The organism is Micromonospora sp. CMU55-4 (genome assembly GCF_011602315.1).
Classification (GTDB): Bacteria; Actinomycetota; Actinomycetes; order Mycobacteriales; family Micromonosporaceae; genus Micromonospora; species Micromonospora chalcea.
In genome coordinates, this window is the sequence record NZ_JAAOLH010000001.1 from 170629 (window position 1) to 227805 (window position 57177).

Consider the following 57177-nt stretch of genomic DNA (forward strand, 5'->3'; position numbering starts at 1 on the left):
CCGGCGTATCGCGGCGAGGTTGTCCGCCACCGCCGCACGCCCCTCCTCGTCGGCGGGCGGTTCGCCCCGCCGCAGCGCGGTCTCGGCGATCGCCCAGGCGGCGGCCCGCTCCGCCTCGGCGCCGCGTGGTTTCTGAAGCCAGTTCACCCCGAAGAACATGAACCCGTAAATCACCGCGCCCAGCCCGGCGCGGACCACCGCGACCTGCACGGACCCGTCCCGCTCCCAGAGCCGGATGGCCAGCCACACGGCTCCGGAGAACGCCATGGAGGTCACGTAGGGGCCGGGAGCGCCGAACCGGAGAAGCTCCACGCGAGGCCGGGGTTCCGCCATGCCGGAGCCGTACCCACACGCACCGTTGGGCAATCCTCTATGGAGGGTGGCGACCGGGCGAAGCGCAGGCCAGGATGGCCGGATGGGCACACTCACGGGGAAGCAGGTGGCCGAGGCCGGGCTGGACGGGTGGACGTACCTGCTGGGGGCGTTGCAGACGCGCATCCGTACCCCCGATTTCGCGGCCGGGCTGGCGCTGGTGGCCGCGGTGGGCGCGGAGGCCGAGCGGGTCGATCATCATCCCGATCTGGACCTGCGCTACACCCACGTGGACGTGCGGCTCTGGTCGCACGACGCGGGCGGGGTGACGCAGCGTGACCTGCGGCTGGCCCGGTTCGTCTCGGGGCTCGCCGCGGACTCCGGGCTGACCCTCTCGGCCGCCGGGCTGGCCCGGCTGGAGCTCGCGCTGGACACCCCGGAGCACGCGGCGGTGCTGCCGTTCTGGCGGGCGGTGCTGGCGCCTGGCGCGCCGCCCGGCCCGGGCGCCGACGAGGTACGCGACCCGGACGGCGTGCTGCCCACGGTCTGGTTCCAGCGCTCCGGCCGGGACGAGCCCCGGCAGCGGTGGCATCCGGACGTGTGGGTCGACCCGGCCGAGGTGGACGCGCGCATCGCCGCCGCGCTGGCGGCAGGCGGGACGCTGGTCAGCGACGCGGAGGCGCCGAGCTTCTGGGTGCTGGCCGACCCGGACGGCAACCGGGTGTGCCTGTGCACCTGGCAGCAGCGCGCCTGACTCAGCGCAGCGCCTTGGCGGCCACCTTCAGGTCGGCGACCAGGCCCTCGTACGCGACGTCCTGGTTGTCGGCGCGCAGCACCGCCGACGGGTGGATGGTGGCGAGCAGCCGGGCCGCCGGGGCGTCGGCGACCGCGCCCGTCCGGTCCACCGGCACCCGTTCGAAGTCCTCCGGGCGCTGGGCGGCGGCGGGCCAGGGCAGCAGCTCGCCGCGTTGCTTCGTCACCCGGAAGCTCGGGCCGAGCAGCGCCTTGGCGGCGGTGGCGCCGAGCACCACCACGATCTCCGGGCGCAGCCGGGCGAACTCGGCGACCAGCCAGGGCCGGCAGGCGGTGACGTGCACCCGGTCCGGGGTCTGGTGGATGCGCCGCTTGCCGCGCAGCTCGAACCGGAAGTGCTTCACCGCGTTTGTGAGGTAGATCTGGGCGGGGTCGAGCGCCGCGTCGTCGACGGCCTTGCGCAGCAGACGCCCGGCCGGGCCGACGAACGGCAGGCCCTTCTGGTCCTCGATGTCGCCCGGCTGTTCGCCGACGAAGACCACGCGCGCGTGCTCGTCGCCGCGGCCGAAGACGGTCTGGGTGGCGTCCCGGTACAGCTCGCAGCCCCGGCAGTCGCCCGCCGCGGCGCGCAGTTCGTCGATGGTGTCCGCCGACGGCGGGATGAACTCCTGCGCTCCGGGTGCGCTCTCGGTCTCGGCCATGCCGATCGTTCTACCCCGTCCGGCGGCGCGCACGCGAGTGGCCCGCCGCGCTCGCCCGGAGGTGTTAAGAAGGGGCCCTTCCTATACCGAATGCGTTAAGAAGGGGCCCTTCCTTCCGGCGGTGAGCGCGTCGGCGAGCGCGGGGATGTCGGCCTCGTCCAGCGCGCTCACCGAGACGCGCACGGCGGGCGCGGCGGCGATCCGGTACAGGCCGCCGGGCGCCACGGCCCATCCGGCGTCGCGCAGCGTCGTGACCGTCACCGTCTCGTCGGGCACCGGCACCCAGACGTTGATCCCGGTACGCCCGTGCGCGGCCACCCCGCGCGCGGCAAGCGCGGCCACCAGCCCGTCGCGCCGCCGGTCGTAGCTGTCCGCCGCGCGCCGTACCAGCCCGGCGGTGGCCGGGTCGCGCCAGAGCGACACGACCAGCCGTTGCAGCACCGTGGACACCCAGCCGGCGCCGACCCGCGCCCGGCCGGCCACCCGGGCCACTGTGGCCTCGTCGCCGGCCAGCACCGCGAGCCGCAGGTCGGGCCCGTAGGGCTTGCTCACCGACCGGACGAACGCCCACGCCGGTGTCGCCCCGGCGAGCGGGCTCAGGGGTACGCGGGCCAGCTCGGCGGCGTGGTCGTCCTCGATCAGCAGCAGGTCGGCGCGGCCGTCCAGCAGCGTCCGCAGCGCGTCGGCCCGGTCGGTGGAGACGGCCGCGCCGGTCGGGTTCTGCGCCCGGCTGGTCACGACGAGCGCCCGGACCCCGGCGGCCAGCGCCGCGCGGACCCCGCCGACTGTGGGGCCGTCGTCGTCCACCGGCACCCCGACGGTACGCAGCCCGAGCGCGGCGATCAGGTCGAGCAGGTTGGCCCAGCCCGGGTCCTCCACCGCCACCGCGTCGCCGGGGCGCAGGTGGGCGGCGAGCAGCCGTTCGATGCCGTCGAGCGCGCCTCCGGTGACTGTGAGCTCGCCGGGCGGCACCCCGTCCGCGGCGAGCCGGTCCCTCGCCAGGGCGGCCAGGTCGGGCAGCACGGCGTCGGTCGCGTACCCGCCGGGGGGTCCGATGTCGGCGGCGAGCGCGGCGAGGTGCGGCCCGAGCGGGGGCAGCAGCCGGGGGTCGGGCTGGCCAGCGGAGACGTCGCGACCGCCGGGCAGCGGCGGGGGCAGCAGCGCGGCGCGGCGGGTGCCCACCGGTGGGCGGGGGCGGACCCGGGTGCCGTGCCGGCCGGCGGTCGCGACCAGGCCACGTTGCCGCAGTTCCTGGTACGCCTTCGCGACGGTGGCCGGACTGACGCCGAGGTCGGCGGCGAGCGCCCGGACGGCGGGCAGGGCGTCGCCCGGGGCGAGCGCGCCGCTGCGGATGCCCGATTCGACGCTGGCCGAAATCGCGGCGGAGGTCGAGCCGGTGACCTGATAATGTGCTGCCACAGTTTTGGAATTGTACTAGAACAAAGGTGGGATGTCACATGTACCCTCCGACCCCCCGCACCACGGCCAGCCGCGTCCGCGACCGGATGCGCTACGACGCGGCCACCGCGCACGCGCTGCTCGACGAGGCGTACCACTGCGCGCTGTCGTTCACCGTCGACGGCGAGCCGCGCGTCCTGCCGACCCTGCACGTGCGCGTCGGCGACACGCTCTACCTGCACGGCTCCACCGGCAGCCGGCCACTGCTGGCCGCCCGGGGCGAGGCCGGGCTGCCGGTCTGCGTCGCCGTCACCCACCTCGACGGGCTGGTCTACGCGCGGTCGCAGTTCCACCACAGCGCCAACTACCGGTCCGTGGTGGCGCACGGCACCGCCCGGCTGGTCGAGGACACGGACGAGAAGGCGGCGGTGATGACCGCGCTGATCGAGAAGGTGGCCACCGGGCGCTCCGCCGAGAGCCGCCCGCCGAACCGGCGCGAGCTGGCCGAGACCGCGGTGCTGGCGCTGCCGCTGCGGGAAGTGTCGGTACGGGTGCGCACCGGCGGAGTGAACGACGACCCGGCCGACGAGGCGCTGCCGTACTGGGCCGGTGTGGTGCCGCTGCGGCTCACGCCGGGCCGCCCCGAGCCCGCCCCCGGGGTGAGCGCGCCGGTGCCGGCGTACCTGCGGGCGGCCCGCTCGCCGTGGCACGAGCCGGCGGTGCTGCGCGGCGAGCACGTGGTGCTGGAGCCGCTCGACCTCGCCCACGCCGACGAGCTGCACGCCGCCACCGACGACCCGCAGGTGTGGCAGCACCTGGGCGGTACGCGGCCGGCCGACGCCGACGAGATGCGCCGGGTGATCGGCGGCTACCTGGACGCGCAGGAGCGCGGCGAGCAGGTGTGCTGGGCGCAGCGCTGCGCCACCACCGGCGCGGTCATCGGCACCACCTCGTACTACGAGATCGACCCGGTACGCCGGTCGCTGGCGATCGGCTACACCTGGCTGGGCCGCCCCTGGTGGCGTACCGGCGTCAACACCGAGGCGAAGCTGCTGCTGCTGGGCCGGGCCTTCGACGAGCTGGACGCGGTGCGCGTGGTCTGGCACACCGACATCCGCAACGAGCGCTCCCAGCGGGCCATCGAACGGCTCGGCGCGAGCCGGGAGGGCGTGCTGCGGCAGCACAAGCAGCGCGCCGACGGCTCCTGGCGGGACACCGTGCAGTACTCCATGCTCGCGCAGGAGTGGCCGAGCGCACAGGCCAGCCTGCGGGAACGTCTTCGCGCGGCGGCCCCCGTGGCGTCATGATGTCCGGCGTGCTGGGGATCACCGACATCTGGACGTACGTGCTGGGCACCGTGGCGATCGTGCTGCTGCCCGGACCGAACTCGCTCTTCGTGCTGGCCACCGCCGCCCGCCGGGGCGTGGCCACCGGTTACCGGGCCGCGGCCGGGGTGTTCGTCGGCGACGCGGTGCTGATGTTCCTCTCCGCCGCCGGGGTGGCCTCGCTGCTCCAGGCGTACCCGCCGCTCTACCTGGTGATCAAGTACGCCGGCGCGGCGTACCTCGGGTGGTTGGGGCTGGCCATGCTGCGCGGCGCGTGGCGGCGCTGGCGCGACCGCAACGACCCGGCCACGCCGCGCCTGATCGACGAGGTCGAGCCGGCCGGGCCGCAGGAGCCGTTCCGGCGGGCGCTGGTGATCAGCCTGCTCAACCCGAAGGCGATCCTGTTCTTCGTCTCGTTCTTCATTCAGTTCGTCGACCCCGGGTACGCCTGGCCGGCGCTGTCGTTCCTGCTGCTCGGGCTGATCGCGCAGGTCGCCAGCGCGCTCTACCTGACCGCGCTGATCTTCACCGGCACGTTCCTGGCGGCCCAGTTCCGGCAGCGCCGTCGGCTGGCCGCGACCGGGACCACGGCGGTGGCGATGCTGTTCCTCGGCTTCAGCCTCAAGCTCGCCGCCGGCTGAGGTGTAAGGAAGGGCCCCTTCTTAACGCCTCCGGTAGAGGAAGGGCCCCTTCTTAACAAGATCACGTGCCGTCGCCCCCACCGCCACCGCCGCCGATGCCCGCGCCGCCGGCCGTGCCGCCGAGCCCGTAGCCGGGCGCGACCGGCCGGTCGGGCGGGCGGCTGACGTGCGCCGACTCGCGGATCGTGGCCGACCAGTCGGCGTGCGCCGCCGCGGCCGCGTGCCGGTCGATGGCGTGCCGCAGCCAGCCGTCCACAGTCGCCACCCAGTCCCGCTGGTCGACCCCGGCGTGCCAGATCCGGAACCGGCTGATGCTCTGGTGGGTGATCCCGGCCAGGGAGAGCCGCCGGTCCAGCCAGAGCAGCACCTCCATGCCGGCCGAGTCGGTCAGCATGATCACTTCGAGTTCGGTCATCGGGCCGGCGTAGAGCGGGGCGGCCCAGAAGCCGTACCACTGCTGGAACGGCAGCGTCTGATCCACCCCCGGCAGGCGTCCCTCGCGCAGCCCGGCCTGCCGGATCGCGAAGCCGAGCGTGTCCAGCGCGGCGAGCACGTGCTCCTGGGAGGGCAGCGGGTGGATCAGCACCGGCACCATCGCGCCCTGGTCGACCTCCGGGTCCACCGACACCTCGGTACGCAGCCCGGTACGCAGGCTCAGCAGCGGCACCCCGCCGTACGTGGTCACCGGTGACTCCCACGGCAGCGGCACGGCGAACTCGACGGCGCGCCGTCGTCCGGCCGGCACCACGAACCGGCCCGCGATCGTCCACGTCTGGAACTGCACCAGGCGGCGCGGCGCCTCCGGGTCCTCCGGTTCGACCTGGGTGACCAGGCCGAGCCGGATGTGCCGGACCGGTACGTCCGATCCGCCGGCGCTGAGCGTCACCCGGCCCGGCAGGCGCAGGCCCGGCCGGGTGCTCGGATTGGGCAGGGTGGTGCTCACGGAGAGCCCGGTCCAGGCGGAGTCCCGCGACACCCCGGTCAACCGCATGCCGGGGCATTCCCGCTGCCCGCCGGGCCATGCCCGACCGAAGCGGACGCCGGACGCCGGCTGCCGGACGCCGGACGCCGGGTGCCAGACGCCGCAACGGACGCCGGCCCGGCGAGGTGGTCTCCCACCTCGCCGGGCCGGTACGGATCATGACGGTCAGCGCATCCGGCGGCCTCGCGGCACCGGGTCGGTCTCGTCGTCGAACTCGCCGATGACCTCCTCCAGGAGGTCCTCCAGCGCGACGAACCCGATCGGCCGGGTCGGCCCGCCACCGTTGCTCACCAGCGCGAGCTGCGCCTGCTGCGCCCGCATGGCGGCCACCGCCTCGGTCACCGACGCCTCGGCCGGCAGCGTGAAGGCGTTGGTCATCAGCTCGTCCGCGGTCGCCGGGCGGCCGGTGGTGACGGCACGCACCGCCTCGCGTACGTGCACCAGGCCGCACACCTCGCCACCGGCGTCGACCACGGCGAGCCGGGACCGGCCGCTGTCGCGGGAGACGTGCTCGATCCGCTCGGCGGTCTCGTCGCGGCCCACCGTGACGATCCGGTCGAACGGCTCCATCACCTGCGCCACAGTGGTGCCCTGAAGCTCCAGCATGCTGCTGAGCAACTGGTGCTGCTCGGCGCCGAGCAGCCCGTGCTCCCGGGACTGCTCCAGCAGGATGCGCAGCTCGTCCGGGCCGTGCACCTGGGCGAGCTGGTCCTGCTGCTGCACGCCGAACAGCCGCAGCATCGCGTTGGCGAGCCCGTTGAGCACGGAGAGCACCGGCCGGACGATCCGGGCGAAGGCCCGGAACGGCAGCGCCAGCAGCGTCGCCGAGCGCTCGGCGTCGGTGATCGCCCACGACTTCGGGGCCATCTCGCCGACCACCAGGTGCAGGAACGTCACCAGGGACAGCGCGAACACCAGCGCCACCACGTGACTGGCCGCGGTGGGCAGGCCGACCGCGTGCAGCAGCGGGCTGATCAGCCGTTCGATGGCCGGTTCGGCCAGCGCGCCCAGGCCCAGCGTGCACAGCGTGATGCCGAGCTGCGCGCCGGCCAGCATGAGGCTCAGCTCGCGGACGCCGTCGAGCGCCGCGCGGGCGGCCCGGCCGCCACCGGCGGCCGACTGCTCCAGCCGGTACCGCTTGGCCGCGACGAGCGCGAACTCGGCGGCCACGAAGAATCCGTTGAGCGCGAGCAGCACCACGGAGAAGAACAACGCGAACCCGGGGGTCATGCCGCACCCTCCCCGGACACGTCGGCGGTGGACCTCAGCCGTACCGAGTCGGCCACGTGCCGGTCCACGGCGAGCACCTCGACCAGCACCCGCGGGCCGGAGGCCGGCTCGTCGCCGTCGGCGGCGACCGGGATCTCCAGCCGGTCACCGACCTCGGGCACCCGGCCCAGCTCCCGCATCACCAGACCGGAGAGCGTGTCGTACTCGGGCGCCTCGGGCAGCTCGATGCCGGTGCTGTCGGCGACCTCGTCGATGCGCCAGCGCGCCGGGACGACCCAGGAGCCGTCCTCCTGCCGCGCCGCGGCCCGGTCCGGCGGGTCGTCCTCGTCGCGGATCGGCCCGACCAGCTCCTCGGCCAGGTCCTCCAGCGTGATCACGCCGGCGAAGCCGCCGTACTCGTCGACCACGCAGGCGAGCTGCCGGTGCCCGGACCGCAGCCGGTCGAGCACCGTCGGCAGCGGCAGCGTCTCGGGCACGAGCAACGGGGGTACGGCCACCGCGTCGACCCGGGTGGTCGCGCGCTGCGCCGGGGGCACCCCGAGCACGTCGGCGATGCCGACCACGCCGATCAGGTCGTCGACGCCCTCGGCGCCGCGCACCGGGAACCGGGAGTGGCCGGTGTCCAGCAGCTCGACGATGCGGCTGACCGGCTCGTCGGCCCGCACGGTGTGCACGTCGACGCGGGGCACCATCGCCTCGCCAGCGGTCAGCTCCCGGAAGTCCAGGCCCCGGTCCAGCAGGTCGGACATCTCGGCGTCGAGGTGCCCCTCCTCCCGAGACTCGGCGATGATCTGCTCCAGGTCCTGCGGGGTGGCGCCGCTGGGCAGCTCCTCGATCGGCTCGATGCCGATGCGGCGGAGCAGCCGTACCGCGGCCCGGTCGAAGAGCGTGATCAGCGGGCCGGCGATCTTCAGGTACATCAGGGTGGACCGGGACAGCGCCCGGGCCAGCGGCTCGGCGCGGGCGATGGCCAGGTTCTTCGGGGCCAGCTCACCCAGGACCATCTGCACCACTGTGGCGATGACCAGGGCCAGCGCCACCGACAGCGGCAACGCCACCGCGCTGGAGATGCCGGTGAGGCCGAGCAGGTCGGCCAGCCCGGCGCCGAGGAACGGCTCGGCGACGTAACCGACGAGCAGGGCGGTCACGGTGATGCCCAGTTGGGCGCCGGACAGCATGAACGAGAGCCGCGCGGTGACCTCCAGGGCCCGGGCCGCGGCACGATCGCCACCGTCGGCGAGCTGCTTGAGCTTGCCCCGGTCCACGGCGACGTAACCGAACTCCTGGGCCACGAAGTAACCGGTGGCGGCGGTGAGCACGATGATGAGAAGGAGACCGACGAGGATCAGCACGGGAGGTTCAGTGCTCCCGGGGTCGTCGGGGAGGGAATTCGCCGGGTATGACCCGGCCGGCTACTGCTGCCCTCCGGGGCAGGAGAGTCGATCATGCGGCCCATTTTATCGGTACCGGCTGGACGTCCGCTGAGGGTGCCGGGAACCCTCCCCCACGTCCGGTTCACCGCCCGGCGAGCTCGTCCACGTCCAGCAGGCTCCGGTCGACCCGGCCGGACCGGTAGGCCGCCCGGCCGATCATCTGCGCCGCCACCGGCGCGGTGGAGAGCTGGAAGATCGCCACCAGGACCAGCATGCCCAGGTCCGAGGGGGTACGCAGACGCAGCGCCAGCCCGGCCAGCAGCAGCAGGACGCCCAGCACCTGCGGCTTGGTGGCCGTGTGCATCCGGTCCAGCACGTCCGGGAAGCGGACCAGCCCGATGCCGGCGATCAGCCCCAGCACCGCCCCGGCCAGCAGCAGCGCTCCACCCGCCCAGTCCGCGACGGCAGCGACGCTCACGATTCACCCCGGACCGCGAAGCGCACCAGCGACACCGAACCGATGAAGCCGAGCAGGGAGAGCACCACGAGCACGGGCAGCGTGGTGGCATGCCGGTTCACGGCGGCCTCCGCCCCCACCGCGGCGAGCATCGCCGTCAGCAGCAGGTCGGCGCCGACGACCCGGTCGAGCAGGGACGGGCCGCGGTAGATGCGGGCCAGGGCGAGCAGCGCGGTGGCCGAGAGCAGCACGGTGAGCGCGACGGCGAGCAGGACTGTCACGGGTGGTTCCTCCGTTCGGCGGGTTCGAGGTCGAGCCGGCGTACCTCGGCGGGAGATCCGATGGCGCGGACGATGCGCCGTTCGACGGCGAGCACACGCTCGCGGCTGCCGGTGATGTCCTCGGGGCCGCGCACGTCGAGCACGTGCACGTAGAGCACGCCCGCGGCCCGGTCGACGTCGATGATCAGCGTGCCCGGCACCAGCGAGATCACCTCGGCGGTGAGCGCCAGGTTGAGGTCGGTACGCACGCGCAGCGGCACCGCGATGATGGCGCCGCGCGGGCGGTAACCGAAGCGCAGCGCCACGGCGGCGACGTGCAGGCTGGCGCTCACCAGCTCCGCGATGAAGGTGATCAGGAAGACCAGCAGCGCGCGGGGGCGGAACCGGCCGCCGAACGTGACCGGCGGCAGCGGGAAGAACAGCAGCACGGCCGCGCCGACCACCAGCCCGGCGATGAGGTTGCCCACTGACACGTCGCCCCACAGCAGCAGCCACGCGGCGACCAGCCAGCCGAGCGCGAGCGCCTGGTCGCGGCGCCGCCCACCCCGGCCCACCACCTGAATCGGCGCGTCGGGCTCGGGCGCGGCCCGGGGTACGCCCGTCGGCTCCCCGGTCGCGCCCCCGCCCGGGGGCAGGTCGTCGGTCATGGCACGTCCCGGGGCAGGACCGCCCGCACGTACGGGGTGCGTTCGCGCAGGTCGGTGGCCGCGTTCGAGGTGACCTGGAACAGCGGCCCGGCCGCCAGCGTGAACAGCACGCCGAGCGCGACCAGGGCGGTGGTGGCGCCGACCATCAGGCCGGGCAGCCGGGCCGGCACGGTGGTGGAGGCCAGCCGGGGCGCCCGCCAGAACGCGATGTTCCACACCCGGGAGGCCGCGTAGAGCGTGAGCAGGCTGGTCAGCGTGCCGGCCCCGACCAGCACGGCGGGCAGCGTCCCGCCCGCCGCCACGCCGGCCTGGAGCAGACCCAGCTTGCCGAGGAAGCCGGAGAACGGCGGGATGCCCGCCAGGTTCATCGCCGGGACGAAGAAGAGCACGCCGAGCATCGGGGCGACCCGCGCCAGCCCGCCGATACGGCGCAGGTCGGTGCTGCCCGCCCGCTCCTCGACCAGGCCGGCGACCAGGAACAGCGTGGTCTGGATGGTGATGTGGTGCACCACGTAGAAGATCGCCCCGGACAGGCCGGCGACGCTGCTCAGCGCCACCCCGAAGATCATGTAACCGATGTGGCTGACCAGCGTGAACGACAGCAGCCGCTTCAGGTCCGACTGGGCCACCGCGCCGAGGATGCCGACCACCATGGTCAGGCCGGCCACCACCATCAGCAGGCCGGCGACCTGGCCGCCGGGGAACAGCAGCGTCTCGGTGCGGATGATCGCGTACACGCCGACCTTGGTGAGCAGGCCGGCGAAGACAGCGGTCACCGGCGCGGGCGCGGTCGGGTAGCTGTCCGGCAACCACGCCGACAGCGGGAACACCGCCGCCTTGATCCCGAACGCGAGCAGCAGCATCAGTTGCAGCGTCAGGCGTACGCCCGACGGCAGCGCGTCCAGCCGGCCGGCGAGCTGCGCCATGTTCAGCGTGCCGGTGGCCGCGTACACCAGCCCCACCGCGGACAGGAACAGCAGCGACGACAGGATGCTGACCACCACGTACGTCGAGCCGGTGCGCAGCCGCACCTCGGTGCCGCCCAGCGTGATCAGCACGAAGCTCGCCGCGAGCAGGATCTCGAAGCCGACGAAGAGGTTGAACAGGTCCCCGGCCAGGAAGGCGTTCGTCACGCCCGCGGTGAGCACCAGGTACGTGGGGTGGTAGATGCTCACCGGCGCGGTCTCGCTGGTCTCCCCCCGGCCCTGGCCGATCGAGTAGAGCAGCACGCACAAGGTCACCGCTGAGGAGACCAGCACCATCAGCGCCGCCAGCTGGTCGGCCACCAGCACGATGCCCACCGGCGCCGGCCAGCCGCCCACCTGCACCACCACCGGCCCGAACCGGTACGCCTCGACCAGCAGCACCGCCGCCACCACCAGGACGCTGGACAGGCAGAGCACGCTTATCGACCGCTGCAGGCGGGGCCGCCCGGACAGCAGGAGGGTGAGCGCCGCGCCGAGCAGCGGCACCACCACCGGCAGCGGCACGAGCCCGCTCATGTCTCACCGTCCCGGCGCAGCCGCCGGCGGGCTGGTTCCGGGTCCACCTGCTCCGGGTCGTCGTCCGGGCCCTCGCCGCCGTGGTCCGCGGTCGACACCTCGTTGCTCTCGGCGAGCCGGACGATCTGCCGGTCCTCCAGGTCGTCCTGCACCTCGTCGTCGCCGCTGGTGTACCAGCTGCGGTACGCGACGGCGAGCAGGAACGCGGTCAGCCCGAACGTGATCACCACTGCGGTGAGCACCATGGCCTGGGGCAGCGCGTCGCTCATCTCACCCTGCGGGGAGGAGCCCACGAACGGTGCGGCGCCGGCTCGCCCGCCGAGCAGGATGAGCAGGTTCACGCCGTTGCCGAGCAGGATGATGCCGAGCAGGATCCGGGTCAGGCTGCGTTCCAGCAGCAACGTGACACCGGCGGCGACGAGCACCCCGACCGCCAGCACCAGCACCAGCGTCGGACCGGCCGCGCCCCTGGTCATGTCGGGCCGTCCCGCTGGACGATCAACCCGCGTCCCGCCTCACCGGCGGCCTCCACGTGCCGGTCCACCTCGGCGCCCAGGCTGCGCAGGATGTCCAGCACCAGCCCGACCACCACCAGGTAGACGCCGATGTCGAAGAAGAGCGACGTGACCAGGTAGAAGTCGCCGATCACCGGCAGCCACAGGCCGACCTTGACGCTCTGCAGCACGTCGCCGGTCAGCGCCAGCCCGAGCACCCCGCTGCCGACCGAGATGCCCAGACCCGCGCCGAGCACGGTGCCGGCCCCGACCGGCGCCGCCTCGGCCAGCTCGTACCGGCCGCCGGCCAGATAGCGCAGGGCCAGCGCGAGGCCCGCCACCAGGCCGCCGGCGAAACCGCCACCGGGGGCGTTGTGCCCGGAGAAGAGCAGGAACAGCGAGAAGATCAGTACGGTGTGGAAGATCAGCCGGGTGACCACCTCGAACACGATCGAGCGCCGCCGCTCCGGCAGCGTCTGCCCGCCGCGCAGCCACACCGTGCGCCGGTCACCGGCGCGCATCGCGACCGGCCGCGGGCGGCGCGGACGCGGCCCGGTGCGGGAACGCTCGTAGATCAGGCTGGCCACACCGGTCGCGGTCACCACGAGCACCGAGATCTCCCCCATGGTGTCCCAGGCCCGGATGTCCACCAGGGTCACGTTCACGACGTTGCGGCCGTACCCCTCGACGAGGGCGAGCTGGGGGAAGTCGGCGGAGATCGACGGCGCCCGGCGCGCGCCGGCCGCGGTCAGCGCCAGGCCGGCCATCACCACGCCGGCGGCGATCCCGATGCCGCGCCGCACCCAGCGGCTGCGGCGCAGCGGACGGGCCGAGAAGCGTTCCGGCAGCCGGCGCAGCACCAGCACGAACACGGCGATCGTGGCGGTCTCCACCAGGAACTGGGTCAGCGCCACGTCCGGCGCGCCGTAGAGGACGAACATCATCGCGGTGCCGTAGCCGGTGACCCCGACCAGCAGCATCGCGGTGAGCCGGCGACGCGCGCCGACCGCGAGCAGCGCGGCCACCGCGATCACCACGGCGACCACGAGCTGGGCCGGGTTGTCCCACACCGCCAGCTCGACCCGCCACGGCGCGGTGGCGAGCATCGCCCCGCCGGGCACGAACACCAGCGCGAGCAGCACCGTACCGAGGTACTGCGGCAGCGAGCCGCGCTGGGTGGCGCCGGTGACCTCGATGGCGAGCCGGTCGAAGCCGTGCGTCACCCACTCGTACCCCTGGTTGCCGCTCACCGGCGAGCGCAGCCGCGCCAGCGCGGGCGCGAGCGGGCCGCGGACCAGGTGCAGCGCCGCGCCGCCGGCCAGCACGAGGGCGGAGAGGCCGAGCGCCGCGGTCGGCCCGTGCCAGAGCGCCAGATGCTCCTCGACCGGTCCGAACAACTCCGCGTACGGCTCGAACAGGCCGCTCAGCCACCCGGCGGCCGGACCGGCGGCGAGCCCGGCCACGGCGAGCAGCGCCGGGGGTACGAGCATCACGGCCGGTGGCCGGGCCACCTCCGTGTCCGCGACGCCGGGCCGGGTCCCGAACGCGCCCCAGACGAACCTGATGCTGTACGCGACGGTGAGCGCGCTGCCGGCCACCAGCACGGCGAGCACGAACGGGTCGCCGGTGAACGCGGCGAGCACCGACTCCTTGGCCACGAACCCCAGCAGCGGCGGCACGCCGGCCATCGAGGCGGCGGCGAGCGTGGCGACGATCGCCAGCAGCGGCGCGGCCCGGCCCACCCCGGACAGGTCCCGCAGGTCACGGGTGCCCGCCTCGTGGTCGAGGATGCCGACGACCAGGAACAGCGCCGCCTTGAACAGCGCGTGCGCCGCCAGCATCGCCACGCCGGCCAGCGCCGCCTTCGGGGTGCCCGCCCCGAACAGCACGGCGAGCAGTCCGAGTTGGCTGACCGTGCCGTACGCCAGCAGCAGCTTCAGGTCGGTCTGCCGCAGCGCCGCCCAGCCGCCCAGGACCAGCGAGAGCAGCCCGGCGACGACGGTGACCGGCCGCCACGGTCCGGCCGCGGCGAGCGCCGGGCCGAGCAGTCCGATGAGGAAGATGCCGGCCTTCACCATCGCCGCCGCGTGCAGGTACGCGCTGACCGGTGTCGGCGCGGCCATCGCCACCGGCAGCCAGGCGTTGAACGGGAACACCGCCGACTTCGCCAGCGCGCCGGCGAGGACGAGCAGCACCGCCAGCGCCAGGTATCCGCCGCCGGGCAGCGGCGCGGACGCCACCGACGACCAGCGGTAGCCGCCCGCGTGGTGACCGAGCATCAGGAACCCGACGAGCATCGCCAGGCCGCCCAGCGTGGTCACGGTGAGCGCCTGCGCGGCCGCCCACCGGCTGGACCGGCGCTCGGTGCTGTGCCCGATCAGCAGGTACGAGAAGACGGTGGTCAGTTCCCAGAAGACGTAGAGCAGCAGCAGGTCGTCGGAGACGACGAGGCCGAGCATCGCCCCGGCGAAGGCGACCATGACGGCGGCGAACCGGGCCAGCCCGACCGACCCGGGCTCGAAGTAGCGGGCGGAGTAGACGAGCACCAGCGCGCCGACGCCACCGACCAGCAGCAGCATCAGCCAGGACAGCGTGGTGACCCGCAGCGCCACGTCGAACTGCAGCTCCGGGATCCACTGGTACGTCTCGACGACCGCGCCGCCGTCGCGTACCGCCCCGGTGTGGGCCGCCGCCCAGACCGCGGTGGCGGCCGGGGCGAGCGCGAGCAGCAGGCAGGCGCGCGGACCCCACCGGCGGACCAGCAGCGGGGCGAGCAGCGCCGCCACCAGGTGCACGATCAGCAGGACGAGCACGCGTACTCCCGGTCGAGGTGACAGCGCGCCGGAACACGCTGGGACACAACCGATCAGACGTCACAACCAACCTCAACCGCGCCCTTTTCCCCAAAAGCCACCCATCTCCCCCCAACCACCCCACCCGCCTTCTCGCGGTGATCAAGGAGTTTGTGTCCGGAGCAGGCTGGTGCGGTGACACGAACTCCTTGATCAACGCGGAGTTCGGGCGCCGGTCAGGTCGGGTGGGCCGGTCAGGACAGGGCGGTGGAGTCCAACTGGCGGGCGGCCCGGTCGACGGCGCGCTGGGCGACCGCGAGGGACCGCAGCGGCAGCCGGGCGTCGCGGCTCTCCCGGCGCTGGACGAAGTAGTGCACGGCGGCCCGCACGCGCGCCCGGTCGGCGGCACTGGAACGGGCGGTGGCGAGGATCATCTCGCGCAGCCGCCGGGCCAGCTCCTCGGCCAGCTCGAGGTCGGGACCGCGCAACCCGGCGCGGAGCGCGGCCAGCCGGCCGTCGACCTGACGGAGGAGCAGGTCGGTGCCGGGCCCGAAGCCTCGTTCCTCGACGGTCATCCACGCCTCCAGCCCACGCCGCATCGCGAGTGAAGTTACTTTATGTTGCAGTGCACAAGCAACCAGTTAAGTAAGACTTAACGGAATAACCACCCATTTCCCTCCCTGAGCGTCGTCGCCGGGACAGATCGCTCCGGCGAGGCGGCCGGATGTCACACCGGCGCGGCAGGATGGGGTCGTGGCGGACGAGGTGACCCGGTCGGGCGGGGTGCTCCAGGAGTTCGGCGCGGCGACCCGGGAGTGGTTCACCGCGGCGTTCGCCGCGCCCACCCCGGCCCAGCAGGGCGCCTGGCACTCGGTGGCCGCCGGGCGCAACGCCCTGGTCGTCGCGCCGACCGGCTCCGGCAAGACGCTCGCGGCCTTCCTCTGGTCACTGGACCGGCTCGCCAAGGAACCGCCGCCGGCCGACCCCCGCCGACGCTGCCGCGTGCTCTACGTCAGCCCGCTCAAGGCGCTCGCCGTCGACGTCGAACGCAACCTGCGCGCCCCGCTCACCGGGATCCGCCAGGCCGCCGCCCGGCTCGGCCTGGCCCCGCCCGACGTCACCGTCGGCATGCGAACCGGGGACACCCCGGCCGACGAGCGCCGCGCCTTCGCCCGCACCCCGCCGGACATCCTCATCACCACGCCCGAGTCCCTGTTCCTGCTGCTCACCTCCGCCGCCCGCGAATCGCTGCGCGGCGTGGACACGGTCATCCTGGACGAGGTGCACGCGGTCGCGGGCACCAAGCGCGGCGCCCACCTCGCGCTGTCCCTGGAACGCCTCGACGCGCTGCTGGAGCGGCCCGCCCAGCGGATCGGGCTCTCCGCCACGGTCCGGCCGATCGACGTGTGCGCCCGCTTCCTCGGCGGTGCCCGCCCGGTCGACGTGGTGCAGCCGCCGGCCGACAAGACCATCGAGGTGAGCGTCCAGGTCCCGGTGGAGGACATGACCCGCCTCGACGAGCAGGAGCCACCGGAGGACGACCTCGGCGGCCTCGCCCCCCGCCGCCCCTCGATCTGGCCGGCCGTCGAGGAACGCGTGTTCTCGCTGATCCGCGCGCACCGGTCCACGATCGTGTTCACCAACTCCCGGCGCAGCGCCGAACGGCTCTGCGCCCGCCTCAACGAGCTGGCCGCCGAGGAGTTGGAGGCGGCGTCCGCCCCGGATGGCAGCCGCGTGGCCCGGGGCGGGGAGCCGGTGCGCGTATCCGATCTGCTGCCCGGCGTCGACGGCCCGCCGGCCGGCGACGAGGCCGGGCTCGACGACGCCGACGGGCTCGGCCCGATGTCCGGCGGCGGGCCGGCCGACGGGAGCCGGGCCCGGCGCGGGGCGGAGGCGTTCGGCGGGCCGGTGGGGCCGGTGCGCGCGCCGCGGCAGCCGGCCGAGGTGATGGCGCAGTCCGGCGCGGCGACCGGGGCGCCGGCGGTGATCGCGCGGGCGCACCACGGCAGCGTGTCCCGGGAGGAGCGCAAGCAGATCGAGGAGGCGCTCAAGTCCGGGCGCCTGCCCGCCGTGGTCGCCACGTCCAGCCTGGAGCTGGGCATCGACATGGGCGCCGTCGACCTGGTGGTGCAGATCGAGGCGCCGCCGAGCGTGGCCGCCGGGCTGCAACGGGTCGGGCGGGCCGGGCACCAGGTGGGCGCGGTCTCGCGCGGCGTCGTCTTCCCCAAGCACCGGGGCGACCTGCTCTCCTGCACGGTGGTGGCCGAGCGGATGGGCGCCGGGGCGATCGAGGAGCTGCACTACCCGCGCAACCCGCTCGACGTGCTGGCCCAGCAGATCGTCGCGATGGTGGCGCTGGAGCCGTGGCGGCTCGGCGACCTGGCCGTGCTGATCCGCCGGGCGGCGCCGTTCGCGGAGCTGCCCGACTCGGCGCTGCACGCGGTGCTCGACATGCTCTCCGGGCGCTACCCGTCCACCGCGTTCGCCGAGCTGCGGCCGCGGCTGGTCTGGGACCGCGCCACCGACGTGCTGACCGGCCGGCCCGGCGCCCAGCGGCTCGCCGTGACCAGCGGCGGCACCATCCCCGACCGGGGCCTGTTCGGGGTCTTCCTGGCCGGCGCCGAGCGGGCCGCCCGGGTGGGTGAGCTGGACGAGGAGATGGTCTACGAGTCCCGGGTGGGTGACGTGTTCCTGCTCGGCTCGTCGTCCTGGCGGATCGAGGAGATCACGCCCGACCGGGTGCTCGTCTCCCCCGCGCCGGGGCAGGCGGCCCGGATGCCGTTCTGGAAGGGCGACCAGCTCGGCCGTCCGGTCGAGCTGGGCCGGGCGATCGGCGCCCGGGTCCGGGCGCTGCTGCGGCAGTCCGACGCCGACGCGGTGGCGGCGCTGCGCGCCGGTGGGCTGGACGACTGGGCCGCCGGCAACCTGATGAACTACCTGCGCGAGCAGAAGGCGGCCACCCGGTCGCTGCCGGACGACCGGACGGTGGTGGTCGAACGGTTCCGCGACGAGCTGGGCGACTGGCGGCTCGCCGTGCACTCGGTGCTCGGCGCGCGCGTCAACGGGCCGTGGGCGCTCGCGATCGGCCGCCGGCTGGCCGAGCGGTACGGCGTGGACGCCCAGGTCATGCCCTCCGACGACGGCATCGTGGTGCGCCTGCCGGACACCGCCGAGACGCCGCCCGGCGCCGACGTGGTCGTGTTCGAGCCGGACGAGATCGCCCAGCTGGTCGAGGAGTCGGTGGGCACGTCCGCGCTGTTCGCATCCCGGTTCCGCGAGTGCGCGGCCCGGTCGCTGCTGCTGCCCCGCCGTGACCCCCGGCGGCGGCAGCCGCTGTGGCAGCAACGCCAGCGGGCCGCGCAACTGCTCGACGTGGCCCGCGAGTACGCCGACTTCCCGGTCACGCTGGAGGCCGCCCGCGAGTGCCTCCAGGACGTCTTCGACCAGCCCGCTCTCGGCGAGCTGATGCGTGACCTGGCTGCCCGCAAGGTACGCCTGGTCGAGGTGGAGTCCGAGCGCCCGTCGCCGTTCGCGCGGTCGCTGCTGTTCGGGTACGTCGGCGCGTTCCTCTACGAGGGCGACGCCCCGCTGGCCGAGCGGCGGGCCGCCGCGCTGGCGCTCGACTCCGGGCTGCTCGGCGAGCTTCTCGGCCGCGTCGACCTGCGGGAACTGCTCGACCCGGAGGTGCTCGCCGAGACCGCCCGCCAACTGCGCTGGCGCACCGAGCAGCGTCGGCCCCGGGACCCGGAGGACGTGGTCGAGCTGCTGCGCGTGGTCGGTGACCTGAGCAGCGCCGAGCTGGCCGAGCGCGGTGTGCCGGAGTCCTGGGCCGACGAGCTGGCGGCGGCCCGGCGCGTCCTGCGGGTCCGGATCGCCGGCGAGGACCGCTGGGTAGTGGTCGAGGACGCCGCCCGGCTGCGCGACGCGCTCGGCGTAGCGCTGCCCGTCGGGGTCGCCGAGGCGTACCTCGCGCCGGTGGCCGATCCGCTCACCGACCTGGTCGCCCGGTACGCCCGCACGCACGGCCCGTTCGCGGCGGCCACCTGCGCGGCCCGGTTCGGGCTCGGCGTGTTCGTGGTGGAGCAGGCGCTGCGGCGGCTCTCGGCGAACGGCCGGGTGGTCTCCGGCGAGTTCGCCCCGGACACGGTGGGCACGCAGTGGTGCGACGCGGAGGTGCTGCGCCTGCTGCGCCGCCGCTCCCTGGCCGCCCTGCGCCGGGAGATCGAACCGGTGCCGCCGCGCGCGCTCGCCACGTTCCTGCCCCGCTGGCAGCAGGTCGGCTCGTCGGCCCGGGGCGTCGAGGCGGTCGCCGCCGTACTCGAACAGTTGCAGGGCGTGAACGTGCCGGCGTCCGCGCTGGAACGCCTGGTGCTGCCCGCCCGGGTCGCCGACTACTCTCCCGCCCAGCTCGACGAGCTGTGCGCCAGTGGTGAGGTGGTGTGGGCCGGCGCGGGCGCGATCTCCGGCGGCGACGGGTGGGTGACGCTCGCGTACGCCGACGTCGCCCCGCTGCTGCTCCCCCCGCCGGACGAGGCGCTGACGCTGACCCCGCTGCACGAATCAGTGCTCGACGCGCTCGCCGACGGGCAGGCGCTGTTCTTCCGGTCGCTCTCCGACCGGGTCGGCGCCACCGACGACGCCGCCCTGTCCGGCGCGGTGTGGGACCTGGTGTGGGCCGGTCACCTCACGAACGACACGCTCGCCCCGTTGCGGGCCGCGCTCGGCGCGGGCGGGGCGCACCGGTCCCGGCCGTCGGCGCCGCGCACCCGCTACCGCCGGCCCGGCCGGGTGGCGCTGCCCAGCCGGGGCGGCCCGCCCACAATGGCCGGTCGCTGGTCCCGGCTGCCCGAACGCGACAGCGACCCCACCCGGCGCGCCGCCGCGCTCGCCGACCTGCTGCTGGAGCGGCACGGCGTGGTGACCCGGGGCGCGGTCGTGGCCGAACAGGTCACCGGTGGTTTCGCCGCCGTCTACCCGGTGCTGTCCGCGCTGGAGGAACGCGGGGCGGCCCGGCGCGGCTACTTCGTGGAAGGGCTGGGCGCGGCACAGTTCGCGGTGCCCGGCGCGGTCGACCGGATCCGGGCGCTCGCCGACGACAGCCAGGGCCGGGGCGGCCCGGCGGTGGTGCTCGCCGCCACCGATCCGGCGAACCCGTACGGCGCGGCGCTGCCCTGGCCCGAGCGCGTGGTCGACTCCGGGGACGGCGCGGCACCGGCCACCGGGCACCGGGCCGGGCGCAAGGCGGGCGCGCTGGTCGTCCTGGTCGGTGGTGACGTGGTGCTCTACGTCGAGCGGGGCGGCCGGACGATCCTGTCGTTCACCGACGACACCGACACGCTCGGCGCGGCCGGCAAGGCGCTCGCCGACGCGGTGCACTCCGGCGCGCTCGGCGCGATCTCGGTGGAACGCGCCGACGGCGAGGCCGTGCACGCGTCCCCGCTGCGCGACGCGCTCACCGCCGCCGGTTTCCGCGCCACCCCGCGCGGCCTGCGGCTGCGCGGCTGACCGCCCGGCCGCCCCGGTTAGGGTGTGCCGGTGGCCTCGATCCGGGTACGCCAGGCGCGCGACGAGGACCGCGCGGCGCTGGCGGCGTTGCACGAACGGGAGTGGGGCGGGCCGATCGTGGTGGTCCACGACACCCGCTACGACCTGCGTGACCTGCCCGCGCTGGTGGCGGTGGACGAGACCGGCGGGTTCGCCGGGGCGCTGGCGTACCGGGTCGACGCCGACGGGCTGGAGGTGGTCAGCCTGGCCGCGGCGGCACCGGGCAACGGCGCGGGCACCGCCCTGCTGGCCGCCGCGCAGGAGACGGCCACCGCCGCCGGGGCGGACCGGATCTGGCTGGTCACGACGAACGACAACCTGGGCGCGCTGCGCTTCTACCAGCGCCGGGGGCTGCGGATCGTCGCTGTGGACGCGGGCGCTGTCGACCGGGCCCGCGCGGTCAAGCCGACGATCCCGGAGGTCGGGGCGGACGGCATCCCGCTGCACGACGAGTTGCGCCTGGCCCGGCGCCTGACCGTGGCGGAGCGGCGATGAGCGGCCCGGTCTCCGCGGGCCAGGGCCGCGCCACGCCGGACGACGTTCCGAGCTGTGTCTCGCTGACCACCGACTACGGGCTGGCCGACGGGTTCGTGGCGGCGTGCCACGGGGTGCTGGCCCGGCTCGCCCCGGCTGTCCGGGTGATCGACGTGACGCACCTGGTGCCGCCGGCCGACGTACGCCGGGGCGCGGCCGTGCTCGCGCAGACAGTGCCGTACCTGCCGTGGGGCGTGCACGTGGCGGTGGTCGATCCGGGTGTCGGCACCGCGCGGCGCGGCATCGCGCTGGCCGCGCCCGGCGGGCTGCTGGTCGGGCCGGACAACGGGCTGCTGCTTCCGGCCGCCGAGGCGCTCGGCGGGGTGAGCGCGGCGGTGGAGCTGACCAACCCGGACTGGCTCGGCCCGGCCGTCTCCCGCACGTTCCACGGGCGGGACGTGTTCGCGCCGGTGGCCGCGCGGCTGGCGCTGGGCGCGCCACTGGCCGGGGCCGGTCCGGCCGTGGATCCGGGCACGCTGGTCCGGCTGCCGGAACCGGTGGTCCGCGCCGAGCCGGGCAGCCTCACCGCCGAGGTGCTGACCGTCGACCACTTCGGCAACGTCCAGCTCGCCGCGCCGGGCACGCTGCTCGACGGCCTGCCGCGGCGGCTGCTGGTGAACGGCCGGGAGGCGGTCCACGGCCGCACGTTCGGCGACGCTCCGCCCGGCGCCCTGGTGGTCTACGTCGACTCCGCCGGCCTGGTCGCCGTAGCGGTGAACACCGGCCGAGCCGCAGAAACCCTCCACACCACCCCCGGCGCCCTCCTCACCCTCACCACCCCCCACCCCTGACCCCCGCGATCTTGCAGTTGGCGCCCCGACACAGAGGACAAATGCCCCACCGAAAGGGCCGAAACTGCAAGATCAACGGGGGTCAGGGGGCGAGAGGGCAGGGTCAGCAGCGGGGGACGGTGCCGCCGTAGATCGAGGACAGGTACGCGTGGCTGACGTAGGTGCCGCCGACCAGGCGGTACCACCTCGTCGTGGTGCGATAGGTACCGGTGATCTTCTGCCCGGTCACGTAGCACTGCACCGGCACCTGGGCGTACGTGGCGGCCAGGCCACGGCTCGCGTACGAGGTGCCCGCCCCGGCGCGCAGGTTCAGCGGCCCGGAGCCGACGATCGCTCGCGCCCCGCCACCTGTCCACAGCAGCGTCACGTCCACCCACGCGTTGTCGGTGAGCCGCAGCCCGTCCCAGAACGTCCCGTCGGCCAGGTCCAGCCCGGCCGGGTTGCGCACGGTGCGTCCGAACTGGTCCAGCCCGCCGTTGTAGTTGCTCTGGTACGCCGCCTGGGCCTCGGGCCGCCCGCGCGGCAGGTCCTTCCAGTTCTCCCGGATCGACGACGGGTTCCACCAGTCGTCGCGGGTGTTCCACGGGCCGACGTCCCAGACCGGGGCGTACTCGCAGCGGCTTCCGCTGGTGGTGCAGACCTTGACCGTGTAGTCGCCGGTGCCACGCGGGGACAGTCCGCGCCGGCTGGGCAGCGCCGCGAAGTGGTCCCGGGCGCGTACGGTGTGCCCGTTCGCGGTGGTGCCGCCGACCAGGCCGATCCGGGTCGCGTACACCCGGTAGGTGAGCGGGGCGGCCGGCTGGACCGCCGTGGTGGCGGCCGAGTCGGCGGCGAGCGTCAGCCCGGTGACTGTGGCCTCCGAGGCGGCGTCCCGGGTGGTCAGCACGACGCGCGCCTGCACCCGGCGGACCGGTTCGTCGAACACGGCCTCGGCGGCGTCGCGCCACTCGGTCCAGCCCCGGGCGCGCCAGCCGCGCACCTGGGCCACCGCCGTACCCCCGTCGCCGGTGCGGGCGGTGAGCCGGGCGCGTACCCGGGTGGCGGGCCGGTCCAGGACGCGCGGCGCGGAGAGCAGGATGCCCTCGGCGACCGGACCGCCCACGGCGGCCGGGCGGGTGCGGGCGGAGGGGCGGGGATCGGCCAGCCGGAGGCGGCCGGAACGCCAGGCGACGTTGACGTCGTCGCCACCGGCGACGGCGAGGTCGACGGACCAGCGTTCGGGGTCGGGCGCGCCGGCGCGAGCCGGCACGGCGGTGGACGGGTGCGCGGCCGACGCGGGCGTGCCGGGCAGTCCGGCGGCCACGGTGAGCAGGGCAGTCAGGGCGACGACGATACGACGTCCGGAATGAGCCATCAGCATTCTCCTCAGAACCCCCTGATCGTTGCGTTTCCGCTGATCAAGTGGAACCTCAGTACAAATGGCGACACATGCGAATTCTGTTCGGTAGGGAACAATGGCGGAGTGCCCGAAGGCGACACCGTCTGGAACACCGCGCGCGTCCTGGATCGCGCGCTGGCCGGGGCCCGGCTCACCGGGTCCGACTTCCGCGTGCCGCAGCTCGCCGCCACCGACCTGACCGGCTGGACCGTGCGCGAGTCGGCCAGCCGGGGCAAACACCTGCTGCTGCGCCTCACCGCGCCCACCGCAGCGCAGTGGACGCTGCACTCGCACCTGCGGATGGACGGCGCATGGCGCGCGTACACCCCGGGTGAGCGCTGGACGGCGCGGCCGGCGCACCTGATCCGCGTGGTGCTCCGCTCCCCCGGCGCGGTCGCCGTCGGCTACCACCTGCACGAGCTGGCGCTGGTGCCGACGGCCGAGGAGCTGTCGCTCGTCGGTCACCTCGGCCCGGACCTGCTCGGCCCGGACTGGGACGCCGACGAGGCGGTACGCCGCCTCGCGGCCGAGCCGGAACGCACCATCGGTGAGGCGCTGCTCGACCAGCGCAACCTCGCCGGGGTGGGCAACCTCTACAAGTGCGAGGTGCTGTTCCTGCGCGGGGTGTCCCCGTGGACGCCGGTGGGCGCGGTGCCGGACCTGCCGGGCACCGTCGCGCTGGCGCAGCGGCTGCTCACGGCGAACCGGGGCCGCTGGACGCAGAGCACGACCGGGGTGCTGCGCCGGGGCGGGACCAGCTACGTCTACGGCCGCCGGGCCCAGCCGTGCCGGCGCTGCGGGACGGCCATCCGCAAGGAGGAGCTGGGCGAACGGGTCACCTACTGGTGCCCGGTCTGCCAGCCCGACCGTTCCTGACGTGGAACTTCCACGAAACGCCAAAGATCGCCGAGATAGGGACGATTGGGTACTTCCGTCCCACCGCCGTGGCGTCGCATGCTGCGATTGACCGCTCACCGATCGTCAGCAGCGCGTACGCCCGCCACGCCGGGGTGTCGGCCGGCGCGCCCCGACCCCGGGGAGAGCCATGGTGCTGTTCCGCAGACTCCGGCCGGGACGGCCGGACCGGGCCGGAGTCGCCGAGGAGACCGCGTTCGCCGGTTCCGCGGCGCGGGGCGTTCCCGCCGCGCGCGCCGGCGACGACGAGCCGGGGGCCACCCCGGCGAGCCTGGACCCGGCCGCCGTCCCGCGCCTGTTCGGCCCCGTGCCGAACACCGCCGCCAGCCCGCTGCCCACGCTCGACGCCGACGGCCGCCCGGCGCCGGGCACCGGCATCCGCAAGTTCGTCGACCCGCTGCCGCTACCAGGGCAGCCCGCCACCGACGGGCTCGGCGCCCGCCTGCCGGTAGCGGTCCCGGACACCATCACCTGGCCGGGCTGCGACTACTACGAGATCGGCCTCCAGGAGTACGCGCAGCGCCTGCACCGCGACCTGCCGGCCACCCGGCTGCGCGGCTACCGGCAGCTCAACCTGGGCACCGACGCCGCCGGCCACAACACGGTCAGCCCACCGGACCGCCCCTGGCACCTCGGCCCGATGATCGTCGCGCGGCGGGGCCGCCCGGTCCGGATCAAGTTCATCAACCAGCTCCCCACCGGACGGGCGGGCGAGCTGTTCCTGCCGGTGGACGAGACCGTCGACGGGGCCGGCGCCGGCCCGCTGGACGGTCCCGCGCCGTACCCGCAGAACCGGGCCGTGCCGCACCTGTCCGGCGCGCAGACCGGGTGGATCAGCGCCGGCAACCCGTGGCAGTGGGTGACCCCGGCCGGCGAGATCACCCCGTACCCGGCCGGGGTGGGTGTCACCCCGGTGCCGGACATGCCGCCGCCCGGCGCGGGCGCCACCACGCTGTACTTCCCGAACGAGCAGAGCGGCCGGCTGATGTGGCTGCACGACAACACGCTCGGCCTGTCCCGGCTCACCGTCTACTCCGGGCAGATCGCGCTGTACCTGCTCACCGACCCCGCCGAGGACCGCCTCGTGGACGACGGCGTGCTGCCCGCGGAACAGTTCCCGCTGGTGATCGAGGACAAGACGTTCGTACCCGACGACGCGCAACTCGCCGCCCAGGACCCGACCTGGGACCGGGACCGCTGGGGCGCCAAGGGCAGCCTCTGGCACCCGCACGTCTACCAGCCCCGGCAGAACCCGTACCGGATCACCGGCGGCAACCCCACCGGCCGCTGGGACTACGGCCCGTGGACCCACGACCCGGACGGCGGGGCCAGCCCGTGGGTCGCCCCGGTGCCGAACCCGCACCACGACCCCGACGCCGACCCGGACGAGCCGCCGCTGGCGCCCGCCGTGCCGCACCCGTCGGCGGTGCCCGAGGCGTACGGGGACACCCCGCTCGTCAACGGCGTGGCCTACCCGTACCTGGAGGTCGCCCCGCGCGCGTACCGGTTCCGGATCCTCAACGCCTGCGCGGACCGGGCGCTGAACCTGCAGCTCTACCGGGCCGCCTCGGACGGCCCGATGTGGGCCGACGACGGCAGCCCGGCCGACCCGGACGCCGGCGAGGTGCCGATGGTCGAGGCGGTACGCGCGCCCGGGCGGCCCGCGTACTGGCCGGTGGACGGGCGCGACGGCGGCGTGCCCGACCCGGCCGCCGCCGGACCCGACCTGATCCAGATAGGCAACGAGAGCGGCCTGCTCCCCGCCCCGGTGGTGCTCGCCAACCGGCCGGTGGACTACCGCTACGACAGGCAGGACCCGACGGTGCTCAATGTGGACGGCCACGCGCTGCTGCTGGCCCCCGGCGAGCGGGCCGACGTGATCGTGGACTTCGCCACCGTGCCGCCGGGCAGCACGCTGATCCTCTACAACGACTGCCCCGCGCCGCTGCCCCGGTTCGACACGCGCTACGACCACCACACCGGCGCGCCCGACCGGACCGGCTCGGGCGGGCTGCCGCCGACCCGGCCCGGGTACGGCCCGAACACCCGAACGCTGCTCCAGATCCGGGTCACCGGCAGCCCTGCGCAGCCGTACGACACGCGCCGGCTCGCCGACCGGCTGCCCGGGGCGTACGCGCACAGCCAGCCGCCGCCGATCGTGCCGCAACCGGCGTACGACGCCGCGTTCGGCACCCACACCCCGCGTCCGACGCTCGTCGGCGCGCGGGACGGCTCGGTCACGTTCACCCCGCCCGGCGCGGCGACCCCGGTCACGCTGCCGCTGGCGGTGAAGTCGGTCGGGCAGGTGTTCGAGCCCCGGCACGGCCGCGCGGTGGGCCGGCTCGGCGTCGGCCACCCGGTCAGCGGGCCGCTGCTGCCGGCCACGCTGCCGCTGGGCCCGGTGGAACCCGCCACCGAGGTGCTGCACGCCACCGACCCGGCCGTGCCGGTCGGCGCGCCGGGCGACGGCACACAACTGTGGCGGATCGTCGGCGACGCGCCGCGCACCCATCCGGTGCACATCGAGGGCTGCGACGTGCAACTGGTCAACCGGGTCGGCTGGGACGGCACGCTGCGCCCGCCCGAGCCGGGCGAGCTGGGCTGGAAGGACACCGTCCGGGTCAACCCCCGGGAGGACGTCGTGGTGGCGCTGCGTCCCGTACCGCCGCCCCTGCCGTTCAAGATCAGCGATAGCGTACGGCTGCTCGACCCGTCCCGGCCCGCCGGCGCGCGGCTGGACGCGAGCCCGGTCAGCCCGGCCGACGGCCGCCCCGCCACGGTGGTCAACCAACTCGTCAACCTGGGCTGGGAGTACCGCTGGCAGACCCGCTCGGCGGGACTGCGCGACCAGGGCATGAGCCGTCCGCTGGTGCTGCGGGTGGCACCCAAGGCGCCCACCGGGCTGACCGCCACCCCGGCGCCCGGCAGCGCCACCGCGCTGCCCGCCATCGCGCTGACCTGGACCGGCAACGGCAGCCGCCCGGTGCCCACCAGCCACCTGCTGCAACGCGCCACCGACAGCGCCTTCACCGCCGGGCTGACCGAGATCACCGTGGCCGCCACCGCGACCCGCTACACCGACGCGACAGTCACCCCCGGCGTCACCTACCACTACCGGATCCGCGCCGAGAACGCGGTGAGCTGCTCGTCCTGGTCGAATGCCGTACCGGCGGCGGTGCGTCTGGCCGCGCCGGCCCGGCTCACCGCGGCGGTGCCGCCGACCGCGCCGCTGCGGGTGGCGCTGCGCTGGGCGAACCACTCCTTCGCCACCGGTGTGGACGTGCAGCGCGCCACCAACCCGACGTTCAGCAGCGGCCCGGGGACCACTGCCATCGCCGTGGGCGAGAACCACGTGGACCCGGCCGTCGCGCCGGACACCACGTACTACTACCGGGTACGCACGACGTACCTCGGCGCGGCGTCCCCCTGGTCGACAGTGGCCCGGGTGACCACCCCGGCCCGGCCGACGACGCCCACGGCGGTGAGCGTCATCGCGAGCGCGCCGGGACCGGACACCGCCACCGTGACGCTGAGCTGGTCGGCCGAGACGCCGGCCGGACCGGGCGCCGGCTTCATCGTGCAGCGCGCCACCGACGCCGCGTTCACCAGGGAGCCGGCCACGTTCCGCGTCACCGGCCGCGGCTTCACCAACACCGGCCTGGCGCGCTCCACCACCTACTACTACCGAGTACGCACGACGAACGTGGTTGGCACGTCCCCCTGGACTCCACCAACCCCCATAACCACCCCCACCTAGCCCTCCCTCTCAGGGTCGATCATGAAGTTGACGGCAGTTTCCGAGATCAACAACACCGCCAACCTCATGATCACCGGGGCGAGCGGGAGCAACACCCTGCGCTCACCCCGACACGGTCCGGTCCGCCTCGGTCGACAACCCCGCCCGTTGATCAAGGAGTTTGTGTCCATTTCCCGCCCTCCACAGGACACGAACTCCTTGATCACCGGCCCACAGGCACGAGGGTCAAAGCACGGGAAAGGAAGCCCGCCCTAGCCGAACGAGGGCCGCACGATCATGAGGTTGACGGCGGAATCCGAGATCAACAACACCGCCAACCTCATGATCACCGGCGCTGGCGGGGCGATGGGCGGGTGTGGGGGTGCCTGACCGCGAGTTGCCCGCCCGGGCGGCCCGACGCCCTCCGCCCGCCCCCTGTCCGCGCCGTTGATCAAGGAGGTGGTGTACGGATTCGGCCCGCCTCAGGACACAAACTCCTTGATCAACGCGCGGGACGACAATCGCGCGGGACGATCAGCGCGCGGGGGATCGGCGTGCGGCGGGGGCGGTCAGCGGCCGGGCTGGGGGGCTCGGAGGGGGGTGCGGAGTTCGGCCAGGGCGGAGGCCACCCCGTGCAGCAGGTCGGTGGCCTCGGTCAGCCGCGCGGCGGCCGGGTGCGCGGTGTCGGGACGGGCGTCCTCGGCTACGTAGCCGGCGGCGGCCACCACCAGCCGCTCGTACGCGGCCACCCCGTCCTCCAACTGCGCCACCAGCGTGGCGTGCACCTCGTCCAGCGTGCTCTGCGGGGTCAGCTTCGCCGCGCGTTCCACGCCCGCGACCCGGTTCGCCAGCTCACGCAGGGAGCGATCGGCCTCGGCCGCCTCCCGGACCGCCGGCTCGGCCAGCCCGGTCAGCCGTCCGGCGAGCCCGGCCAGGGTGAGCGCGGCCCGGTCCAGCCGTGCCCACGGCTCGGCCGCGGCGGTGCCGCGCAGCGCCATGCGGGAGCGGACCCGGCGTACCTCGGCCAGGACACCCGGCCCGACGGGCAGCCGCTCGACGGCGGCGACCAGCCGGGCGCGGGAGCGGGCGGCGGCCTCCGCCGGGTCGAGCGCGGGCGGCGCCGGCACTGCTGCGAGCGCCCGGTGGTCGGCCCAGCGCCAGGCGGCGATCGCGATGGCGCTGCCCGCGGCACCGGCCCAGGCCGCGTCCGGCAGGCCCAGTCCGGCGTACGGGGTGAGCACCGCCGCGGCGCCGCCGAGCCCGCCGGCCAGCACGCTCCACCGTCGCGCCGAGTTGCGCAGCCTGCGCAACCTGCGGAAGTGTCGGGCCCGTTCGTCCGCCATGGTGTCCGCCCCTCCGTCAGCCGGTCGTGCTCTCCCCGGTACCGCGTTCCCGGCTCATGCTGGCCCGGATCTCGTCGAGCCGGGCGGCGGCGGCCGGGTCGGCCGGCTGCCCGACGGCGGGGGTCTCCTGCCGGCCACCGAGCTGCTCGCCGGCCATGCTCGACCGGATCTGTTCCAGTCTCGCCGATCCGGCCGAGTCGAGCGTGGCCTTCTGGATCTCCAGCATCCGGCCCTCGACCGAGTTGCCGGCCAGCTCGGCGCGGCCCATGGCGGTGGCGTAGCGGCGTTCGATCCGGTCGCGGACCTCGTCGAGCGACGGGGTGTTGGCGGGCGCGGTGAGCGACGACATCGACTCCAGCGAGCGGGCCACGCTCTCCTGCATCTTGGCCTGCTCCAGCTGGCTGAGCAGCTTGGTGCGCTCGGCCAGCTTCTGCTGGAGGATCATCGAGTTGTTCTCGACCGCCCTGCGGGCCTGGGCGGCCGCGCCGAGCGCCTGGTCGTGCAGCGTCTTGAGGTCCTCCAGGGCCTGCTCGGCGGAGACCAGCTGGGTGGCCAGCATCTGGGCGGTCTGCTCGTAGCGCCCGGCCTCGGCCTCGTCGCCCCGGCCCCGGGCCTGGTCGGCCACTGCGAGCGCCTGCCGCGCGTTGCCCTGGAGCTGTTCCACCTCGGTCATCTGCCGGGACAGCTTCATCTCCAGCTGGCGCTGGTTGCCGATCACCGCGGCCGCCTGCTGCACCAGCGCCTGGTGCTGGCGCTGCGCCTCCTCGACGGCCTGCTGGATCTGCACCTTCGGATCGGCGTGCTCGTCGATCTTCGCGCCGAAGAGCGCCATCAGGTATTTCCAACCCTTGACGAACGGGTTAGCCATCTCCGCCTCGTCCCCTCAGTAGCGTCGCGCCTACATCGTTCCAGCCGGACGCCACTCCGGCACCCGTACGCTCCTGATCAACAGTACGACGCGGACGCCAGCACCGCCCACGACGCGACAGCCGGGGTCAGGCGGCGCAGACCACGTCCCGCTCCGCGGGGCGTACCCGGGTGCTGCGCAGCGTGGCCTTGAGCGGCGAGTCCTGCCGGACCTGGACGGCGACCGCGCCGTCGGTGGTGACCTGCCGGACACCGCGGTTGGTCGCCTTACGCACGGCGGCCGTGGCCACCGGGGCCGGCTCGTCGGCCACCGGGACCAGCACGCCGGGCATCTGCTCGGCGAGGGCGACGGTGTCGCTCACCTCGCGCAGCAGTTCCGACAGGCGGGCGCCGAGCGCGTCGCAGATGGCGGCCAGCAGCTCGCTCGACGGTTCCTTCTGGCCGCGTTCGATCTCGGACAGGTAGCCCAGGCTGACGTTGGCGGCGGACGACACCTCGCGGAGGGTGCGGTGCTGCCCCTGCCTGCGTGTCCGCAGCGCGTCACCGATCACCCGGCGTAGCAGGACCATCGCACCTCCCCCTGGACGGGACCACCATGCCCGGCCGAGCCGCGCCGGGCACCGGACGCGGAGACCGCTCCGGCGCCGACGGCGACCGTCGGAGCCTTCCCGCAACCGTACCCGTTGGTTGCCACGACGACATCCCACCCCGCCTCTGAAAATCCGTGCGGATCGGCCGGCCGGCGGGCCCGCGGCCGGGCGTGTCGGCGCCGGGCCGGCTCATCGGGGGCCGACCCCCGCCGCCTCGGTGGCGTCGGCGTCCTCGGGGAGCTGGATGCGGTCGGCGAGCAGCCGCAGCGCCTCGATCACCACGGCCGAGCGGATGTGGTCGCGGCCGCCGTCGAGGTCGAGCCGGCGCACCTGCGTGCCGTCCGGCCCGGCGACCGCCACGTAGACCAGGCCGACCGGCTTGCCGTCCTGCGGCTCCGGCCCGGCGACGCCGGTGGTGGCCAGGCCCCAGTCCGCGCCGCACCGCTGCCGTCCGCCCTCGGCCAGGGCGGCGGCCACGTCGGGATCGACCGGGCCACGCTCGGCCAGCAGGTCCTCCGGTACGCCGGCGAGCGTCGCCTTGAGTTCGGTGGCGTAGACCACCATGCCGCCCCGGTAGATCGAGCTGACCCCGGCGATCTCCACGACCGCCGCGGCGAGCAGCCCGCCGGTCAGCGACTCGACGGTGGCCAGCGTCTGGCCGCACTCGTGCAGGCGGTGCACGACGGAGGCCGCCGGGTTGCCGGCGGGCCGCTGGTGTCTCTCGTCGGTGTCCATGCCCGCCCTCTCTTCCCGCGCCAGGGCGGCTTACTCTTCGGCCGCCCGGAGCGACGAGCCGGCTGCCCGGGTCAACGGGCCGGACGCCGCAGCCGCAACGCCTGGGCGATGTAGTCGAAACCGGTGACCACGGTGACCACCACCGCCGCGCCCATGATCCACGGACCGATCGCGGCGAGCGCCTCCGGCATCGGCCAGAGGTACCAGGTGATCGCCAGGATCTGCAGCGCCGTCTTGACCTTGCCGCCCCGGCTGGCCGCGATCACGCCGTGCCGGATCACCCAGAAGCGCAGCCCGGTGATGCCCAGCTCACGGGCGAGGATCACCACAGTCACCCACCAGGGCAGCCGGTCGTAGACGGAGAGCAGCACCAGCGCGGCGCCGGTGAGCGCCTTGTCGGCGATCGGGTCGGCGACCTTGCCCAGCGAGGTGACCAGCTCGAACCGGCGGGCGATCCAGCCGTCGACCAGGTCGGTCGCCGACGCCACCACGAAGATCAGGCAGGCGGCCATCCGCCAGCCCGCGTGGGTCATCGCGGACGCGACCACGGTGGCCGCGAAGACGGGCACCAGCACCAGGCGCGCGCCGGTCAGCACATTCGCCGCGTTGAGCAGCGGTACGGGGGCGGCCGCCGTCGACTCCGCGCCCGTCATGTCCCGCATCGCCCCACGTGGCTTCCCCGCTTCGTCCGGGCCCGCCGTCACCGTACCGCGCCGGGCGCCGCCGAGATCATCTCATCCGGTACGGCGACCAGGTCCACGCCCTCGGTGGCGGTGACGGTGGCCCGGACCAGGTCACCGGGGCGCAACGCGGCCAGGTCGACGCCGCCGCCGACCGGCGCGACGAGCGTGGTCGAGCCGTCGACCTCGGGCGCCTGGTGGGCGGCCCGCCCCTCCACCACGCCGTCCGCGACCGAGTCCACAAGCACCTCCACCGTCGCGCCGAGGCGCTCCTCGGCGCGCTGCGAGCAGAGTTCGTCGGCCAGCGCGCTGAGCTTGTCGTACCGCCGCTTGATCGTGGCGGCGGAGACCTTGCCGGCCAGGCCGGCGGCCTCGGTGCCATCCTCGTCGCTGTAGTCGAACATGCCGATCGCGTCCAGCCGCGCCTCGGTCAGGAACCGGACCAGCTCGGCCACGTCCTGCTTCGTCTCGCCGGGGAAGCCGACGATGAAGTTGCTGCGCGCGCCCGCGTCCGGCGCCAGCGCGCGGGCGGAGGCGAGCAGCTCCAGGAACCGGTCGGTGGAGCCGAAGCGCCGCATCCGGCGCAGCACCGGCTCGCTGGAGTGCTGGAACGACAGGTCGAAGTACGCGGCCACGCCGGGCGTGGTGGCGATCACCTCGACCAGGCCGGGCCGGGTCTCGGCGGGCTGGAGGTAGCTGGCGCGGACCCGCACGATGCCGTCGATCGCGGCGAGTTGCGGCAGCAGCTTCTCCAGCGCGCGCGGGTCGCCCAGGTCCTTGCCGTACGAGGTGGAGTTCTCGCTGACCAGCACCAGCTCGCGGACGCCGGTCTTGGCCAGCCACTCGGCCTCGGCGAGCAGCTCGTCCGGGGTACGCGAGACGAACGCCCCGCGGAACGCCGGGATGGCGCAGAACGCGCAGCGCCGGTCGCAGCCGCTGGCGAGCTTCAGCGAGGCCACCGGGCCGGTGTCGAGCCGGTGCCGCAACACCTGCCGCAGGTGCGCCGGGGTGTGCGCGTCGGTCTCCGGCGCGACCCGGGCCGGGGTGCCGTGCCCGGGCAGCGACACCGCCGCGTCGCGGCGCTTCACCGGGGTCAGCGGCAGCAGCTCCCGCCGGTCGCGGGGGGTGTGCGCGCCGATCGCCTCACCGGCGAGCACCGAGTCGAGGCGGGCGGCGATGTCCGGGTAGTCGTCGAAGCTGAGCACGGCCTGCGCCTCGGGGAGGCTGTCGGCCAGCTCACGGCCGTACCGCTCGGCCATGCACCCGGCGGCGACGACCTTCGCGCCGGTGTCGGCGGCGGCCAGCAGCGTCTGGATCGAGTCCTGCTTGGCCTTCTCGACGAAGCCGCAGGTGTTCACCACCACCACGTCGGCGCCCTCGCCGTCGGTGGTGACCTGCCATCCGTCGGCGTGCAGCCGGGCGGCCAGCTCCTCCGAGTCGACCTCGTTGCGGGCGCAGCCGAGGGTCAGCAGGGCGACCCGGCGCCCGTCGGATTGCGGGGTGGAGGAGGTGGCAGACACCATCCGAGGGTACCGGGCCGGTTCCGTACCGCCACGCCGCCCGTCCGGCACGCTCAGCGGGCGGGAGCGGCCACGCGGGCCAGCCGGTCGAGCAGGAACACCTCGGTGCCGGCCAGACCGGTGGAGCAGAAGACCGAAATCTGGTCCGCGCCGGTCCGGCCGGGGACCGCCCCGGCCAGCACCGCGCCCAGGTCGCGCAACCGACCGGCGTACGGCTCGACGGCGGCGAGCATCGGCGGCACGTACGCGGCGGCCTGCCCCGGCGAGTCGGTGACCAGCAGGTCGGCGGCGTCGAGCAGGTCGGGGCCGAACTCGTGCCGGTCGGTCTGCTTGAAGCCGACGGTGTTGACGTGCGTGCCGGGGGCCAGGTCGGCGGCGTCGATCACCGGGACGGTGCTGGTGGTGGCGAGCACCACCACGTCCCGGTCGCGTACCGCGGCGGCGGCCGAGCCGACGGCGCGGGCCGGCACGCCCAGCTCGGCGCGGACCCGGGCGGCGAACGCCTCCCGCCGGGCCGCCGAGCGGCTGTACACGGTCACCTCGCGCAGCGGCCGGACCGCCGCGGCGGCCCAGACCTGGGTCCACGCCTGCCGGCCGGAGCCCACCACGCCGAGCGTGGCGGCGTCCGCGCGGGCCAGGGCGTCCACCGCCACGCCACCGAGTCCTCCGGTACGCCGCGAGCCCAGCTCCTCGCCGACGGCGATGGCGCGTACCGCGCCGGTGGTCGCGTCGTGCAGCACGACCAGTTGACCGCTCTCCGGGTGGCCGAACGTGTCGTACGAGCGGAAGCCGTACCACTGCCCGGTCAGGTGCCCGGCGGTGAGCACCATCCGGCCCCCGCCCAGCGGCGCGGACGCCCGGGGCGGGGCGATGAGCCGCCCGGCGTATGCGGCCAGCAGCGCGTCCCGCATGGCCGCGACGGTGAGCGGGGCGTCCACGGCGGCCGCGACGTCGTCGTCGGAGAAGAGCACGGTCATGCCTTCCATCGTGCAACCTGAAGTTGACGTCAACTCCACCCATGGTGGGCTTTCTCACCCCGCCGCCCGTGTCGCCCGGCCGGTGCTACCGTCGTCCACGACGGCCCGCGGGCCGTCCCGGACGAGTGGTGGGCGTACCCGGTCAGGCCAAGACGCCCCGCGTGACCCGACCGTCGCCCGGCCCGCTCCACGCCGGGCCCGCCCGTCAGAGGTGATCTCATGGCCTGGCTCGTACTGGTGCTCTCCGGACTCCTGGAGACCGCGTGGGCGATCGCGCTCGATCGCAGCGCCGGCTTCACCCGTCCCCTCCCCTCCGCCGTCTTCGGCGTCACGCTCGTCGGCAGCATGGCCGGCCTGGCGTACGCGCTGCGCGACATCCCGGTCGGCACCGGCTACGCGGTGTGGGTCGGCATCGGCGCGGTGGGCACCGCGCTGGTGGGCATGCTCGCGCTCGGCGAGCCGGTCAACCTGCCGCGCGTGGCCTGCCTGCTGCTGGTGGTCGCCGGCGTGATCGGATTGAAGTTGTTCGCCTGATCGATGCCGCATCCGGTTTGGACGACGCGGCGGCCGGGGTACCGGATCTTTCGTTGACCGGTAGCGAGATCACTCACGGAGGAACCCCATGGCCGACATCCACGCCAGCGCCCGTCCGCGTACCAACGCCGCCCGGATCTGCACGATCATCGCGTTCGTCTTCGCGGCTCTCGCGATCTTCCTGTCCCCGCTGATCTTCGGCGTCCTCGGCCTGATCCTCGGCATCGTCGGCGCCGTCCTCGGCGACAAGCCGCTGGGCTGGTACGCCGCCGCCGCGAGCGTGGTCGGCGCGATCATCGGCGCCGTGCTCGTCGCCGCGCTGCTCAACTGAGCCGGAAACCGCCGACGGCGGCTCCCACCTGACGGTGGGGGCCGCCGTCGTCCGTCGTGGGTCGTCAGTCCTCGCCGCCGCGCAGGCCGGCCAGGACCTCCTCCAGCTCGTCCGGCTTGACCAGCACGTCGCGGGCCTTGGAGCCCTCGGACGGCCCGACCACGCCGCGGGTCTCCATCAGGTCCATCAACCGGCCCGCCTTGGCGAAACCGACACGCAGCTTGCGCTGGAGCATCGAGGTCGACCCGAACTGCGAGGTGACCACCAGCTCGACCGCCTGCACGAGCAGGTCCAGGTCGTCGCCGATGTCCTCGTCGATCTTCTTCTTGCTGTCCTGCGCCGGGGCGAGCACGTCCGGGCGGAACTCCGGCTCCCGCTGGTCCTTGCAGAACTTGACCACGTCGGCGATCTCGCGCTCGGTGACCCAGGCGCCCTGGATGCGCTGCGGCTTCGACGCGCCCATCGGCAGGAACAGGCCGTCGCCGCGGCCCAGCAGCTTCTCCGCGCCGGGCTGGTCCAGGATGACCCGCGAGTCGGCGAGCGAGGAGGTGGCGAACGCGAGCCGGGACGGCACGTTCGCCTTGATCAGGCCGGTGACCACGTCCACCGAGGGCCGCTGGGTGGCCAGCACCAGGTGGATCCCGGCGGCGCGGGCGAGCTGGGTGATCCGGACGATGGAGTCCTCCACGTCGCGCGGCGCGACCATCATCAGGTCGGCCAGCTCGTCCACGATCACCAGCAGGTACGGGTACGGCCGCATCTCCCGCTCGCTGCCCGGCGGCGCCTTGATCTCGCCGTTGCGCACCTTGCGGTTGAAGTCGTCGATGTGCCGGACCCCGTTGGCGGCGAGGTCGTCGTAACGCATGTCCATCTCGCGGACGACCCACTCCAGCGAGTCGGCCGCCTTCTTCGGGTTGGTCACGATCGGCGTGACCAGGTGCGGGATGCCCTCGTAGCCGGTCATCTCGACCCGCTTCGGGTCGATCAGCAGCAGCCGCACCTCGTCCGGCGTGGCCCGGGTCAAAATGGACACAAGCAGACTGTTGAGGCAACTCGACTTGCCCGCGCCGGTGGCGCCCGCGATCAGGATGTGCGGCATCTTCGCGAGGTTGGCCACCACGTAGCCGCCCTCGATGTCCTTGCCGAGCGCCACCACCATCGGGTGGTGGTCGCTGGTCGCCTCGCGGGAGCGCAACACGTCGCCGAGCGACACGTTCTCCGGGTCGGTGTTCGGGATCTCCACGCCGACCGCGCTCTTGCCCGGGATCGGGCTGAGGATGCGCACGTCCGGCGACTTCACCGCGTACGCGATGTTGCGGGACAGCTGGGTGATCCGCTCGACCTTCACGCCCGGACCCAGCTCCACCTCGTACCGGGTGACCGTCGGGCCGCGGGTGAACCCGGTGACCGCGGCGTCCACGTCGAACTGCTCGAAGACGCCGGTCAGCGCGGCGATCACCTCGTCGTTGGCCTTGCTCCGGCTCTTCGGTTTGGCGCCGCTGCCGAGCAGGTTCGCCGGCGGCAGCGTGTAGTCGCCGGCCAGCCCGGTGAGCGCGAGCTGCTCGGCGCGGGTGGGCAGCGGCGAGTGCTCCGGCGGCTCGACCGGCTTGCGGTTCGCCGGCACCCGCGGCGGCTTGCGCGGCAGCACGAGCGTCTCCTGGAGGTCGACGCCGGCCAGTTCGTCGTCCGGGTCCAGCGGCTCCAGCGGCGACGGCATCCGCTTCGCCGGCCGCTTACGGGCCGGTTTCGCCGCCGCCTCGGCCTCGGCTTCCTCCTCATCGTCCTCGGGCGCGGCCGGGTCGGCGCGCAGGCCGAGCCGCTCCGGGATCTTGTTGATCGGGGTCGCGGTGACCACGAGCAGGCCGAACACCAGCAGCAGAAGCAGCAGCGGCATCGCCACCCACGCGGTCACCGCCGACTTCAGCACGTCGCCCACGCCCGCGCCGATCAGGCCGCCGGCGTAGTCGCGCTGGACCTCGTCGACCGGGTTCTGCCCGATGTGCAGCATCGAGGCGGTCGCCAGCATCATCGAGCCCCAGCCCACCAGGCCGCGACCGCGGTGCTCGGGGTCGGCCGGGCTCCGCATCAGCCGCCACGCGCCGACCATGAACAGCACCGGAAGGATTATCGAGATGGCGCCGATGAACAGCCGTACGGTGTCGGCCAGGTGCCGGCCCACGGGCCCGGCGCCGCCGCCCCAGATGCCCACCGCGCTGAGGATGGCCAGGCCGAACAGCAGCAGCCCGGCGCCGTCGCGGCGGTGCTCCGGATCCAGCTCCCGGGTGGACGCGGCCTGCCGGCCGGCGGCCCGGAACGCCCAGCCCACCGTGTGGGCCAGTCCCATCCAGACGGCGCCCGCGGCGCGGCCGACGAACGCGGCCGGGGCCGGCCCGCGGCGCGCCGGCCGCCGCGCCGGTTTCCGCGCCGCCGCCTTCTTCGCCGGTTGCCGGGCGCGGTTGTTCGTGGTGCCACGCGGCGACGCGCCGCGCCGCCGGCTCGCCTGAGAGGTACGGCCCGCCATAGAGTCACGGTAACGGCGGCACCCGGTGGAACGCCGCTTTTCCGGGTCGTGTCCGCGCGTCGCAGCACGGGTCGGACCGTCGTTTGTGTTATTCGCCTCAGAAGGGATGCCCGATGGCGTCGCCGGAGATCGAGGACGGTCCGGACGGTCCGCTGACCGGACACCCCCAGGCGCTGCGCCCGCTGACCGGCGAGCTGATCGCCGCCGTGCTGGCCCACCGGGGGTACGCGGTGGTCGAGGAGCCCGACGGCGCGCTCGTGGGCCGCTGGGAACGGAACCTGATCTGGTTCCACCGCCGGGGCGCGGCAGGTGAGCTGCTCCAGGTACGCACCGTCGTGGCGCCGCACTTCGGCATCGAGCACGTGCCCGAGCTGCACGCCTTCTGCAACAGGTGGAACCACGACCGGCTCTGGCCCAAGGCGTACGTGCACGTGGCCGACGACGGGTCGGCCCAGATCTGCGGCGAGGTCACCACCGACCTGGAGCGCGGCGTCACACCGCACCAGCTCGACCGGCTGGTCGACTGCGGTGTCACCACCGGCTGTCAGCTGGCCGCCGCCGTCGCCGAGCTGACCGGCGGGACGCTCCGATGACCACGGCACGCGACCGGGGGCTGGCCGCCGCGCTCGCCGACGCCCGGGACAGGCCCGACGGCGAGGAGCGCTGCGCCGAGCTGGAGCGGATCGCCTCCCGCGCGGACGCCACCGGTGACCCGCGTACCGCCCTGTCGGCGCGGTTCGCGCTGGTCGAGGCGTACCTGCACCTGGGTGAGCGGTGGCGCGCGGTGGAGCCGGTGCGGCGGATGCGGGAGACGGTGGCCCGGCACCCCGGGCTGCTGGACGCCCGGCCCGACGAGCTGACCCGGCTGCGCCGGCACCAGCGGCAGGCGGTGGAGGCGCTGTTCGGCACGCCCCGGGTGGGCCTGGATCAGGCCCGGTCCCTGTTGGACACGCTCGCCGGGGAGCTGGGCGAGGACGCCGCGCCGGTCGCGGAGCTGCGCTGCCGCGTCGCCGACCACCTCGGCGACGAGCCGGCGGCCCGGCGGGCGTACGAACGCTGGTCGGCCGCCGACGCGACGGACCCGGTGGGTGGCTGTGCGGGGTGCGCCCCGGCGCGGCGGGCCGACCTGCTGGCCGGGTGGGGTGACCCGGAGGCGGCGCTGGCGGCGCTCGCGCCGGCGCTGACCGGCTGGGTCGAGCCGCAGGGGCCACCGACCCGGCGGGCCGAACGGCAGACCGCCGCGACAGTGGCGACGACCTGCACCGACCAGCCCGAGCGGGCGCTCACCGTGGGGCTGCTGCCGTGGCTGCGCACCGGCGCGGTGACCGAGGCGGCCCGGGCGCACGTACGCGCGTACCGCCGGCACCGCCGGGAACGGGCCGCGTTTCCGCTGCTCGCCGCGCACCTGCGCTTCTGCGCGCTGGGCGGCTACCTGCATCGCGGGCTGGAGGTGCTGACCGAGCAGCTGCCCCGGCTGGACCGCCCGGCCGACGACCTGTCCGCGATGGAGTTCGCCGCGGCCGGCGCGCTGCTCTGCGGGCTGGCCGCCGAGGCGGGGCTCGGCGGGCGGCGGATCCACCGCCCCGGGCACGGTTCCCGGCCGGCCGCCGAGGTGGACGTGGCGACACTCGGGGCGCAGCTCCAGGCGCTGGCCACGGCGCTCGCCGGCAGCTTCGACGCCCGCAACGGCACCGGGCACCAGTCCGGCCGGATCGCCTCGTGGCTGGCCGAGCGGCCGCTCGCCGCGCCGGTGTCGCTGGCCGCCGAGAGCGAGTTCGACGAGGAGCCGGAATCGGACCCGGCCGAGCCCGGCCCGCCCGGCCCGGAGGAGCCCGCCCCGCTGGACGCGGCGCTGCTCGCCGCCGCGCTCGAGGCCCGGGGCGAGCCGTACTCGCCTGAGCCGGACGGCACACTCGTCGGGCGGTGGGGCGAGGCCACGATCCAGTTCCGCCTGCTCGGCCGCCACGGTGACGTGCTGCACGCCCGCGTGGTGGCGCAGCGGCGGCTGCCGGCCGAGCGGCGCGCCGAGGCGTACGCCTTCTGCAACGCCTGGAACCACGACCGGCTGCTGCCCGCCGCCTACGTGCACGAGCCCGGCGACGGAACGCTGGTGCTGGCCGCCGGCGTCTCCACGGACCTGTCCTGCGGGGTCGCCCCGGCGCAGCTGGAGGTGCTGGTGGCCGCGGCGGTACGCACCGGCGCGGCGTACGCCGAAGCGGTCGCCGCCCTGGCCTGAGCCGCCGAGCCGACCTGCCGGTCCGCGACGCGGCGCGGCCCCCGACCACCGGGCGGTGGTGGTCGGGGGCCGCGGTCCCGATGCGGCGGTCAGCGGGCGGAGAACGCCAGCGTGTACTCGCCGGAGCCGGACAGTCCGGTCACCCGGTACCGGTAGGCGCCGGCCGGGCCCTCGACGGTCAGCCGGGCCACACCGTCGGCGCTGGTGGCGCGGGCGACGGTACGGAACGCGCCGTTGGTGAAGCGTTGCAGCTCCAGCGTCACCCGGACGCCGTCCGGCGCGGCCAGGCACGCCTCCTGAGTGCCGCCGGGCACCCGGAAGAAGCGCCCGTCCGGCTGCACCTGGACCCGCCCGGCGGCGATCCGGCCGCTCCGGCTCACCTGGCCGGCGCACTCGGTGTCACCGGCCGGCGGGGTCGGCGGGACGGTCGCCGGCGGGGCGGTCTCCCCGCCACCGGCGGGCGGCTGCGTCGGGGCCGGCTGGCCACCGGCGGTGACGAGCGTGAGGTTGTTGCGCTGGAGGATCTCGTTGACCGGCTGGAAGAACGTGACCCCGCCCCGGGTGCAGTCGCCGGAGCCGCCGGAGGTGACGCCCTGCGCCTGGTCGCCGGAGAGCCACGCGCCGCCGGAGTCGCCCGGCTCGGCGCAGACGTTCGTCCGGGTCAGCCCGGTGACAGTCCCCTCCGGATAGTTGACAGTGGCGTTCTTGGCCTGGACCAGGCCGCAGCGGGTGCCGGTGGTGGAGCCGGACCGGCAGATCGAGGCCCCGACCGGCGCCTCGGTGGAGCCGTTGACCGCCACCGTGCGGCCGTCGCTGAAGTCGGTCACCACGCCCTGCGGCGTCCAGTCGCCGTTCACCCGCACGAACGCCCAGTCGTCGCCGGGGAACGAGGAGGCCGCGAACGTGCCCTGGGCGACCCGGTTGGATCCGGTGGTGCGGTCCCCCGGCCGGCCGCAGTGCCCGGCGGTGACGAATCCGCCCACCACCGAGAAGCCGACCGAGCAGCGGCCGGCGTTGTTGATGAAGAAGGCGTCGCCGCCCCGCACGTCGAACAGCGGGCGCGGGGCCTCGTCGGCGGTGCGTACCCGGACCATCGCGGTCTTCGACCCCGCGGTGGCGGCGAACCGGCGGCCGTCGGCCTCCGCGCCCGGACGGGCGACCACCACCACCGTGTTGTCGGTCACGTCGACGTACCAGCCGGCGATGTCCGGGCTGGCCGCGCCGCCCGCCGCGTCGAGCCGGGACTTCACCGCGTCCAGCTCGGCGACGCCCCGGGCGACCCGCTTCGGGACCGCGCCGGCCGCCTTGACCCGCGCCTCGCCGGCCGCGTCGGCCACCGCCACGGTGAGCGTCGCGCCGTCCGCGCTGAGCCAGCTGCCCCCGTAGCCGGCGCCGAGTTCGGCACGCAGCCGGGTGAGGGTGCCGGCCGCCCACCGCTCGGTGCGCAGCCGCTTCACCGCCTGGTCACGGGTGAGGGAGAGGTCGCGACCCATCGCGTCCAGGACCTCCGGGGCGACGCCGTCGGTGGCCGGCGCGGCCCGCCGGGGTTCCTCGCCGGCGAACGACGGTACGGTCACCGCCGCCGTCAACCCGGCCGCCGCCACCAGTACGCCGATGGCTGTCATCCGTCTGCGGTCCATCCGCCACGCTCCTCCCGGCCGGCGCAGGGGCACGCCGGCCGTCCCGGAGTACGGAGACGGACGCCGATCGGATGAGGGTTACCGGAGGGTTTCGACGCGGCGTGTCGGGACGTACCCGGAAAGCGACGGCGCCGGCCCACCGTGGACGGTGGACCGGCGCGCGGCGCGGTCGGGTCAGACCTCGACGACTGTCGGGACGATCATCGGCCGACGGCGGTACGCGTCGTTGACCCAGCGTCCGACGGTGCGGCGGACGATCTGCTGGAGCTGGTGCGGGTCGGTGATGCCGTCCGCGGCGGCCCGGTTCAGCGCCTCGGTGACCAGCGGAACCACCGCGTTGAACGCGGCCGGGTCCTCGGAGAAGCCCTTCGCCGAGACGGTCGGCCCGGCGACCACCTTGCCGGTGACCGAGTCGACCACGACCGTCGCGGCGATGAAACCGCCGTCGCCGAGGATCCGCCGCTCGGTGAGCAGCGATTCGCTGACGTCGCCGACGGCGAGGCCGTCGACGTAGACGTACCGGCTCTTGACCCGGCCGACCAGGCTCGCGCGGCCCTCGACCAGGTCAACCACGTCGCCGTCCTCGCAGAGCACGACCCGGTCCGGCGCGACGCCGGACTCGATGCCGAGCCGGGCGTGCGCCCGCAGGTGCCGCCACTCGCCGTGCACCGGCATCAGGTTGCTCGGGCGGACGACGTTGAGCAGGTAGAGCAGCTCGCCGGCCGGGGCGTGGCCGGAGACGTGCACCTTCGCCACGTCCTTGTGCACCACCACGGCGCCGGCGCGGGCCAGCCGGTTGATCACCCGGTAGACCGAGGTCTCGTTACCGGGCACCAGCGAGGACGCCAGCACCACGGTGTCGCCGGGCGCGATGGTGATGTGCCGGTGGTCGCCGCTGGCCATCCGGCCCAGCGCGCTCATCGGCTCGCCCTGCGAACCGGTGGACATCAGCACGATCTGCTCGGGCGGCAGGTTCGTGGCCTCCTCGATCCCGACCACCAGGCCGGGCGGGATGTTCAGCAGGCCCAGGTCGCGGGCGATGCCCATGTTGCGGACCATCGACCGGCCGATCAGCGCCACCTTGCGGCCGTGCTCGACCGCCGAGTCGAAGACCTGCTGCACCCGGTGCACGTGCGAGGCGAACGAGGCGACGATGATCCGCCCCTTGGCCTTCGCGAAGATCGAGTCGAGGACCGGGCCGATCTCCTTCTCCGGCGTGACGAAGCCGGGGATCTCCGCGTTCGTCGAGTCCGACAGCAGCAGGTCGACGCCCTCGGCGCCGAGCCGGGCGAACCCGGCCAGGTCGGTGATCCGCCCGTCCAGCGGAAGCTGGTCCATCTTGAAGTCGCCGGTGTGCAGCACCAGGCCGGCGGGCGTACGGATGGCCACCGCCAGCGCGTCCGGGATCGAGTGGTTCACCGCGAAGAACTCGCACTCGAACGGGCCCAGCCGTTCCCGGCCGCCCTCCCGCACGGTCAGCGTGTACGGCTGGATCCGCCGCTCGGCCAGTTTCGCCTCGACCAGCGCGAGCGTGAACTGGGAGCCGACGAGCGGGATGTCCGGCTTGTGCGCGAGCAGGTACGGCACCGCGCCGATGTGGTCCTCGTGACCGTGCGTGAGCACGATCGCCTGCACGTCGGCCAGCCGGTCCAGGATCGGGCCGAAGTCGGGCAGGATCAGGTCCACGCCCGGCTGCTCGACGTCGGGGAACAGCACCCCGCAGTCGACGATGAGCAGCTTGCCGTCGTACTCGAAGACGGTCATGTTCCGGCCGATGGCGCCGAGTCCGCCGAGCGGGATGATCCGCAGGCCGCCCTCGGGCAGCGGCGGGGGCAGCTCACCCTCGATGTGCGCCTCGGTCACGCGTCACCTCATTCTGCGACGCCGTCGCGCGGCGTCCGTCGTGTCGTTTGTTCATTCGGGCAGGGGCAGGCCCGCCGCCGCGCAGTCGGCGCGCAGCTGGGCCAGTTCGTCGCCGGTGGCGTCCACCAGCGGCGGTCGCACCGGGCCGGCCGGGCGGCCCTGGGCCGCGAGACCCGCCTTGACCAGGATCGTGCCCTGGGTGCGGAAGATGCCGGTGTAGAGCGGCAGCAACTGCCGGTGCAGCGCGAGCGCCCGGGCGTTGTCGCCCGCCTCGAACGCCTCGATCATCTGCTTGGTCGGCGCGCCGGTGAAGTGGGTGGAGGTGCCGACCACGCCGACCGCGCCGATCGACAGCATCGGCAGGGTGAGCGCGTCCTCGCCGCTGTAGAACGCGAGGTCGCTGCGGGCCAGCACCCAGGAGGTGGCGGTCAGGTCGCTCTTGGCGTCCTTCACGGCCACGATGCGGCCGTGCTCGGCCAGCTTCACCAGCGTCTCGGTGGCGATCTCCACGCCGGAGCGGTGCGGGATGTCGTAGAGCATGACCGGCAGGCCGGTGGCGTCCGCGACGGTGGTGAAGTGACGCAGCAGCCCGGCCTGCGGCGGCTTGTTGTAGTAGGGCGTCACCACCAGCAGGCCGTGCGCGCCGGCCTTCTCGGCCTGGGTGGCCAGCTCGACTGTGTGCCGGGTGTCGTTGGTGCCCACCCCGGCGACGATGCGGGCCCGGTCGCCCACCGCCTCGGCCACGGCGCGGATCAGCGACTCCTTCTCCGCGTCGGTGGTGGTCGGTGACTCACCGGTGGTGCCGTTGAGGACCAGCGCGTCGTTGCGCTGCTCGTCCACGAGATACTCGGCCAGCCGGGCGGCGCCGGCGAGATCGAGCCCGCCGTCCGGCGTGAACGGGGTCACCATGGCCGTCATCACTCGCCCGAACGGGCGCGACGCGCCCCGGCTCGGGGCGGCGGAGTGGTCGTGCGTCATGCTCACAACCTAGCGGACGACCACCGGTGACCCGGCGGCGAAGGGCGACAGGTCACTCGGCGTACGGGGACGCCGCCACCTCGGTGCCGTCGGGCAGGGTGGAGATCTCGAAGTCGGCGAACACGTTCGGCGCGACGCTCTTGAGCTGCCGCAGGCACTCCACCGCCAGCTCGCGGATCTCCACGTCGGCGTGCTCGGTGGCGCGCATCTTGACGAAGTGCCGCCACGCGCGGTAGTTGCCGGTCACCACGATCCGCGTCTCGGTGGCGTTCGGCAGCACCGCCCGCGCCGCTTGGCGCGCCTGCTTGCGGCGCAGCGTCGGGTTGGGCTCGTCGGTGAAGCGGGCCTCCAGCCCCTCCAGCAACTCGGTGTACGCCCGCACCGCCGCGTCGGTGGCCTCGACGAACTTCTTGTGCAGCTCCGGGTCGTCGGCGATCACCGACGGCTCGACCATCGCCGCGTCCCGCTCCGGCACGTAGCGCTGGGAGAGCTGCGAGTAGGAGAAGTGCCGGTGCCGGATCAGCTCGTGCGTGAACGACCGCGACACGCCGCTGAAGTAGAAGCTCACCGAGCCGTGCTCCAGCACGCTCAGGTGGCCGACCTCCAGGATGTGCGCCAGGTAGCCCGCGTTGGTGGCGGTGGCCGGGTTCGGCTTCTTCCAGCTCTGGTAGCAGGCCCGGCCGGCGAACTCGGCGAGCGCCTGCCCGCCGTCGGCGTCGGTGGACCAGGGCACCTCTTCGGGCGCCTGGAACTGGGTCCACGCGATCAACTTGACCTGGGGCTGCACCATCTCCGGCATTCCTGGGACTGTAGTTGGCCCTCGCCCGGCGCGGAAATCGGGCGCGCGGCCGACCTGCCGCCCAGCTCAGCCCGGGTGTCCAAGATCTCCCGGCCCTCGCGTCAGCGCGGTCCCTCGGTGGGAGGCTAGACGTAGAGCGAGGTGAAGGGCGCCCACGGCAGGTTGCGGGCCACCGAGAAGACCCCCCAGGCGGCCAGGAACAACCCGATCGCCTTGGGGCTGAACCGCGGCTCGGGCAGCTTCCAGCCGAACGCCCGGTTGCCGGCCCAGGTCACGAAGAGCCAGGTCAGGAACGGCAGCGCGAACACGAACAGGAAGTGGTGCCGGGCGGCGGCCGGCAGGTCGCCGTGCAGCACGTACCAGAGCGCGCGGGTGCCGCCGCAGCCCGGGCAGTCGAGCCCGGTGGTGAGCTTGAGCAGGCAGGTCGGACGGGCGTCCGGGTCGCTCTGCGTCGGGTTGCTGATCATCGCGTACGCCAGGCCGAGGACGACGCAGCCGAGCGCGGCCAGCGGCACCGCCCAGCGCGGGGCGCGGGCGTGCAGGCGCAGGACCATACGGGTGAACCGGTCGGTCTCGACCGGCTGGTACGCGACCGGGTACGGCCCCTGCCACGGCCCGTCGGGAGCGTGCGGCCCAGCGTGGACGTGCGGCTCACTGTGGGCGTGCGGGTCGGGCTCGGTGGCAGGCCGGTCAACGCTCGTCACGCGCTCACCGTACACCGGCCACGCCCACCAGCGCGGCGGCCAGCGGCCCCGCGAGGTCGCCTGCGGCGGGCGGGGCGACCGCGTCCAGGCCGAGCCACCCGGCCAGCCGGTACAGCTCGGCGGCGAGCGCCACAGCGGTCTCCCCCGGGTCGGCGCCCGGCTCGACCCAGGCGGCCGGCACCAGCAGCACGCCGGCCTTCCGGTCGGCCTTGAGGTCGACCCGGGCGGTGAAGCGCTCGCCCTGGCGGAACGGCAGCACGTAGTAGCCGTACACCCGCTGCGGCGCGGGCACGTAGATCTCGATCCGGTAGGTGAAGCCGAACAGCCGCTCCGTGCGCGCCCGCTCCCAGACCAGCGGGTCGAACGGGCTGACCAGCGTGTTCCCGCGTACCCAGCGGGGCATCCGGGCGTCGGCGTGCAGATAGGCGGGGTGCCGCCAGCCCTGCACGGTGACCGGGGTCAGCTCGCCCGCCTCGACCAGGTCGGCCACCGCCTGCCGCGCCCCGGCCACCGGCAGCCGGAAGTAGTCGCGCAGCTCCGGCTCGGCGGCCACGCCGAGGCAGCGGGCCGCGATCGAGACGAGCGTCCGGTACGCCTCGGCGTCGGTCGGGGTGGGCGCGTCCAGCACGGCGGCCGGGAGCACCCGCTCGGGCAGGTCGTAGCGGCGGGCGAACGAGTTGGTGCGCTCGGCGGCGGTGACCTCGCCGGCCCAGAACAGGAACTCCAGCGCCCGCTTCACGGCGGACCAGTTCCAGCCCCAGTTGCCGGTCTCCCGGGGCGCGTCGTGCTCGATCTCGGCCGCGGTCAGCGGGCCCCGGGCGGCCACCTCGTCGCGGACCCAGGCGACCAGCCCGGGCTGCTCCTGGGCGATCCGGCGCATGCCGCCCCACGCCTCGTCGCGGGCCTTCGCCATCCGCCAGCGCAGCGCCGGGTGCAGCCCGACCGGCACCAGCGACGCCTCGTGCGCCCAGTACTCGAACAGCTCACGCGGGCGGCGGTAGGCGGCGGTGTCCAGCAGCGCGGTCGGGTAGGGCCCGAGCCGGCTGTAGAGCGGCAGGTAGTGCGCCCGCTGGAGCACGTTCACCGAGTCCATCTGGATCAGCCCGACCCGGTCGAGCACCCGGCGCAGGTGCCGCCGGGTGGGCACGCCGGCAGGCGCCGGGTCGGCGAAGCCCTGGGCGGCCAGGGCGATCCGGCGGGCCTGGGCGAGGGAGAGCGATTCCGGTACGGCCATCGCCGGCGACCCTAATCCAGCGGTACGACACCGGGAGCGGCGGCTGGACCGATCGCCCGTCTGGGCATAGAACGGACAGATGCTCACCATTCGCCGGGAGGAACCGGACGACGCCGAGGCGATCGCCCGGGTGCACGTCCACGGATGGCAGTCCGGTTACGCCGGGATCATGCCCACGGAGGTGCTGGCCCGGCTGAACCCGGCCGCCTGGGCCCAGCGCCGCCGCGACCTCGGCACCGCCGACCCGGAGCACCCGTTCACCACGCTCGTCGCCGAGGACGGCGGCACGATCGTCGGGTTCACCACGTTCGGGCCGTACCGGAACAACCAGGACCGCGGCGACCTGGACCCGGCGCACGGTGAGCTGTTGGCGATCTACGTGGAGCCCGCGTGCTGGGGTTCGGGTGTCGCCCGGACGCTGCTCGCGGCGGCCCGGGACGGTCTGGCCGAGCGGGGCTGGACCGGGTACCGGCTCTGGGTGCTCGCCGACAACGCCCGGGCGCGCCGCTTCTACGAGCGGGCCGGGCACTCACCGGACGGCGAGGAGTCCACCTATCCGGTGCCGCTGTCCGGCGGACTCCCCCCGCTCCTGCTCCGCGAGCTGCGCTACACCGCCGGAGGCTGACCCGGCCGGGACCTCCCCGCCGGGACGCCCACCGCCGTCCGGGGTGAGCCAGCGCCGGATCGGCAGCCCCAGCAGCAACGCCAGGCTGATCCACACGTACGTGTTGCTGCCGAGGAAGCCGTCCACGCCGGTGAAGTCCTTCTCCCAGGCCCAGACGATCCGGCTGCACAGCAGCGCGTACCCGATCAACGCGGCGGCCAGCAGCAGACGGCGCCGCCGGCTGCGCGCGGGCGCCGCCATGCCGTTGTCCACGAGCAGGATCAACCCGGGCAGCAGCCACACCAGGTGGTGCACCCAGGTGACCGGGCTGACCAGGCACATCACGGCGCCGGTCAGGGCCAGGCCGGTGGCCTCGTCGCCGGCGGCCACCGCCGCCCGCGACCGCCACGCCCACACCACGAGCGTCACGAGTACGAGCGCCAGCCAGGCGATCGTGCTGGGGTGCTGCGGGTCGAGCCGGGCCACCACCCCGCGCAACGACTGGTTGGAGACGAACGCCAGCTCGCCGACCCGGTCGGTGTTCCACAGCGCCTCGGTCCAGAACTCCCGGGAGGCGTCCGGGAAGAGACCGGCGGCCACGAGCGTGGCGACGGCAGCCGTGCCGACCGATGTGGCGGCGGCCCGCCAGCGGCCGGTGACCAGCAGGTAGACGATGAAGATGCCGGGCGTCAGCTTGATCGCGGTGGCCAGGCCGATGCCCACGCCCGCCCAGCGGCTGCGGGCCGGCAGCAGCCACAGCAGGTCCACCGCCACCAGGAACAGCAGCAGCATGTTGACCTGGCCGAAGTTGACCGTCTCGCGCATCGGCTCGTACGCGGCGGCCAGGCACAGCGCGACGGCGAGGGCGAACCAGCGGGTCCAGCCGGAGCGGCGGGCCACCGGGTCCAGCAGCCGCCAGATCACCACGGCGCTCGCCAGCACCGTGAGCGTCACGCTCACCACGATCGCGGCGTTCCACGGCAGGTACGCCATCGGCAGCATCACCAGCGCGGCGAACGGCGGGTAGGTGAAGCCGTACTGGGTGCCGGGGCGCAGGAAGTCGTAGATCTCCCCGCCGTCACGTGCCCAGTAGGTGAGCGCGCCGTAGTAGACCTGCAGGTCGAAGAAGCCGTGCCGCACCGCCGCCACGGACAGGAACACGGTGACCGCCGCGGCGAGCGCCGCCACGGCGACGGCCTGCGTGATCGTGCGCCCGGCACCCTGCGCCACCGTCACCCTCCTCGCCCTGCGTAGGCTCACGTGCCATGGCTGCAGGCTACGTCCGGCCCGCGCGTCCCGAGGACGCCGGCGAGATCGCACGCGTCCAGCTCGCGACCTGGCGGGTCGCGTACCGCCGGATCCTGCCCCGGCACGTGCTCGACAACCTGGACGAGGCGTACCTCGCCCGGCGGTGGAGCGCGGCGGTGCAGGAGCCCCCCTCGGGCGCGCACCGGGTGCTGGTCGCCGTCGAGGAGGCGGCGCAATCCTATCTGGTGGGGTTCATCGCCTCCGGTCCGGCCGACGCCGAGGCGCTGGCTCCCGGTGAGCCGGCCGACGCGCTCGCGTCGGGCGTCGCGGCGGTGACGGACCTGCTGGTGGAGCCCCGGTGGGGGCGGCGCGGGCACGGCAGCCGGCTGCTCGCCGCGGCGGTCGAGCACTGGCGCGCCGACGGGCTGACCCGGGCGGTGGCGTGGGCGTTCGACGCCGACGCGGCGACCCGCAACTTCCTCGGCTCGACCGGCTGGGAGCCGGACGGCGCGACCCGCGCGCTGGACGTGGACGACATGCTCGTCCCCCAGCTCCGCTTCCACGTGGCGGTCCCGGAATCCGCTGACGAAAATCCTTCAGCCGACCGATGAGTTCCCGCCCGGCCGCCGGTCCACCCTCACGTGGGTGGGCCGGCGGTCCCGGCACGGGGCAGGACCGCCACCCCACCCGCCCCGACGCGGTTGGCGCGGGGGTCAGGCGGGGCGGAGTTCGGCCACCAGCTCGTCGTCCTCCATGGCGCCGGTGGGGTGGAAGCCCAGGGCGGTGTAGAGGGCGGCGGCGGGCTTGTTGTCGGGGTGGTAGCTCAAGCGGATCGGCCGGCCCGCCTCGGCGAGCCGGTCGGCGATCGTCCGCACCGTCGCGCGGCCCAGCCCCCGGCCCTGCTCGGCGGCGTCGATCACCATGCCGCCGATCCAGCGCGACTCGTCGTCGTCCACGCCCCACATGACATGGCCGACGACAGTCTCGTCGGCGTAGACGGCCAGCGAGTTCCAGACGTCCGAGCGTTCGGTGAGAAGCAGGTAGCGGGCGGCGAGCGCGGCCACGAAGGCGCGCTGGTCGTCGTGCGGCGCGACGTCCGCCACGGCCCGCCAGTTGTCGTCGTCCACCGGGCGCAGCGTCACCCGGCGGCCGGTGCGGTCGGATTGTCCGGAATCGATCATGGAAAGCAGCCTAGGTCGACGCCCCCGACCAGGCAAAACGGTTTCCCGCAGCAGGCCGGGGGCACACCGCGGCAGTCAGTCGAGCAGGGCGTCCAGGCCGACCGTGAGACCGGGCCGGCGGCCCACCTCGCGGACCGCCAGCAGCACGCCGGGCATGAACGACACCCGGTCGTACGAGTCGTGCCGGATGGTCAGCGTCTCACCGGTGGTGCCGAACAGCACCTCCTGGTGGGCGACCAGGCCGGTGGCGCGCACCGCGTGCACGCGTACCCCGTCGATGTCGGCGCCGCGGGCGCCGGCCACCTCGTCGCGGGTGGCGTCCGGCACCGGCCCGAGCCCGGCGTCGGCGCGGGCCGCGGCGATCAGCCGAGCCGTGTGGGTGGCGGTGCCGCTCGGCGCGTCCAGCTTGCGCGGGTGGTGCTGCTCGATGATCTCGACCGACTCGAAGTGCCGGGCCGCGCGCGCGGCGAACTGCATCATCAGCACCGCGCCGATGCCGAAGTTGGGGGCGATCACCACGCCCACGCCGGGACGGCCGGCCAGCCACTCGCGTACCTGGTCGAGCCGCTGCTCGGTGAAGCCGGTGGTGCCGACCACCGCGTGCACGCCGTTCTCGACGCACCAGCGCAGGTTGTCCATGACCGCGTCGGGGGTGGTGAAGTCGACGACCACCCCGGCGCCCGCCCGGGCCACAGCGTCCAGGTCGTCGCCCTGGTCGACTGCCGCGACCAGCTCCAGGTCGGCGGCGGAGTCGACCGCCTTGCAGACCTCCATGCCCATCCGGCCCCGGGCACCAAGCACACCGACCCGGGCCACCGTCTTCTGCTGCTCAGTCACGGCCCACAACCTATCCCAGCGCCCGGCACGGGATCCGGCGGACCGGTGGGCCGCTCAGCTCGTGGCCGCGAAGCTGCCGGAGTCGAACGGGCCCACCACGGCCAGCGACATCGGCCGGCCGAGCAGCTCGGCGGCGAGCGTGTTCACGTCGTCGAGGGTCACCGCGTCCACCCGGGCCAGCAGGTCGTCCACCGGCATCAGGTTGCCGTAGAGCAGCTCGCCCTTGGCGAGCCGGCTCATCCGCGAGCCGGTGTCCTCCAGCCCGAGCACGAACGAGCCCTTGCTCATCCCCTTGCCCCGGGCCAGTTCCGCCTCGGTGATCCCCTCGGCGGCGACCCGGGCCAGCTCGGCGCGGGTCAGGTGCAGCACCTCGTCCACCTTGCCCGGAGCGCAACCGGCGTAGACGGCGAACACGCCGCTGTCGGCGTACTGGCTGGCGTAGGAGTAGACCGAGTACGCGAGGCCGCGCTGTTCCCGGATCTCCTGGAACAGCCGGCTGGACATGCCGCCGCCGAGCACGTTGTTGAGCACGCCGAGGGCGAAGCGCCGCTCGTCGGTGCGGTCGATGGCCGGGCAGCCGAGGACGACGTGCGCCTGCTCGGTCTCCTTCGGCTCGACGAGCGTGGTGGCCGGCTTGGTGCGTACCCCCGGGGTGGACGGGCGGTGCGACGCCGGCGCCGCCGGGTCGGTGTCCAGCGGGGTGCCGCGCAGCGCCTGCCGGACCAGCTTGACCACCGCGGCGTGGTCGAGGTTGCCGGCGGCGGCGATCACGATCCGCGGCGGGGTGTAGCGGCGGCGGTAGAAGCCCTGGATCTGCCGCCGGCTCATCGGCGTGACGGTCTCCTCGGTGCCGGAGATGAGGCGGCCCAGCGGGTGGTCGCCGTAGACGGCGCGGGTGAACAGGTCGTGCACCTCGTCGCCGGGCTCGTCGTCGTGCATGGCGATCTCTTCGAGGATGACGCCGCGCTCGGTCTCCACGTCGGACGGGGTCAGCACCGAGTCGGCGACCAGGTCACACATGACGTCGATGGCCAGCGGCAGGTCCTCGTCCAGCACCCGCGCGTAGTAGCAGGTGTATTCCTTCGTGGTGAAGGCGTTGGTCTCGCCGCCCACCGCCTCGATCTGGGACGAGATCTCCAGCGCGCTGCGCTTGTTGGTGCCCTTGAACAGCAGGTGTTCCAGGAAGTGCGCGGCGCCGGCCTGCGGGCCGGTCTCGTCGCGCGAACCGACCGCCACCCAGATGCCGAACGACACGCTGCGCATGGCCGGGATCGCCTCGGTCAGCACCCGCAGCCCGCTGGGCAGCACGGTACGGCGGACGGTGCCGCCGAGCGGGTCGTCGCTGAGCGTCCGGGTGACCGCGCGGGCGGCCGAACCCGGCCCGGTCGACGTCACCCCCCGTCCCGTCGAGGCGGCTGACGAACTCACGAGCACCTGCTCTCCGGATGACGAGGGACGGCGGGACGTACGACGGCTCCAGCTCGCGCAGGCGACCTGGAGCCGTGGTCCGGCCCGGGTGACGCGGACGTCACCCGGGCCGGCGGTGGATCAGCTGTGCCGGGTCCGGCGACGCGGACGGGACTCGCCGCCGCCCTCGCCGCCCTCGGAGCGGCGCTCGCCGCGCTCCCGGTCGCCGCCCCGGTCACCCCGGTCACGCGGGCCGCGGTCGCCGCCGCGGTCCCGGCCCGACGGACGGTCGCCACCCTCGGCGGCGGCCGGCGCCTCGGCGCCCTCCGGGCGGATCTTGTCCAGGTAGATCTTGCCGCGGGCGTCGATGTCCGCGATCTCCACCTCGACCTTGTCGCCGACGTTGAGGAAGTCCTCGACCTTCTCGACCCGCTTGCCGTCGCCCACCTTGGAGATGTGCAGCAGGCCGTCGCGGCCCGGGAGCAGCGAGATGAAGGCGCCGAACGCGGCGGTCTTCACCACGGTGCCGAGGAACCGCTCCCCCACCTTCGGCAGGGTCGGGTTGGCGATGCCGTTGATCCGGTCCACCGCGGCCTGGGCCGACGGGCCGTTGGTCGCGCCGACGTAGATCGTGCCGTCGTCCTCGATGGAGATCTCGGCGCCGGTCTCGTCCTGGATCGCGTTGATGGTCTGGCCCTTCGGGCCGATCACCATGCCGATCTTGTCGACCGGGATCTTCACGGTGGTGACCCGCGGCGCGTAGTCCGACATCTCGGCCGGCGCCTCGATGGCCCGCTGCATCACGTCGAGGATGGTCTGCCGGGCCTCGTGCGCCTGCTGCAGCGCGGCGGCCAGCACGTCCGACGGGATGCCGTCGAGCTTGGTGTCGAGCTGGAGCGCGGTGACGAAGTCCCGGGTGCCGGCGACCTTGAAGTCCATGTCGCCGAACGCGTCCTCGGCGCCGAGGATGTCGGTCAGCGTCACGTACTGGGTCTTGCCGTCGACCTCGTCGGAGATGAGGCCCATGGCGATGCCGGCGACCGGCGCCTTCAGCGGCACACCGGCGGAGAGCAGGCCCAGCGTCGAGGCGCAGACCGAACCCATCGAGGTGGAGCCGTTGGAGCCGAGCGCCTCGGAGACCTGCCGGATGGCGTACGGGAACTCCTCGCGCGAGGGCAGCACCGGGATCAGCGCCCGCTCGGCGAGCGCGCCGTGGCCGATCTCGCGCCGCTTCGGCGAGCCGACCCGGCCGGTCTCACCGGTCGAGTACGGCGGGAAGTTGTAGTTGTGCATGTAGCGCTTGCGGTTCTCCGGGGACAGCGTGTCCACCATCTGCTCCATGCGCAGCATGTTCAGCGTGGTGACGCCCAGGATCTGGGTCTCGCCGCGCTCGAACAGCGCCGAGCCGTGCACCCGCGGCAGCACGCCGACCTCGGCGGTCAGCGGGCGGATGTCACGCGGGCCGCGGCCGTCGATGCGGACCTGCTCGCGCAGCACCCGGTTGCGGACCTCGGACTTGGTCAGCGAACGGAACGCGGCGGACAGCTCCTTCTCGCGGCCCTCGAAGCGGCCGGTCAGCTCCTCGGCGACCTTGGCCTTGATCCGGTCCAGGGCCTCCTCGCGGTCGGCCTTGCCGGCGATCTTCAGCGCCTCGGCGACCTCGGCGCGGGCCACCTCGGCCACCGCGTCGTACGCGTCGTCCTGGTAATCCAGGAAGATCGGGAACTCGGCGACCGGCTTGGCGGCCACCTCGGCCAGCTCGCTCTGCGCCCGGCACAGCTCGCGGATGGCCGGCTTGGCGGCCTCCAGGCCGCTGGCCACGATCTCCTCGGTCGGCGCGGTCGCGCCGCCCGAGATCAGGGTCACCGCGTTCGGGGTGGCCTCGGCCTCGACCATCATGATCGCGACCTCGCCGTCGGCCAGGGTGCGGCCGGCCACGACCATGTCGAACGTGGCCCGCTCCAGCTCCTCCAGGGTCGGGAAGGCGACCCACTGGCCGTCGACGTGCGCGACCCGGGTCGCGCCGATCGGGCCGGAGAACGGCAGGCCGGACAGCTTGGTCGACATCGAGGCGGCGTTGATCGCCACCACGTCGTACGGGTGCTGCGGGTCGAGCGCCAGCACCGTCTCGACGACCTGGACCTCGTTGCGCAGGCCCTTGACGAACGACGGGCGCAGCGGCCGGTCGATCAGCCGGCAGGTGAGGATGGCGTCCTCGCTGGGCCGGCCCTCACGGCGGAAGAACGAGCCGGGGATCCGGCCCGCGGCGTACATCCGCTCCTCGACGTCCACGGTCAGCGGGAAGAAGTCGAACGACTCGCGCGGCTGCTTGCCGGCCGTGGTGGCGGAGAGGACGACCGTCTCGCCGAGCTGGGCGACGACGGAGCCGGCGGCCTGGCGGGCCAGGCGGCCGGTGGAGAAGGTGATCTCACGGGTGCCGAAGGACCCGTTGTCGATCACCGCGGTGCGGGATTCGGTGCCGAGGTTGGTCTCGGTCATGTGCTGTGGTGCTCCTTCGCGTCGTCGGCCGACGACACGGGAACTGCTCAGGCGGCCGGTCTTCGATCGAAGCGCCCGGGTGGGCCGGCGTCGTGCCGGGATGCCCGGGGGCCACTACCGGAGACCGGTGCTGACCGGCTCCCTCTTCGGGTGTCGCGCGGCCGGGTTCTTCGGTGGTACTGCAACGGGGGAGCGGCCAGGCGGCCACTCCCCCGTCAGGTCATCGGCGCAGGCCGAGCCGCTCGATGAGCGACCGGTAGCGGTTGATGTCCTTCTTCTGGACGTAGTTCAGCAGCCGGCGGCGCCGGCCGACCAGCAGCAGCAGCCCACGGCGGCTGTGGTGGTCGTGCTTGTGCACCTTCAGGTGCTCGGTGAGCTCAGCGATCCGCTTGGTCAGGACCGCGACCTGCACCTCGGGCGAGCCGGTGTCGCCCTCGGCGGTCGCGTACTCCTGGCGGATCTTGGCCTTGGCTTCCTGGTCGAGCGCCATGTTCTCCCTGTTTCGTGGGTCATTCGATGAGGTCCGGAGCGGTCGTGGTGACCGGTGCAACGGACCGGTTCCTCGCACCCGCGGCGTCGTGCAGGCACGCGAGGCCCCCGTCGGTCAGCCGACGTCTCCGCCAGCCTACCAGCCCCCGGGCCGGACGGCCGGTCAAGGTCGCCCGAGCGGGTCAGGACACCGCCCGGCGGGTGCGCTCCACGTCCTCGGCGATCTGGGCTACCAGCGGCTCGATCGCGTCGTACGTCCGCTGCTCGCGCAGGTGCGCCACGAAGTCCAGGGCCAGCCGCTCGCCGTACAGGTCACCGGTGAAGTCCAGCGCGTACGCCTCCACCCGCCGTTCCCGGCCGGAGAACGTCGGGTTGGTGCCGATCGACACGGCCGCCGCGAGCGGTTCGCCGTCGCGGCGCACCAGGCGGGCCGCGTACACGCCGTCGGCGGGCACCGCCGCGTACCTGTGGGTCAGCAGGTTGGCGGTGGGGTAACCCAGCTCACGTCCGCGCTGGTCGCCGCGGACCACCACGCCCTCGACCCGGTGCGGGCGGCCGAGCGCCGCCGCCGCCGCGCCCACGTCGCCCGCGTCGACGCAGGACCTGATGTACGTGGAGGAGAAGACCGTCCCCGCCTCGGCGACCAGCGGCGCGCCCTCGACGGCGAAGCCGAAGGTGCGGCCGAGCCGTTCCAGCAGCGGCACGTCCCCGGCCGCCCGGTGCCCGAACCGGAAGTTGTCGCCGACCACCACGAGCGCGGCGTGCAGGTGCTCGACCAGGACGTCGTGCACGAACGCCTCGGGTGGCAGCCGGGAGAACTCGACCGTGAACGGCACCACGCAGAGCACGTCCACGCCGAGCGCCTCGATCAGCTCGGCCTTGCGCGCCGGCTCGGTGAGCACCGCCGGGTGCGAGCCCGGGCGCACCACCTCGGCCGGGTGCGGGTCGAACGTCACCACCACCGACTTGACGCCCAGCTCCCGGGCGCGCGCCACGGTGTGCCCGATGGTTGCCTGGTGCCCCCGGTGCACGCCGTCGAAGACGCCGATGGTGACCACCGAGCGTCCCCAGCCGCCGGGCGCCGCCTCGTACCCCCGCCACCGCTGCATGCCGTTCCTCCCCTGTCCGCCCGCGCCGTTCAGGCCGGGGCCAGCACGATCTCCGCGCGGGCCCGACCGTCCCGCTCGCTGACGATAGCGATCAGCCCGCCCGCCGGGTCGAAGACCGCGTACGGCCCGGTGATCCCGGCCGGGGTCAGCGGCCCGCCGTGGGAGAGCACCCGGGTCTCGTCGGCGGTGGCGTCCCGGCGCGGGAAGAACCGCGCGGCGGCGGCGTCCAGCGGCAGGTTCACCACGTCCGGCGCGCGCTGCTCCAGCTGGTCGAGCGTGGCCGCCTCGGCGAGCGTGAACCCGCCGACCGCGGTGCGGCGCAGCGCGGTGAGGTGGCCGCCGACGCCGAGCGCGGCCCCCGCGTCGCGGGCCAGCGCCCTGATGTACGTGCCGGACGAGCAGGTCACGTCCACGTCCACGTCCACCACGTCCGGGGCGTCCCGGCGGATGTCCCGCACGTCCAGC

Annotated in this window: 50 protein-coding genes and 1 riboswitch (2 of these 51 cut by a window edge); of the genes, 14 read left to right on the plus strand and 36 right to left on the minus strand. The window is 74.3% G+C overall.

What is annotated here, in order from left to right; genetic code table 11:
• Positions 1–267: the 5' portion of a hypothetical protein gene (locus HA073_RS00785; RefSeq protein ID WP_166455481.1), read on the minus strand. The gene continues 192 nt to the left of window position 1, outside the view; only the first 267 of its 459 coding nucleotides appear in the window; it begins with the start codon at positions 265–267; its stop codon lies beyond the left edge, outside the window.
• 148 nt (positions 268–415) lie between these two features.
• Here HA073_RS00785 and HA073_RS00790 point away from each other — a divergent pair, with 148 nt between their 5' ends.
• Positions 416–1066 carry a 4a-hydroxytetrahydrobiopterin dehydratase gene (locus HA073_RS00790; protein WP_166455482.1) on the plus strand — a complete coding sequence of 217 codons (651 nt, stop codon included), beginning with the start codon at positions 416–418 and terminating at the stop codon, positions 1064–1066.
• A gap of 1 nt (position 1067) precedes the next feature.
• Here the strand turns inward: HA073_RS00790 and HA073_RS00795 are convergent, their stop codons facing one another.
• Together HA073_RS00795 and HA073_RS00800 are read right to left on the minus strand one after the other, a co-directional pair.
• Positions 1068–1766 (minus strand): UdgX family uracil-DNA binding protein, encoded by a 699-nt coding sequence (locus HA073_RS00795; RefSeq protein WP_166455483.1) that lies wholly within the window; start codon positions 1764–1766, stop codon positions 1068–1070.
• An 81-nt stretch (positions 1767–1847) separates the two neighbouring features.
• Complete coding sequence (locus tag HA073_RS00800) at positions 1848–3185, minus strand: aminotransferase class I/II-fold pyridoxal phosphate-dependent enzyme (RefSeq protein ID WP_166455484.1); 1338 nt, start codon at positions 3183–3185, stop codon at positions 1848–1850.
• A gap of 38 nt (positions 3186–3223) precedes the next feature.
• Between HA073_RS00800 and HA073_RS00805 the strand changes: the two genes are divergently transcribed.
• Positions 3224–4471: a bifunctional pyridoxamine 5'-phosphate oxidase family protein/GNAT family N-acetyltransferase gene (locus tag HA073_RS00805; protein ID WP_113971765.1), complete on the plus strand. Its 1248-nt coding sequence runs from the start codon at positions 3224–3226 to the stop codon at positions 4469–4471.
• Entirely contained in the window at positions 4468–5130 is a 663-nt protein-coding gene (gene leuE / locus HA073_RS00810) for a leucine efflux protein LeuE (RefSeq protein WP_043325749.1), read from the plus strand. The genes HA073_RS00805 and leuE overlap by 4 nt, the downstream gene beginning before the upstream one ends.
• A gap of 61 nt (positions 5131–5191) precedes the next feature.
• Here the strand turns inward: leuE and HA073_RS00815 are convergent, their stop codons facing one another.
• The 10 genes from HA073_RS00815 to HA073_RS00860 all read right to left on the minus strand — a co-directional run bounded on the left by HA073_RS00815 (position 5192) and on the right by HA073_RS00860 (position 15463).
• On the minus strand, positions 5192–6121 hold the full coding sequence (locus tag HA073_RS00815; protein WP_166455485.1) for a sporulation protein: 930 nt from the start codon (positions 6119–6121) through the stop codon (positions 5192–5194).
• 156 nt (positions 6122–6277) lie between these two features.
• Complete coding sequence (locus HA073_RS00820) at positions 6278–7342, minus strand: hemolysin family protein (protein ID WP_043325753.1); 1065 nt, start codon at positions 7340–7342, stop codon at positions 6278–6280.
• Complete coding sequence (locus tag HA073_RS00825) at positions 7339–8694, minus strand: hemolysin family protein (protein ID WP_043325755.1); 1356 nt, start codon at positions 8692–8694, stop codon at positions 7339–7341. Before HA073_RS00825 ends, HA073_RS00820 begins: the two co-directional genes overlap by 4 nt.
• Positions 8695–8857: 163 nt before the next feature.
• A complete protein-coding gene (gene mnhG / locus HA073_RS00830; RefSeq protein ID WP_166455486.1) occupies positions 8858–9193 on the minus strand; it encodes a monovalent cation/H(+) antiporter subunit G in 336 nt (111 codons plus the stop codon).
• Positions 9190–9453, minus strand: coding sequence for a monovalent cation/H+ antiporter complex subunit F (locus HA073_RS00835; RefSeq protein WP_043325758.1), 264 nt, complete (start codon positions 9451–9453; stop codon positions 9190–9192). The genes mnhG and HA073_RS00835 overlap by 4 nt, the downstream gene beginning before the upstream one ends.
• Positions 9450–10100: a Na+/H+ antiporter subunit E gene (locus HA073_RS00840; protein ID WP_064447104.1), complete on the minus strand. Its 651-nt coding sequence runs from the start codon at positions 10098–10100 to the stop codon at positions 9450–9452. The genes HA073_RS00835 and HA073_RS00840 overlap by 4 nt, the downstream gene beginning before the upstream one ends.
• Entirely contained in the window at positions 10097–11602 is a 1506-nt protein-coding gene (locus tag HA073_RS00845; RefSeq protein WP_064447103.1) for a Na+/H+ antiporter subunit D, read from the minus strand. The genes HA073_RS00840 and HA073_RS00845 overlap by 4 nt, the downstream gene beginning before the upstream one ends.
• On the minus strand, positions 11599–12078 hold the full coding sequence (locus HA073_RS00850) for a Na(+)/H(+) antiporter subunit C (RefSeq protein ID WP_043325764.1): 480 nt from the start codon (positions 12076–12078) through the stop codon (positions 11599–11601). Before HA073_RS00850 ends, HA073_RS00845 begins: the two co-directional genes overlap by 4 nt.
• A complete protein-coding gene (locus tag HA073_RS00855) occupies positions 12075–14909 on the minus strand; it encodes a Na+/H+ antiporter subunit A (RefSeq protein WP_166455487.1) in 2835 nt (944 codons plus the stop codon). The genes HA073_RS00850 and HA073_RS00855 overlap by 4 nt, the downstream gene beginning before the upstream one ends.
• 233 nt (positions 14910–15142) lie before the next feature.
• Positions 15143–15463: a hypothetical protein gene (locus tag HA073_RS00860; RefSeq protein ID WP_030504176.1), complete on the minus strand. Its 321-nt coding sequence runs from the start codon at positions 15461–15463 to the stop codon at positions 15143–15145.
• A 178-nt stretch (positions 15464–15641) separates the two neighbouring features.
• Between HA073_RS00860 and HA073_RS00865 the strand changes: the two genes are divergently transcribed.
• From HA073_RS00865 to HA073_RS00875, 3 genes are read left to right on the plus strand one after another with little or no spacing between them, the layout of a single operon-like run.
• Positions 15642–20393, plus strand: coding sequence for a DEAD/DEAH box helicase (locus HA073_RS00865; RefSeq protein ID WP_166455488.1), 4752 nt, complete (start codon positions 15642–15644; stop codon positions 20391–20393).
• A 30-nt stretch (positions 20394–20423) separates the two neighbouring features.
• Positions 20424–20927 carry a GNAT family N-acetyltransferase gene (locus HA073_RS00870; RefSeq protein WP_104112925.1) on the plus strand — a complete coding sequence of 168 codons (504 nt, stop codon included), beginning with the start codon at positions 20424–20426 and terminating at the stop codon, positions 20925–20927.
• The gene (locus tag HA073_RS00875) at positions 20924–21757 is read left to right on the plus strand and encodes an S-adenosyl-l-methionine hydroxide adenosyltransferase family protein (protein WP_166455489.1); all 834 of its coding nucleotides are present in this window, start codon (positions 20924–20926) and stop codon (positions 21755–21757) included. Before HA073_RS00870 ends, HA073_RS00875 begins: the two co-directional genes overlap by 4 nt.
• A gap of 103 nt (positions 21758–21860) precedes the next feature.
• On the opposite strand, the gene HA073_RS00880 is transcribed toward HA073_RS00875, so the two are convergent.
• Complete coding sequence (locus tag HA073_RS00880) at positions 21861–23111, minus strand: hypothetical protein (protein WP_166455490.1); 1251 nt, start codon at positions 23109–23111, stop codon at positions 21861–21863.
• A 108-nt stretch (positions 23112–23219) separates the two neighbouring features.
• Here HA073_RS00880 and HA073_RS00885 point away from each other — a divergent pair, with 108 nt between their 5' ends.
• Together HA073_RS00885 and HA073_RS00890 are read left to right on the plus strand one after the other, a co-directional pair.
• Positions 23220–24011: an Fpg/Nei family DNA glycosylase gene (locus HA073_RS00885; RefSeq protein WP_166455491.1), complete on the plus strand. Its 792-nt coding sequence runs from the start codon at positions 23220–23222 to the stop codon at positions 24009–24011.
• A gap of 169 nt (positions 24012–24180) precedes the next feature.
• Positions 24181–27807, plus strand: coding sequence for a multicopper oxidase domain-containing protein (locus HA073_RS00890; RefSeq protein WP_166455492.1), 3627 nt, complete (start codon positions 24181–24183; stop codon positions 27805–27807).
• A 548-nt stretch (positions 27808–28355) separates the two neighbouring features.
• Here the strand turns inward: HA073_RS00890 and HA073_RS00895 are convergent.
• The 7 genes from HA073_RS00895 to HA073_RS00925 form a co-directional block, all read right to left on the minus strand.
• Positions 28356–29129: a hypothetical protein gene (locus HA073_RS00895; protein WP_043325768.1), complete on the minus strand. Its 774-nt coding sequence runs from the start codon at positions 29127–29129 to the stop codon at positions 28356–28358.
• Between the two features lie 16 nt (positions 29130–29145).
• A complete protein-coding gene (locus HA073_RS00900) occupies positions 29146–29997 on the minus strand; it encodes a PspA/IM30 family protein (protein WP_030503385.1) in 852 nt (283 codons plus the stop codon).
• Between the two features lie 127 nt (positions 29998–30124).
• Entirely contained in the window at positions 30125–30565 is a 441-nt protein-coding gene (locus HA073_RS00905) for a helix-turn-helix domain-containing protein (protein ID WP_043325770.1), read from the minus strand.
• 210 nt (positions 30566–30775) lie between these two features.
• Complete coding sequence (locus tag HA073_RS00910; protein WP_166455493.1) at positions 30776–31321, minus strand: CinA family protein; 546 nt, start codon at positions 31319–31321, stop codon at positions 30776–30778.
• 71 nt (positions 31322–31392) lie between these two features.
• On the minus strand, positions 31393–31974 hold the full coding sequence (gene pgsA / locus HA073_RS00915; protein ID WP_187693674.1) for a CDP-diacylglycerol--glycerol-3-phosphate 3-phosphatidyltransferase: 582 nt from the start codon (positions 31972–31974) through the stop codon (positions 31393–31395).
• A gap of 47 nt (positions 31975–32021) precedes the next feature.
• Positions 32022–33524, minus strand: a complete 1503-nt coding sequence (rimO, locus tag HA073_RS00920) for a 30S ribosomal protein S12 methylthiotransferase RimO (RefSeq protein ID WP_043325775.1) — start codon at positions 33522–33524, stop codon at positions 32022–32024.
• A 50-nt stretch (positions 33525–33574) separates the two neighbouring features.
• Entirely contained in the window at positions 33575–34498 is a 924-nt protein-coding gene (locus tag HA073_RS00925; protein WP_205795747.1) for an ornithine cyclodeaminase family protein, read from the minus strand.
• 96 nt (positions 34499–34594) lie between these two features.
• Positions 34595–34660, plus strand: a riboswitch (guanidine-III (ykkC-III) riboswitch).
• A 57-nt stretch (positions 34661–34717) separates the two neighbouring features.
• Here HA073_RS00925 and HA073_RS00930 point away from each other — a divergent pair.
• Together HA073_RS00930 and HA073_RS00935 are read left to right on the plus strand one after the other, a co-directional pair.
• The gene (locus HA073_RS00930; protein WP_043325778.1) at positions 34718–35032 is read left to right on the plus strand and encodes a multidrug efflux SMR transporter; all 315 of its coding nucleotides are present in this window, start codon (positions 34718–34720) and stop codon (positions 35030–35032) included.
• Positions 35033–35120: 88 nt separating this feature from the next.
• Positions 35121–35363 carry a hypothetical protein gene (locus HA073_RS00935; protein WP_043325780.1) on the plus strand — a complete coding sequence of 81 codons (243 nt, stop codon included), beginning with the start codon at positions 35121–35123 and terminating at the stop codon, positions 35361–35363.
• Positions 35364–35427: 64 nt separating this feature from the next.
• Here HA073_RS00935 and HA073_RS00940 read toward each other — a convergent pair whose 3' ends face one another.
• Complete coding sequence (locus HA073_RS00940) at positions 35428–37884, minus strand: DNA translocase FtsK (RefSeq protein ID WP_043325782.1); 2457 nt, start codon at positions 37882–37884, stop codon at positions 35428–35430.
• A 113-nt stretch (positions 37885–37997) separates the two neighbouring features.
• Here HA073_RS00940 and HA073_RS00945 point away from each other — a divergent pair, with 113 nt between their 5' ends.
• Positions 37998–38477 carry a YbjN domain-containing protein gene (locus HA073_RS00945; RefSeq protein ID WP_043325784.1) on the plus strand — a complete coding sequence of 160 codons (480 nt, stop codon included), beginning with the start codon at positions 37998–38000 and terminating at the stop codon, positions 38475–38477.
• Positions 38474–40120 (plus strand): YbjN domain-containing protein, encoded by a 1647-nt coding sequence (locus HA073_RS00950; RefSeq protein WP_166455495.1) that lies wholly within the window; start codon positions 38474–38476, stop codon positions 40118–40120. The genes HA073_RS00945 and HA073_RS00950 overlap by 4 nt, the downstream gene beginning before the upstream one ends.
• 89 nt (positions 40121–40209) lie before the next feature.
• Here HA073_RS00950 and HA073_RS00955 read toward each other — a convergent pair whose 3' ends face one another.
• From HA073_RS00955 to HA073_RS00980, 6 genes are all read right to left on the minus strand, one after another.
• Positions 40210–41760, minus strand: a complete 1551-nt coding sequence (locus HA073_RS00955; RefSeq protein WP_166455496.1) for a S1 family peptidase — start codon at positions 41758–41760, stop codon at positions 40210–40212.
• Positions 41761–41934: 174 nt separating this feature from the next.
• Positions 41935–43623: a ribonuclease J gene (locus HA073_RS00960; protein ID WP_043325788.1), complete on the minus strand. Its 1689-nt coding sequence runs from the start codon at positions 43621–43623 to the stop codon at positions 41935–41937.
• A gap of 51 nt (positions 43624–43674) precedes the next feature.
• Complete coding sequence (gene dapA / locus HA073_RS00965) at positions 43675–44601, minus strand: 4-hydroxy-tetrahydrodipicolinate synthase (RefSeq protein ID WP_043325790.1); 927 nt, start codon at positions 44599–44601, stop codon at positions 43675–43677.
• Positions 44602–44653: 52 nt separating this feature from the next.
• Entirely contained in the window at positions 44654–45391 is a 738-nt protein-coding gene (thyX, locus tag HA073_RS00970) for an FAD-dependent thymidylate synthase (RefSeq protein WP_043330542.1), read from the minus strand.
• 134 nt (positions 45392–45525) lie between these two features.
• Entirely contained in the window at positions 45526–46119 is a 594-nt protein-coding gene (locus HA073_RS00975; RefSeq protein WP_064447092.1) for a DUF2752 domain-containing protein, read from the minus strand.
• Positions 46109–47338 carry a winged helix-turn-helix domain-containing protein gene (locus HA073_RS00980; RefSeq protein WP_043325793.1) on the minus strand — a complete coding sequence of 410 codons (1230 nt, stop codon included), beginning with the start codon at positions 47336–47338 and terminating at the stop codon, positions 46109–46111. Before HA073_RS00980 ends, HA073_RS00975 begins: the two co-directional genes overlap by 11 nt.
• Positions 47339–47417: 79 nt before the next feature.
• Here HA073_RS00980 and HA073_RS00985 point away from each other — a divergent pair, with 79 nt between their 5' ends.
• Positions 47418–47963: a GNAT family N-acetyltransferase gene (locus tag HA073_RS00985; protein WP_166455497.1), complete on the plus strand. Its 546-nt coding sequence runs from the start codon at positions 47418–47420 to the stop codon at positions 47961–47963.
• Here the strand turns inward: HA073_RS00985 and HA073_RS00990 are convergent.
• Positions 47868–49172 (minus strand): glycosyltransferase family 87 protein, encoded by a 1305-nt coding sequence (locus HA073_RS00990; RefSeq protein ID WP_166455498.1) that lies wholly within the window; start codon positions 49170–49172, stop codon positions 47868–47870. The genes HA073_RS00985 and HA073_RS00990 overlap by 96 nt on opposite strands.
• A 35-nt stretch (positions 49173–49207) precedes the next feature.
• Here HA073_RS00990 and HA073_RS00995 point away from each other — a divergent pair, with 35 nt between their 5' ends.
• Positions 49208–49801 (plus strand): GNAT family N-acetyltransferase, encoded by a 594-nt coding sequence (locus tag HA073_RS00995; RefSeq protein ID WP_064447090.1) that lies wholly within the window; start codon positions 49208–49210, stop codon positions 49799–49801.
• Between the two features lie 102 nt (positions 49802–49903).
• Here HA073_RS00995 and HA073_RS01000 read toward each other — a convergent pair whose 3' ends face one another.
• From HA073_RS01000 to truB, 7 genes are all read right to left on the minus strand, one after another.
• Positions 49904–50371, minus strand: a complete 468-nt coding sequence (locus tag HA073_RS01000; RefSeq protein ID WP_166455499.1) for a GNAT family N-acetyltransferase — start codon at positions 50369–50371, stop codon at positions 49904–49906.
• Positions 50372–50446: 75 nt separating this feature from the next.
• Positions 50447–51208: a 4-hydroxy-tetrahydrodipicolinate reductase gene (gene dapB / locus HA073_RS01005; RefSeq protein ID WP_166455500.1), complete on the minus strand. Its 762-nt coding sequence runs from the start codon at positions 51206–51208 to the stop codon at positions 50447–50449.
• A gap of 54 nt (positions 51209–51262) precedes the next feature.
• Positions 51263–52603, minus strand: a complete 1341-nt coding sequence (locus HA073_RS01010; RefSeq protein WP_309227971.1) for a pitrilysin family protein — start codon at positions 52601–52603, stop codon at positions 51263–51265.
• A 153-nt stretch (positions 52604–52756) separates the two neighbouring features.
• Positions 52757–55114 carry a polyribonucleotide nucleotidyltransferase gene (locus tag HA073_RS01015; protein WP_166455502.1) on the minus strand — a complete coding sequence of 786 codons (2358 nt, stop codon included), beginning with the start codon at positions 55112–55114 and terminating at the stop codon, positions 52757–52759.
• Between the two features lie 220 nt (positions 55115–55334).
• Positions 55335–55604: a 30S ribosomal protein S15 gene (gene rpsO, locus HA073_RS01020; RefSeq protein ID WP_013284678.1), complete on the minus strand. Its 270-nt coding sequence runs from the start codon at positions 55602–55604 to the stop codon at positions 55335–55337.
• Positions 55605–55785: 181 nt separating this feature from the next.
• Complete coding sequence (locus HA073_RS01025; RefSeq protein WP_030503409.1) at positions 55786–56712, minus strand: bifunctional riboflavin kinase/FAD synthetase; 927 nt, start codon at positions 56710–56712, stop codon at positions 55786–55788.
• A gap of 29 nt (positions 56713–56741) precedes the next feature.
• Positions 56742–57177 carry the final stretch of a tRNA pseudouridine(55) synthase TruB gene (gene truB, locus HA073_RS01030; RefSeq protein WP_043330544.1) on the minus strand. It continues 449 nt past the right edge of the window, so the window shows 436 of its 885 coding nt (coding positions 450–885); its start codon lies beyond the right edge, outside the window; the stop codon is at positions 56742–56744.

Bases quoted from the DNA above. Each gene is read 5' to 3' on its own strand.
- HA073_RS00790 (WP_166455482.1), top strand. From the start codon at position 416: ATGGGCACACTCACGGGGAAGCAGGTGGCCGAGGCCGGGCTGGACGGG.
- HA073_RS00795 (WP_166455483.1), bottom strand. From the start codon at position 1,766: ATGGCCGAGACCGAGAGCGCACCCGGAGCGCAGGAGTTCATCCCGCCG.
- HA073_RS00805 (WP_113971765.1), top strand. From the start codon at position 3,224: ATGTACCCTCCGACCCCCCGCACCACGGCCAGCCGCGTCCGCGACCGG.
- leuE (WP_043325749.1), top strand. From the start codon at position 4,468: ATGATGTCCGGCGTGCTGGGGATCACCGACATCTGGACGTACGTGCTG.
- HA073_RS00815 (WP_166455485.1), bottom strand. From the start codon at position 6,121: ATGCGGTTGACCGGGGTGTCGCGGGACTCCGCCTGGACCGGGCTCTCC.
- HA073_RS00820 (WP_043325753.1), bottom strand. From the start codon at position 7,342: ATGACCCCCGGGTTCGCGTTGTTCTTCTCCGTGGTGCTGCTCGCGCTC.
- HA073_RS00840 (WP_064447104.1), bottom strand. From the start codon at position 10,100: ATGACCGACGACCTGCCCCCGGGCGGGGGCGCGACCGGGGAGCCGACG.
- HA073_RS00845 (WP_064447103.1), bottom strand. From the start codon at position 11,602: ATGAGCGGGCTCGTGCCGCTGCCGGTGGTGGTGCCGCTGCTCGGCGCG.
- HA073_RS00850 (WP_043325764.1), bottom strand. From the start codon at position 12,078: ATGACCAGGGGCGCGGCCGGTCCGACGCTGGTGCTGGTGCTGGCGGTC.
- HA073_RS00860 (WP_030504176.1), bottom strand. From the start codon at position 15,463: ATGACCGTCGAGGAACGAGGCTTCGGGCCCGGCACCGACCTGCTCCTC.
- HA073_RS00875 (WP_166455489.1), top strand. From the start codon at position 20,924: ATGAGCGGCCCGGTCTCCGCGGGCCAGGGCCGCGCCACGCCGGACGAC.
- HA073_RS00880 (WP_166455490.1), bottom strand. From the start codon at position 23,111: ATGGCTCATTCCGGACGTCGTATCGTCGTCGCCCTGACTGCCCTGCTC.
- HA073_RS00890 (WP_166455492.1), top strand. From the start codon at position 24,181: ATGGTGCTGTTCCGCAGACTCCGGCCGGGACGGCCGGACCGGGCCGGA.
- HA073_RS00895 (WP_043325768.1), bottom strand. From the start codon at position 29,129: ATGGCGGACGAACGGGCCCGACACTTCCGCAGGTTGCGCAGGCTGCGC.
- HA073_RS00900 (WP_030503385.1), bottom strand. From the start codon at position 29,997: ATGGCTAACCCGTTCGTCAAGGGTTGGAAATACCTGATGGCGCTCTTC.
- HA073_RS00905 (WP_043325770.1), bottom strand. From the start codon at position 30,565: ATGGTCCTGCTACGCCGGGTGATCGGTGACGCGCTGCGGACACGCAGG.
- HA073_RS00910 (WP_166455493.1), bottom strand. From the start codon at position 31,321: ATGGACACCGACGAGAGACACCAGCGGCCCGCCGGCAACCCGGCGGCC.
- pgsA (WP_187693674.1), bottom strand. From the start codon at position 31,974: ATGACGGGCGCGGAGTCGACGGCGGCCGCCCCCGTACCGCTGCTCAAC.
- rimO (WP_043325775.1), bottom strand. From the start codon at position 33,524: ATGGTGTCTGCCACCTCCTCCACCCCGCAATCCGACGGGCGCCGGGTC.
- HA073_RS00925 (WP_205795747.1), bottom strand. From the start codon at position 34,498: ATGACCGTGCTCTTCTCCGACGACGACGTCGCGGCCGCCGTGGACGCC.
- HA073_RS00930 (WP_043325778.1), top strand. From the start codon at position 34,718: ATGGCCTGGCTCGTACTGGTGCTCTCCGGACTCCTGGAGACCGCGTGG.
- HA073_RS00935 (WP_043325780.1), top strand. From the start codon at position 35,121: ATGGCCGACATCCACGCCAGCGCCCGTCCGCGTACCAACGCCGCCCGG.
- HA073_RS00940 (WP_043325782.1), bottom strand. From the start codon at position 37,884: ATGGCGGGCCGTACCTCTCAGGCGAGCCGGCGGCGCGGCGCGTCGCCG.
- HA073_RS00945 (WP_043325784.1), top strand. From the start codon at position 37,998: ATGGCGTCGCCGGAGATCGAGGACGGTCCGGACGGTCCGCTGACCGGA.
- HA073_RS00950 (WP_166455495.1), top strand. From the start codon at position 38,474: ATGACCACGGCACGCGACCGGGGGCTGGCCGCCGCGCTCGCCGACGCC.
- HA073_RS00955 (WP_166455496.1), bottom strand. From the start codon at position 41,760: ATGGACCGCAGACGGATGACAGCCATCGGCGTACTGGTGGCGGCGGCC.
- dapA (WP_043325790.1), bottom strand. From the start codon at position 44,601: ATGACGCACGACCACTCCGCCGCCCCGAGCCGGGGCGCGTCGCGCCCG.
- thyX (WP_043330542.1), bottom strand. From the start codon at position 45,391: ATGGTGCAGCCCCAGGTCAAGTTGATCGCGTGGACCCAGTTCCAGGCG.
- HA073_RS00980 (WP_043325793.1), bottom strand. From the start codon at position 47,338: ATGGCCGTACCGGAATCGCTCTCCCTCGCCCAGGCCCGCCGGATCGCC.
- HA073_RS00985 (WP_166455497.1), top strand. From the start codon at position 47,418: ATGCTCACCATTCGCCGGGAGGAACCGGACGACGCCGAGGCGATCGCC.
- HA073_RS00995 (WP_064447090.1), top strand. From the start codon at position 49,208: ATGGCTGCAGGCTACGTCCGGCCCGCGCGTCCCGAGGACGCCGGCGAG.
- HA073_RS01000 (WP_166455499.1), bottom strand. From the start codon at position 50,371: ATGATCGATTCCGGACAATCCGACCGCACCGGCCGCCGGGTGACGCTG.
- HA073_RS01015 (WP_166455502.1), bottom strand. From the start codon at position 55,114: ATGACCGAGACCAACCTCGGCACCGAATCCCGCACCGCGGTGATCGAC.
- rpsO (WP_013284678.1), bottom strand. From the start codon at position 55,604: ATGGCGCTCGACCAGGAAGCCAAGGCCAAGATCCGCCAGGAGTACGCG.
- HA073_RS01025 (WP_030503409.1), bottom strand. From the start codon at position 56,712: ATGCAGCGGTGGCGGGGGTACGAGGCGGCGCCCGGCGGCTGGGGACGC.